Origin of the sequence: Luteolibacter pohnpeiensis (assembly GCF_016595435.1) — a bacterium.
Taxonomy (GTDB): Bacteria; Verrucomicrobiota; Verrucomicrobiia; order Verrucomicrobiales; family Akkermansiaceae; genus Luteolibacter; species Luteolibacter pohnpeiensis.
This window is the reverse complement of sequence record NZ_JAENIJ010000017.1, coordinates 57,672-98,712: the sequence shown is the minus strand read 5'-3', so window position 1 is coordinate 98,712 and position 41,041 is coordinate 57,672. Positions and strand designations below refer to the sequence as shown.

Annotated in this window: 33 protein-coding genes and 2 pseudogenes; 19 read left to right on the top strand and 16 right to left on the bottom strand. The window is 52.8% G+C overall.

Annotated elements, in window-relative coordinates:
* The 8 genes and pseudogenes from JIN85_RS11875 to JIN85_RS11840 form a co-directional block, all read left to right on the top strand.
* Nucleotides 1-337 (top strand): annotated as a pseudogene (locus JIN85_RS11875) (hypothetical protein); the annotation flags it as partial.
* A 30-nt stretch (nt 338-367) separates the two neighbouring features.
* On the top strand, nt 368-1,024 hold the full coding sequence (locus JIN85_RS11870) for a hypothetical protein (protein ID WP_200270941.1): 657 nt from the start codon (nt 368-370) through the stop codon (nt 1,022-1,024).
* Between the two features lie 52 nt (nt 1,025-1,076).
* A complete protein-coding gene (locus tag JIN85_RS11865) occupies nt 1,077-1,502 on the top strand; it encodes a hypothetical protein (RefSeq protein ID WP_200270939.1) in 426 nt (141 codons plus the stop codon).
* A gap of 117 nt (nt 1,503-1,619) precedes the next feature.
* The gene (locus tag JIN85_RS11860) at nt 1,620-1,781 is read left to right on the top strand and encodes a hypothetical protein (RefSeq protein ID WP_200270938.1); all 162 of its coding nucleotides are present in this window, start codon (nt 1,620-1,622) and stop codon (nt 1,779-1,781) included.
* Nucleotides 1,782-1,896: 115 nt separating this feature from the next.
* The gene (locus tag JIN85_RS11855) at nt 1,897-2,193 is read left to right on the top strand and encodes a ribonuclease E inhibitor RraB (protein ID WP_200270936.1); all 297 of its coding nucleotides are present in this window, start codon (nt 1,897-1,899) and stop codon (nt 2,191-2,193) included.
* A gap of 21 nt (nt 2,194-2,214) precedes the next feature.
* Nucleotides 2,215-2,784, top strand: a complete 570-nt coding sequence (locus JIN85_RS11850) for a GNAT family N-acetyltransferase (protein WP_200270934.1) — start codon at nt 2,215-2,217, stop codon at nt 2,782-2,784.
* 472 nt (nt 2,785-3,256) lie between these two features.
* Nucleotides 3,257-3,637, top strand: coding sequence for a hypothetical protein (locus JIN85_RS11845; protein ID WP_200270932.1), 381 nt, complete (start codon nt 3,257-3,259; stop codon nt 3,635-3,637).
* A gap of 1,085 nt (nt 3,638-4,722) precedes the next feature.
* Nucleotides 4,723-5,199 (top strand): nuclear transport factor 2 family protein, encoded by a 477-nt coding sequence (locus JIN85_RS11840; RefSeq protein ID WP_200270930.1) that lies wholly within the window; start codon nt 4,723-4,725, stop codon nt 5,197-5,199.
* Between the two features lie 899 nt (nt 5,200-6,098).
* Here the strand turns inward: JIN85_RS11840 and JIN85_RS11835 are convergent.
* Entirely contained in the window at nt 6,099-7,211 is a 1,113-nt protein-coding gene (locus tag JIN85_RS11835) for a mechanosensitive ion channel family protein (RefSeq protein ID WP_200270928.1), read from the bottom strand.
* A gap of 193 nt (nt 7,212-7,404) precedes the next feature.
* Here JIN85_RS11835 and JIN85_RS11830 point away from each other — a divergent pair, with 193 nt between their 5' ends.
* Together JIN85_RS11830 and JIN85_RS11825 are read left to right on the top strand one after the other, a co-directional pair.
* Entirely contained in the window at nt 7,405-8,286 is an 882-nt protein-coding gene (locus JIN85_RS11830; RefSeq protein ID WP_200270926.1) for a c-type cytochrome, read from the top strand.
* Complete coding sequence (locus JIN85_RS11825; protein WP_200270924.1) at nt 8,283-9,800, top strand: DUF7133 domain-containing protein; 1,518 nt, start codon at nt 8,283-8,285, stop codon at nt 9,798-9,800. The genes JIN85_RS11830 and JIN85_RS11825 overlap by 4 nt, the downstream gene beginning before the upstream one ends.
* A gap of 21 nt (nt 9,801-9,821) precedes the next feature.
* Here the strand turns inward: JIN85_RS11825 and lpxK are convergent, their stop codons facing one another.
* Together lpxK and bla are read right to left on the bottom strand one after the other, a co-directional pair.
* On the bottom strand, nt 9,822-11,033 hold the full coding sequence (lpxK, locus tag JIN85_RS11820; RefSeq protein WP_200270923.1) for a tetraacyldisaccharide 4'-kinase: 1,212 nt from the start codon (nt 11,031-11,033) through the stop codon (nt 9,822-9,824).
* A gap of 67 nt (nt 11,034-11,100) precedes the next feature.
* Nucleotides 11,101-11,904, bottom strand: a pseudogene (bla, locus tag JIN85_RS11815) (class A beta-lactamase); the annotation flags it as partial.
* A 315-nt stretch (nt 11,905-12,219) separates the two neighbouring features.
* Here bla and secG point away from each other — a divergent pair.
* From secG to JIN85_RS11770, 9 genes are all read left to right on the top strand, one after another.
* Nucleotides 12,220-12,798, top strand: a complete 579-nt coding sequence (gene secG, locus JIN85_RS11810) for a preprotein translocase subunit SecG (protein ID WP_200270919.1) — start codon at nt 12,220-12,222, stop codon at nt 12,796-12,798.
* Nucleotides 12,799-12,810: 12 nt separating this feature from the next.
* The gene (locus JIN85_RS21955; RefSeq protein WP_200270917.1) at nt 12,811-14,007 is read left to right on the top strand and encodes a rhomboid family intramembrane serine protease; all 1,197 of its coding nucleotides are present in this window, start codon (nt 12,811-12,813) and stop codon (nt 14,005-14,007) included.
* Between the two features lie 69 nt (nt 14,008-14,076).
* Nucleotides 14,077-14,778: a GntR family transcriptional regulator gene (locus JIN85_RS11800; RefSeq protein ID WP_200270915.1), complete on the top strand. Its 702-nt coding sequence runs from the start codon at nt 14,077-14,079 to the stop codon at nt 14,776-14,778.
* Nucleotides 14,779-14,836: 58 nt separating this feature from the next.
* Nucleotides 14,837-16,144: an aspartate aminotransferase family protein gene (locus JIN85_RS11795; protein ID WP_200270913.1), complete on the top strand. Its 1,308-nt coding sequence runs from the start codon at nt 14,837-14,839 to the stop codon at nt 16,142-16,144.
* A gap of 134 nt (nt 16,145-16,278) precedes the next feature.
* The gene (locus tag JIN85_RS11790) at nt 16,279-20,835 is read left to right on the top strand and encodes a DUF7133 domain-containing protein (RefSeq protein ID WP_200270911.1); all 4,557 of its coding nucleotides are present in this window, start codon (nt 16,279-16,281) and stop codon (nt 20,833-20,835) included.
* A 113-nt stretch (nt 20,836-20,948) separates the two neighbouring features.
* Nucleotides 20,949-21,647, top strand: coding sequence for a hypothetical protein (locus JIN85_RS11785; protein WP_200270909.1), 699 nt, complete (start codon nt 20,949-20,951; stop codon nt 21,645-21,647).
* Nucleotides 21,648-22,252: 605 nt separating this feature from the next.
* Entirely contained in the window at nt 22,253-24,583 is a 2,331-nt protein-coding gene (locus tag JIN85_RS11780) for a LamG domain-containing protein (protein WP_200270907.1), read from the top strand.
* Nucleotides 24,584-24,836: 253 nt separating this feature from the next.
* The gene (locus tag JIN85_RS11775) at nt 24,837-25,052 is read left to right on the top strand and encodes a hypothetical protein (protein ID WP_200270905.1); all 216 of its coding nucleotides are present in this window, start codon (nt 24,837-24,839) and stop codon (nt 25,050-25,052) included.
* A gap of 73 nt (nt 25,053-25,125) precedes the next feature.
* Complete coding sequence (locus JIN85_RS11770) at nt 25,126-26,289, top strand: hypothetical protein (RefSeq protein ID WP_200270903.1); 1,164 nt, start codon at nt 25,126-25,128, stop codon at nt 26,287-26,289.
* A gap of 241 nt (nt 26,290-26,530) precedes the next feature.
* Here JIN85_RS11770 and cls read toward each other — a convergent pair whose 3' ends face one another.
* The 13 genes from cls to JIN85_RS11705 all read right to left on the bottom strand — a co-directional run bounded on the left by cls (nt 26,531) and on the right by JIN85_RS11705 (nt 40,984).
* Entirely contained in the window at nt 26,531-27,976 is a 1,446-nt protein-coding gene (cls, locus tag JIN85_RS11765; protein ID WP_200270901.1) for a cardiolipin synthase, read from the bottom strand.
* A gap of 44 nt (nt 27,977-28,020) precedes the next feature.
* Complete coding sequence (locus tag JIN85_RS11760; RefSeq protein ID WP_200270899.1) at nt 28,021-28,782, bottom strand: hypothetical protein; 762 nt, start codon at nt 28,780-28,782, stop codon at nt 28,021-28,023.
* A gap of 36 nt (nt 28,783-28,818) precedes the next feature.
* A complete protein-coding gene (ndk, locus tag JIN85_RS11755) occupies nt 28,819-29,256 on the bottom strand; it encodes a nucleoside-diphosphate kinase (protein WP_200270898.1) in 438 nt (145 codons plus the stop codon).
* A gap of 46 nt (nt 29,257-29,302) precedes the next feature.
* Nucleotides 29,303-30,619 carry a tetratricopeptide repeat protein gene (locus tag JIN85_RS11750; RefSeq protein WP_200270896.1) on the bottom strand — a complete coding sequence of 439 codons (1,317 nt, stop codon included), beginning with the start codon at nt 30,617-30,619 and terminating at the stop codon, nt 29,303-29,305.
* Between the two features lie 60 nt (nt 30,620-30,679).
* The gene (locus JIN85_RS11745) at nt 30,680-31,555 is read right to left on the bottom strand and encodes a hypothetical protein (protein WP_200270894.1); all 876 of its coding nucleotides are present in this window, start codon (nt 31,553-31,555) and stop codon (nt 30,680-30,682) included.
* 209 nt (nt 31,556-31,764) lie between these two features.
* Nucleotides 31,765-32,781, bottom strand: a complete 1,017-nt coding sequence (locus JIN85_RS11740; protein WP_200270892.1) for a hypothetical protein — start codon at nt 32,779-32,781, stop codon at nt 31,765-31,767.
* Nucleotides 32,782-33,014: 233 nt separating this feature from the next.
* Nucleotides 33,015-34,262: a hypothetical protein gene (locus JIN85_RS11735; protein ID WP_200270890.1), complete on the bottom strand. Its 1,248-nt coding sequence runs from the start codon at nt 34,260-34,262 to the stop codon at nt 33,015-33,017.
* A gap of 140 nt (nt 34,263-34,402) precedes the next feature.
* The gene (locus tag JIN85_RS11730; protein WP_200270888.1) at nt 34,403-35,662 is read right to left on the bottom strand and encodes a hypothetical protein; all 1,260 of its coding nucleotides are present in this window, start codon (nt 35,660-35,662) and stop codon (nt 34,403-34,405) included.
* On the bottom strand, nt 35,659-36,930 hold the full coding sequence (locus JIN85_RS11725) for a hypothetical protein (protein WP_200270886.1): 1,272 nt from the start codon (nt 36,928-36,930) through the stop codon (nt 35,659-35,661). The genes JIN85_RS11730 and JIN85_RS11725 overlap by 4 nt, the downstream gene beginning before the upstream one ends.
* Nucleotides 36,931-36,988: 58 nt before the next feature.
* On the bottom strand, nt 36,989-37,912 hold the full coding sequence (locus JIN85_RS11720; protein WP_200270884.1) for a hypothetical protein: 924 nt from the start codon (nt 37,910-37,912) through the stop codon (nt 36,989-36,991).
* A gap of 329 nt (nt 37,913-38,241) precedes the next feature.
* Nucleotides 38,242-39,507: a hypothetical protein gene (locus JIN85_RS11715; protein WP_200270882.1), complete on the bottom strand. Its 1,266-nt coding sequence runs from the start codon at nt 39,505-39,507 to the stop codon at nt 38,242-38,244.
* Nucleotides 39,508-39,561: 54 nt separating this feature from the next.
* Entirely contained in the window at nt 39,562-39,930 is a 369-nt protein-coding gene (locus JIN85_RS11710; RefSeq protein WP_200270881.1) for a VOC family protein, read from the bottom strand.
* An 82-nt stretch (nt 39,931-40,012) separates the two neighbouring features.
* Entirely contained in the window at nt 40,013-40,984 is a 972-nt protein-coding gene (locus JIN85_RS11705) for a helix-turn-helix transcriptional regulator (RefSeq protein ID WP_200270878.1), read from the bottom strand.
* Nucleotides 40,985-41,041: the final 57 nt, after the last annotated feature.

Sequence of the window (41,041 nt, the reverse complement as noted above, 5' to 3'; positions counted from 1 at the left end):
ATTTTGCTTCACTGATTATAGAGGTTTTCGATTTTATATCGCTCCATACATGATTTGGGTTCTCAGGAATTTCAGAACATCCAATTCGATCATTACTGACTTCACAATTTATGCGATAGAGACAGATTGTCACATATTCAAAGATAACCATTTCTCACAGGTGTTCACCCTTGAACAAGTTAAGTGCATGCGTGATTTTCTGCTGTTTGCCTGTGAGAATGAAGATTACTTCTATGTCGGTGTCGCTCGCACTAACCTTATTCGGCTATATCAGGCATTTCCAGAAATCCAAGAGGCAAAACAAGCCGCGGCATCCAACGGCGATAAGCGCCCCTGATGCTTTTTAAGGCTTCCATGCTCGCCGTGGATGCGCTATGACGTTCTTTTAAAAATGGTAAATCGTATTTCCTATCGTCATGACACTCCGTATTCTCGACAGGAGTGTTTTGACCGTCTGCGGAATGCCCTAGATCACCAGGGATATATCCGGATGTCCGCCAATTGGTTGCATGCGCCCCATGTTGTTGCCGGCAAGATCGAACCCGATAGGATTCGGATTCACCACATCGGACAGCTCGAGAACTCCGATGTTGTTTATCTGTTTGCCACAATTTCTTCGCATGACACCGGATCATCCATTGTCGGTGAATTCAGGCGCGGCATCTTCCAGACTTGCTGGATTAATCTTGCGCGATTCCTCATCACCTTCTTCCTCCTTGGCATCCCGGCCTTTGTGACATTGGGTGTGTGGCATGATGAGAACGGAAGGTTTACGCCATCGATTATTGCCTTTGTCGTTATGCCCATCGTGGCTTGGCTAGCCCTACTTTATCCAATGAGAAGGTTGACAGCAGTATCACCCAAGGACACTCAGATAGTTCGGGAATTCATCGAGCGCGCAACGCATCCTGAGGAGACATCAAATACCGAACAAGGCGGAGATGGTCAGCCTACCAGCCGTCCCGAGTCGAAATCGAAGGGTGGCAATAAACCTCAACCAGAATCAGAGACGCGCTCCCGGTAGCGGATGTGTGGACTTTGACGTTCTGCAAAAAACTAAAGCCCCAGAGAATCTGATGACCCGCTTCATCCGCATTTCCAGTAAGACGGCGGCGATTGTCGCAGTGCTGGTTGGCGTTTCCCTCTTGCTGACACCAAACCGAGACGCCAAAGCGCTTTCCTTCGTAGGATCGGGCAGTATCCTCGATTCTAAGGTGCGAGTGGTAGGAACTAGCAGTTCGTATTGGGCAAGGATCTCTTGTGACCCCGAAGCTGTTCGGCAATTCATCAAGTCCCATAGATTCCCAGTGTATACACCGGACACCGAGCTGCCGAGAGAGCTTCAAGACAAGTTCTCGGAGGGCTTCATGGAGTGGCCTACGAACTTCCGAGACTACAGCCAGGACTGGACAAAATTTGAGATTGGTATGGGGAGATTCGCCATAGTCGCCTTTAATGACAAAGGCACGAATGAGGTTCTTTTCATCACATGGAGCAACTGAACTCTCAAGACGACCAACAACCGACAGAACAAGTCGGTGGTGGCAAGCAGCGGCAACGTTCTTCTTTGAATCCGGGCTTCATTTCCGCCGCTGCTACAGCTATTACGTTCGTTACAGATGGGCTTACTCGACTATCCATATCGCCAGACAGCCAATGATACTGAAGGCCTTGCCTATCCACCGAATGGCGGGCGCGGCAAGTTGATCGCCCTTGGCATTGTATTTCCGCTAGGTGTTTTGATCTATGCAGCACACATCTGGATCACCAAGGAGGCCTAATGGCCTGGTGGACGGGGAAGTTCAGGCATGACTATGACCGGTGAGACAGCTAGGGCAATGAGTGTTGGATACGCTTTCTTGAGTTCGTTCAGCCACTTCAGGTGGTTCTGGGGGCTTGTTCCCCATTACCCGACCTTCCGAATCGGAACGACAATCTCACTACTTGGTTTTCTGGCAGCACTGGGTTACTCGTTCTACTTTCTCTTCCGATGAGGATGGCCCTCCTCTTTGGTGGCTTCACGTCGAGAAAGAAGAGATTCATACGCCAAAGACCTTATATCAGCGGAATGACGCGCTCTACCTTCTTGCTTCCCGGCTTGGCGTGGATTCCTATGACGGCATGGACATCGGACCCATCCAAAAACAAGACGAACCATCCAGTGCGGGCAACTGTCGTTCCACCGGCACCTGATCCTTGACGCTCTACGAAGAAATGAAACCGAGTGCCCCAGCTGTGATCGAGCTTCAGCGTACTCGCTTGCGCAAAGCTACTGTCGGGGACGCGGCAGCCATTTACGAATATGGCAGTGACCCGGCGGTGGCCCGTTATGCGGACTGGCCATGTCGAACTAGTATCGAACCCCTCATCGAATCGATCAAGGCGAGAGCAGCAACATGGGGTGAAGGAGATGTATTCTCCTGGGTCATTGCAACATTAGATGGGGATCGCTCAATCGGCGGGGTGACGTGCGCGATTGAGGGCGATGCCGCAGAGATCGGATTCTTGCTGAACCAGAGCTATTGGGGCCGCGGCTATGCCGGTGAGGCTGCGAGCGGCGTCATCGATTGGCTATTCTCCCTTCCGAACATTACCCGAGTTTGGGCAACCTGCGACACTGAGAACGCGTCCTCCATCAGGGTATTGGAGAAGCTCGGATTCAGGCGCGAAAAAACCCTGACTCAAGCGATCGTGAGACCACAGATTTCACCGGAACCTCGTGACGCATTCCTCTACACCCGCGATCAACGGGACGCACAACAAGTCGGAGCACAGAACCCCTAACCTGCTCCGAATGGACTTATACGCTCTCTATAACAGGTGAAGAAAATGAATCCTAGCATAGTGACCGACTCTCGATCCTCCTTCCTATCATTGGTGAGATGCAACCGCTCTTAGGTTTCCGCCGTAGCAGCTGAGCCTTGCGCTCGCCGATGCCACAGCTTAGACGTTAGCTAACTAACACATATGCAAAATACCGAATACAAACAATCCGGCACAAAGACTGCGGGGCACGTTCCTGGTTTTTGCATTCGCGCGTTTCGGGCGGCTTGCCGGGGGAAGCACATGAGCACGGCCATGATCGTCCTGGCGGGTGCTTTTGTGTTGGTTGGTAGTCCGTTTGGAAGCAACTCGGCCACTGAATACTTGCAGATTGTTGGTACGATCTGTCTAATGGTTGGCCTATTGGGTTGGATCTTTAGTTCGGCAACAAAGTAGTTGTTGCCACCTGTCGACTTGAGTTAGAAGTGAGTCCATGAAAAGCAAGACCATCAAGCGCATCGTGCTCGGATTGGTCGCGCTTTACCCGATGAGCTATCTGGTGGCATCCTGCGAGGGATTTTACGAGCCGGTTGCCTTTGGGCTGCTTCAAGGGCGTGATGGGAAGGCCGTGATGGCACCAAAGGCGTGTTTCGGATACCATTGGATTCCATTCGAAGGATTTTACCAAGTGGACGGATTCGACGGAGTATCCCTACGGGGATGGTCGTATTATCCGCTGCTTTCCCTTGATCGCGTCCTGTGGCATCAGAGCGAGAAGTGGAAGAATCGTCCTGACCTAACCAAAAACTATTTTGACTACGAGGCCTTGGAATACCGCCAAGGTAACAAAGACCAAGTGAACCAGCCGAGGTAGGCAACCAAACCAACGCCGTTAGTTCTCTGCGCAATGGACAGTCACGCCCACAGTTACTTGCACTTTGACGTTCGGCTGCAAAAAAATGAAAGTGACAGCTCGCTCATATGATTCATGGACCGCAAGTGTTGCGCTTGGAGCAACATGCTTGTTTTCTCTTTTGAGAGTAAATTCACTATCTATCTGGATCGTAGCACTGGCGTCATTGACGGTCGCCGTATGCATCTACTGAATTTCGCGAAAACCACCAAGAATACTCTCAACCGATGGATTGGTTTTAACGATTGTGAACAACGCGTCTGTAAAGCGCATCCCCAGAACCGAAATCAAGGCATACCGAATATCGGCGGTATCATTGTATCAACTTGAGATCCTCTTGTGCAACGAGGAGGCGATAACCTTGCCATTACAAGGATTCTTCAGCGAGCGTTCTGTCCGGAGGGTTTTTCAATCCCTTGGGATTCCAAATCAAGAAAACAATGAGGACGCATCATTCGACAGCGATCAGCCTGTGAGTTGATTTCGGATCTACCATGCTGCGGCAAATGGCCTTACACGTTTTGCAATAGAATGAAGACCGTTTTGAAGATCACCGCTACGATCTTACTCGTTATATTTCCTCCCGCAATAGCGTGGCACGCATTTGTCCAGCCGCTGATTTCATATGATGATGCACGTTCCTGGGTGCAAACTGAAACAGCCTCACTAACTGTTCGGGGAGAAAATTCCGGAGGAAAGATTCACACCCGGGTCGAATATACTTTCATTCATCCAAACGGCAAGATGACGGGCGATACTGTCCAGTTCTGGCCTCGGTCGTATCGGAACGCTATTGAGCCACGCCTAAAGAATGTAACCAGAACAAGTATTTGGTATAATCCGATGAATCCACGGAGATCTGAAGGATCGCAGGTAAGACGCTGGCATGCTTCAGTTCGAGCCTCCGCAGGGAGAAGCACTCACTTTCCCCGCCTTCGGATTACTGAAGCGATTCATCCAAACCGGAGATAGCAATGCAGAGGATGCTGTGTGATCAAATTTGAGATTCCCTCCGGCGATGTCATACCGCTAACATGAACCAAGAAATGAAGTTACTCATCTTGTTCGCAATCCTCTTTGCACAAGCCGCGCTTGCAGGCGCCCCAATGGAGGCCCTAACTGCTTTCAAGAAAGCTGCACAAAACAAGGACTTTGATGCCACTTGGAAGCATGCAGCAAAATTCGAGGGGCTGCCGGATGATGCCACCGATTACTTCAAGGGCAAGGTTCAACGGTTCATTGACCTCACCAGTAACAACTGGGACTTCGAGATCCTTGAAGAGAAGGTCGAGGGCGATTCTGCCGTGGTAGTCATCAATGAATCAAAGAAAGCAGGTCGTAAAGCATTCGACCTTGATCCAGTCTACCTGATCAAGCAGGGCAGCGAGTGGAAGGTTTTCCCCGATGTGTCAGATTGGAATATCGCCGAGCAAGTTGCGGCGGACAAGGTGGACTCGTTCAAGAAACTCGAAGCTTGGTTCAAGGCGCGTAAGGCCGAACTCAAGAAAGACAATGGCAAATAAGTCGGTGCATCCACCCCGCTGCGGCGGATGGATGACCTTTAACGTTCCACAGAAAATGAAATCCCTCTTTGCTGCAGCCACATTGGCATTGGCGACCCTTAATGCGGGCTGCTCGGATAAGGCGCAGATTAGATCTGATGCACCAGTCTCGCGATCGGTTGCAACGAGAGAGCTCGTAGACGTGCCATTTCCTCCATCGGCACATTCGATTTACTACCTGATGTTTGGTGGTGGATTGCAGGATCTAGAGTTCCTCGTCCGATTCGACGTTGCCCCTGATGAGCTTGATGCAGCTGTCGACCACTTAGTAGAGTGGAATAATAAGCAAATGGGGCGTGCCTTACCTTATCCGAAGATTCCATTCTCAGGAATAACCCCTCCGACTCCGCGAAAGGACTTTCAACCCGTGAGTTGGTGGGATCCGTCGACCATAAGTACTGGTTACTATCGTGGACAAGAGGATGCTTGGGCTTTGAGAATATTCGTGGATCAGACACGATCTCGAATCTATATGTGGCAGAACTGAGATGTAATGGATTTTTGGACCGATTTTGGTTGAGTTAAGACAGAGAATGTTCGCCTCGAATTGGGACGGAATTGGTATCCGAGGCAGGAAAGCTTGAGGTGAAAATGGTATCGGCTTTCGGTGGATTCGAAGATTTCGGCTAGGGCTGAATCAAATATGCCAATTCCCCGCAGGTAAGACCTCGTATGGCGATGAAGAATGAGCAATCACAGCCCGCCTGTTGTCTCGACAATGAACCAACATTGAAATTTTCGAAACAAGCAGGCGGGCCGGATGTCGTCGCGGCGCCGAGTATTACTCCGGCTTTGCGGGTTCATTTTCAAAAAATACGATTTTTCCTGATCATGCAGTAGGTCTAAATCAAAACAGCCGTTCATTCGCCGGCACGGCGGCCTTCTTTTTCCAAGACCACTGGCGGAAATGGGGCAGCAAACCGGGCACCTGCATGCTTCACAATGTCCATGATCTCTAACAAAAGCTCTTCACGAATCACCAGGAAATCGAGAAAATCGCTGGTCTGGATGTAGGCAAAAATTTCCAAATCCATGGAGTTTGCATTCAATCCGGCAAAGCGAATGCGCCCCCCTTCCGCGACCTCTGGCCGCTTGTAAAACAGCGTCTTCACTGCTTCCAGCACCTCGCGAATCGCGGCGGGCTGCGTGTCGTAGCGCAAGCCAATGGTCGACTTGAACAAGATTTTGTCCCGCCAGGCAAAGTTCTCGATCTGCATTTCCGCGAGCTTGGAATTCGGGATGGTGACCAATGTTCGATCTGGAGTGCGAATTCGCGTCGATCGCAGACCGATGTCTTCGATCATTCCGACACTGTCACCGTATTTGCAGAAATCCCCCACGCGCGCCGGTTGATCCATCACCAGGGAAACACCGGCGAACAGGTTCTCGACCGTTTTCTGACCGGCGAGTGCCAGGGCTAATCCACCGATACCAAGCCCGGCCAGCATTGCTCCGACATCGACGTTCATGTTCTGCAGCAAGAAAATGAGGCCCAGAATCACCACGGTGGTTTTCAAAACCTTTCTCATGAGTGGAATCACCGCCTTCGCATGCGGCTTTCCGCTACGGTCCAAGGTCACGGCCAATCGATCACAGGACAGGCGGACCATTCGCAGCACCAGCCACAGGCCGGTGATCGTGCCTACCATCAATTCGATGGACTCCCAGAAATGCTTGGTCTCGACATCAAGCGGCAGAAACGCGCGTGAGTAGCGAAACAGCCAGATCCCCACACCCAATTCGACGGGACTACGCAATTCTCGTATAATCTCCAGCACCAACCCTTGACGATCTTCTTTGCGCTTCAGGAATACCGAAACCAGTTTTCCAAGAACCCGGACCAAAAACCAAATCACCAGCAAGAGCACGGGAATCAGCAGCCAAGTCCACACTTCCGTGCCGTGGACGCGGTAGTGCATCCAGTCGGGGAGAATGATGTCGAAGGAGGTAAAAATCGTTTTAGAGTCGGGCATGGGCAATCGAGATTCGATTCAGGAGGTGCCAAACTAGCCCTCCTTCCACCCATGGACAAGTAGGGTTTCCGCTGAGCGGATGAGCTGAAGAGAAACCTTGATTCAAGCTCTAACAAAAATCCGCAAAATCACCCTCCGCGGAATTTTGGCTTCGCGTGAAATCCGCAGATGGTTAGCGTCGTAAGCGTTCTACATGAAATTTCACGCATTTATCTGCATATCCCTTGGGATTGCCGCTAGCCAGGCGCGGGCGGCATCGGAAGGGGAAGTTCTTTTCAAGCAGAATTGCTCCGCCTGTCATGCTCTTGATCAGCAGGTAGTTGGGCCATCTCTGGTTGAAATCCGCTCGATCTATCTGGGTAAACCGGATGATTTCCTCAAATGGTGTCTCGCTCCTGGCAAGAAGCGTCCGGGTACCATTGACATGCCTTCCATGGCGCACATTCCGGAAGCTGGCCTGCGCCAAATCCACGCCTACATCATGGCAACGGCCGATGGCGTGAAGGAAAAGAAAAGCGCAAGTGGTGATCCCTTCGCTTCTTCCCCAACGCAAAATGAGCGCCCAACGGTGCAGCGGATTTTCATGCCGAATTCCGGCCCGGCAGCCATCGCCGTAGCACTGGACTCGATGACCTCGCTTTGCTGGGATGCTGGCTCCTGCCGCCTTCGCTACGCCTGGACCGGTGGTTTCATCGATGGCTGGCCATACTGGCATGCCAATGGCAGTGAGCAGGCAAAGATCATCGGCACCGTTCGCTACACCGAGGAAGAATCTCCTTTCGGATCGATGGATGGAGCGAAGTTCAAGGGCTACGAGCTCAAGGGCGGCCTGCCAAAATTCTACTACAAACTGGGTTCCACCATGATTGGGGAATCATTCACGGCGCTTGATGGAGGCAAGGGATTCAAGAGGCATTTCGAATTATCTTCACCGCCGAGCTCCGGCATGAAGCTGAAATTGTCTGACGACCCGAAGGTGTCGATCGAGTCCGATCACGGAAGAATCGAGGGCAAGACCCTCATCCTCACCGCAGCAGAAGCTGCTGATTTCACCCTTACCATCCAGTTTCAATGAACCCTACCCGCGCTTTTGTTTGTAGCTTCGGCTTGCTGCTTTCCACTCTCCACGCCGATAGTTGGAAAGACTATTTCACGTTTGAAAAAATCAAAACTCCCGCCGGGGTTGATTCACAGGTAGGCGCCATGGGTGCGCTGCCGGACGGGCGGCTTGCCGTGGCCTTCCACCGTGGCGAGTTGATGATCTATCAGCCAAAGGACGATACCTGGACGCTGTTCGGCTCCGGATTGCAGGAACCGCTCGGCATGCTGGTCGAGTCCCCAGATAAAATTCTGGTCATGCAACGGGCAGAACTCACCCGCCTGACCGATACGGATGGCGATGGAAAAGCGGATCGCTATGAAACGGTTTATGACGATTTCGGCATGACCGGGAACTACCACGAATTCTCCTACGGACCGGTGAAGGACAAGGAAGGCAATCTTTATGTGGTGCTCGGCGTCGCGTCCAACGGTTCCCCCATCCGCAAGGAAATCCGCGGTGAGTTTTCCAACATCGGCGAGCTTTCACGCGAGGAAATGACCGAAGCGCCAGGGAAGGACTGGGGCAAATTCAAGGACAAGTCCGGCCGGATGTACTCGAGAGCTTCATATCGCGGTTGGTTGATGAAAATTTCACCTGATGGCAGCGTCGAGCCATACGCCAGCGGGTTCCGCTCACCAAACGGTATCGGCTTCGATGCCAAGGGACGACTGCTCGTCACGGACAACCAAGGCGACTGGAGACCAACCAGCCCGCTCTACAACATCACCGAAGGCGGATTCTATGGCCACCCGGCATCGCTGGTCTGGTCGAAAGGCTGGAAGGGCAAGGATCCGTTGAAGATGGACGTTTCGAAGTTGGACAAAATGCAGGTCCCGGCTGCTGGATATTTCCCACAGGGGGAACTGGCGAATTCTCCAACCCAGCCCATCGTCGTCCCGGAAGGCGCCATGCCAGAAGGAATGACGGGGGAAACCATCGTCGGTGAAATGAACCAAAACACGCTGATCCGCGTGCTCGATGACGAGGTGGACGGCACGTTCCAAACTGGCCTGGTGCCATTTTTGAAGGACAGCCCACTCGGCCACGGCAACCATCGACTTGCCTTCACCACGGACAAGTCCCTCTACGTTGGAAAAACCGCTCTGTCCTGGGCAGGAGGAACCGGCATCACCCGTATCCGCTGGAACGGCAAGCAGTTCTTCACGGTTGATAAGATCAAAGCTCTGCCAGACGGATTTGCGCTGAAATTCTCCGAACCGGTCGATCCGAAATCGGTCTCCGGCCTGAAAATGGAGCGCCACACCTACGAGTATCACGCGGATTATGGATCGCCGAAAATTGATGAGAAAACCATCACGATCGACGATACCGAACTCAGCTCTGACGGCCTCACCCTGACTCTGAAAACCGGCCCGCTGAAGCAAAACTACCTGCATCAACTGATCCTCGGTCACCTTCACTCCAAAGACGGCTCCAACCTGATGGGCGGCCAGATTTGGTATCAAGTGGTCAAGGTGCCGCGTTAATTCGCCCGCCTGGATTTTTCCTCAAGCGCGGTAAGCATGCCGTGTCCGCAGCACATGCTCCTGCGGCGGATACGGAGTGCAAAGGCGATCGATCATCCGATCCCAAACATCCGCTCCCTTGAGGATATCCACCTCGATGCGCAGGAAATAAATCGGCACATTCAATTCGGAAGGACGCGGGAATCTCACCGCGTCCTTTTCCGTAGTGACAATGAGCTCCATGTCGCGCTCCACGCAGCGCTGCATCACCTGATCGATATCCTTCCGGCTAAATCGGTAATGATCCGGAAAGTGGCGCCGCACTTCCACCCTGGCCCCTAGTTTCTTCAGGGAGCGTTCAAAATTCTCCGGGACGGCGATCGCGCTGACCGCTGCCGTCCATTTGCCTTGCAGGAATTCCAAAGGCTTGCGCTCGCGGGTGAAGACATTTTCCAGATGAATCGGACCGTGATCACATTCCATGATCTCGGCGGTCTTGTTGTAGCGGCGGATTCTGGAAATCAGCGCACTGTTATCAGAGCCATCGCACTTGGTGATAAAAATGTAGCTCGCCCTGCGCAGGTTCTTCGGTGGCTCACGCAATGTCCCGCGCGGCAGCAGCGCCTCCGTACCAAAGGGCGATCGCGCATCGACCAACACAATATCGATGCCGTGCGCGAGTCCGAGATATTGCATTCCATCATCCAGCAGAAGCGTGTCCGCACCCAGCTCATTGATCGCAAAACGTCCTCCCTTGACCCGATCCTTATCCACCACCACGGAAACGCCATCCAGATTCTTGGCCAGCATGAACGGCTCGTCCCCGGCATAGCGGGAATCCAGCAGCAAGGCGGAACCGGTTGAGACGACTTTCGGCATCTTGTCAGCCGGAACCAGCTTGCCATCAGACCGCTGCCATTTCTGGGCCTTCGCCAGTTTTTTACTTTTGTAACCCCGGGATAAGATCGCCACGGTTCGGCCACGATCCCGCAGCGATTTGGCCAAAAGCTCGACCACTGGCGTTTTCCCCGTCCCCCCCATCGTCAGGTTTCCAATCGAGATCACCTTGGTTCCCAAATGGTGTTGCGGCTTCCATCCCGTCCGGAAAAGCATCAACCGGGTCTGGACCAGCACCCGAAAAATCACCGATAGCAGGCTCATCAGCATCCGCATCATCGTCGCGCGAAATCCCCGGGCACGGCCGAAAATCACGTCCGCCCCCCAGCTCTCCAGTTCCGCGAACCATTCTTTCATCGGCCCCAAACCTTGCTCCGTGCGGCGTTTCCGGATCAAGCGCCAATCGTTAAATCCTGATCCGGCATCATTCGCCGACCTTGACCGGAGCCTTCAGGAATTCGGCCAAAACCAGTTCGGCAGCTTGGGCGATCACCTCATTGTTCCATTCCGCATCCTGTTGCGCTTGCCGATGATAGATGGCGATCACAATCGGTTTTCGATCCGGAGGCCAGATCACGGCAATATCATTCGCGGCACCGTAAGCGCCCGATCCTGTTTTATCCCCGACTCCCCAACCTTTCGGCACCGCAGCTCGAATCCGCTTCGCGCCAGTGGTGTTTCCCTTCAGCCAGTCAATGAGTTGTTGCCTGCTCGCTGAGGAAAGAAGATCACCAAGAGTGAGCGATTTCAGACTCTGTGCCATATCCGCAGGAGTGACGGTATCGCGCGGGTCCTCGGGAATCGCGGTATTCAGCTCGGTCTCCCAACGATCGAGACGGAACGAGCGATTCCCGATCGATTTGGCGAAAGCCGTGACAGCAGCCGGCCCTCCAAGTTCTCGGATCAGTAAATTCCCTGCGGTATTATCGCTGTATTGCAAAGCCGCCGCGCAAAGTTCCCGCACGGTCATGCCATCCGCGATATGCTTTTCGGTCACGGGAGAATATGAAACCAGATCGTCCGACGTGAAATGGATTCGCCGCTCAAGCAAGCCATCGACTTTTTCGCTCTTCTTCAAAATCGCCGCTGCTGCCATCAGTTTGAAAGTGCTGCACAGCGGAAACCGTTCTTGCTGATGAGTTCCCAGTTCTCGACCCGTTTCGGTATCGATCGCGAAAACCCCGAGTTTTCCGCCATGCCGCTGCTCCAAATCCGCCAGAAATTCCTGGCCATGGGAAATGAGAACCAGGTGGACCCAGACAACGGCGAAGAGGAAAAATTTCATGGATTACAACAGTAACTCCCGACAATCGGGCCATTCATTAGTTTGGGAAGCTGAACTAAATTTCAGGATATCCAGCTGCTGGGTCGAGCGCAAAAACACATGATCTCCATCCGAAATCATTCCAAATCAAATTCTTGGAAAGATGAAGGAATTCCCACCCGTAGCAAATTGAACCGATTTCGACCGTTTGAGCTGCAGTTTTTATCCTGAAAAACCCCGCTTTACAACGCAAGATCACCTCCCCATAGTCCCGCGCCCATGACTCTCGCTGCGATTCCCTGGCTCGATTTGAGCATTACTGCGCTTCTTATCGTCTTCGTCTTAATTTGCGCTTTGATGACTCTGGTCATTCTCATGCAACGCCCCAAGCAAGAAGGCCTTGGTGCAGCGTTCGGCTCCGGCGTCACGGATCAGGTTTTCGGTGCCCGCACCACCAACGTTCTGCAACGCAGCACCGCTTACTTTGGTATCGCATTCTTCGTCCTCAGCTTGATCCTCGCCAACTTGATCGGCTTGAAGAACAAGCAAGTCTCACTGCTCCAGCCGAAGAAGACCGCCGAAGCAACTGCTGCCCCTGCAGAACCTGCAAAGCCAAAATCTCTTACTGAAGACCTCCCACCTGTTACTCCGGTGGCTCCAGTGGCTCCTTCCACCCCTGCGGTGCCGGAATCAACCGTGCCACCTACGGAACCTGTGGAGCAACCAGCTCCAGAAAATGTCCCACCTGATGTTTCTGAGCCAGCGCCTGCCGACGAGAATGCACCTGCTGTCGAGCCAGCTCCGACTGAAACCGAAGAAACTCCGGCAAATCCCGGAGAAAAAACCGAAGGTCAGTAACGCTTTTGCGGCGTGAACGAAGCCGCGACTGCCGCACCGGACGCACCAATATGGGCGCGTCCGGAAGCATTTCCCCCAGCTCCATCAGGCTGGGGTTGGGTTGATCCAAAGGATATCAACCATCCCTGCGAGTCTCTGGAGGCACTCGCGGAAGCCGTTCGCAACGATCGAGAAAGCGCGGTCTGCCTGGTTTGGACCCCGGATCGTCCACGAATGATGGTTCCAGAGGAAATTCCCCATCTGGAAACCTCGGTTTTAGAAGCCCGGCGTCGCTGGTCGAGTGATGATCTGGACACGGCCTCCCGCAAACTCCAATGGAGCGGGACCATCTTTGCCGTGCTTTTCGTCTACACGCTGAACGCCGAGCTTCGGCTGCAGCACGATTTTCTCAACGCGTTGAGGGCCGCGCTCAATTCCACCTGGGTGGAAATCTGCTTCCTCCTATCTGTCATGTTCGCCGCGATCCCCTGGTATCAGGCACGGAAGCAACAAGCCGAACTTGGCCAATGGTCCGCTTCCGCCCATGTGCCGCTCGTCCGCTTCAGCATTTGGCTGGATCGACAAAAAGCACCCGTCACCTGGTTCATACTCGGCCTGATCCTTTTGGTCGGACTTGCGCAAATGCTACCAGGGAATGGGATCGCCGCAGCCGGTTTGGACAAAGAAGCGTATCGCCAGGGTGAATGGTGGAGAATTTTCACCGGCCCGTTTTTACACGGAAATCCGGTTCACTTGTTCCTGAACGGAGCAGCGCTGCTCTACCTCGGTAAACGTCTGGAAGTCTTCGCCCGCTGGCCACATCTCCCCCTGGTCTTCCTGATCTCGGCTTGGGCTGGAGGCGAAGCCTCACTCCATTTCGTTGAAGCTCCATCTGTTGGAGCCTCCGGCGGCCTGATGGGATGGCTTGGATTTCTCCTCATTTTCGAAACTCTGCACTCCAGACTTGTCCCCCGCAGCGCCCGGCGCCGATTGCTCGCCGCGGTTTTCCTCACGGCTTTGATCGGGCTTCTGGGCCATAAATTCATCGATAACGCCGCTCACGCAGGCGGGCTAGTCGCCGGAATGGTCTACGCGGCGCTCGTCTTTCCGCGGTCGGTTTCCGCTTATCGACCAAAAACTCATCTTGTGGATCGCATTGGTGGAATCCTTGCTCTATGCATCCTCATCGCATTCGCGTGCCTCGCCATTTGGAAGATTTCAGCCGCATGAGCGGCACGTCGATTGCTGCAACTCCAACCCATCCGCCCGCTTCCGGTTCGCTTTTACCTGTTCCCACGCATGACGCCGGCCAAACCATCCACCAGCTCTTCGGATCGTCCTGAGAATCTCACGGATCGCATCTATTCGCGATTACGACAGGACATTTGCGGCTTCCAGCTCATTCCTGGAGAACGATTTACCGAGACAGAGATCGCCAACCGGATGCAAGCGAGCCGCACTCCGGTGCGCGAAGCGCTGAATCGCCTGCAACAAAATGGGTTTGTGGAAGTTCATTTCCGCAGCGGCTGGCAGGTAAAATCGTTCGATCTCCCACAGTTTGAACAACTTTACGACGTTCGGACCATTCTGGAACTCGCCACCGTGGATCGCCTGTGCGCCGGCGCCGCCATGCCCATTCTGGATCGGCTCGCCCACACTTGGTTCACCGACCCGGCGAATCGCCTGACCGATCCCGTAGCGGTTTGTGCCTTGGACGAAAGCTTTCATGGTCAATTGGTTGAGGCATCCGGCAACACCGAACTGGCGCGCATTCACCAGGACATCACCGAGAGAATCCGCATCATCCGGCACCTCGATTTCACCCAGCAGGCCAGGGTTGACATCACTTACGAAGAGCATGCGGAAATTCTGCACCTGATCCTGGATGGGAAAGCGAATCACGCCCGGGCGCTCCTGCGCACCCACATCGAGGACAGCAAAGCTGAAATCCGCAAAATCACCCTGCACATGTTGCAAAAGGTGCGCAGTGGTGCCGCCTGAGCAGAATCCGCGATGATTCAACGATGGACTTGGCAGCGGCGAGCCGTGATGCTGCGCCGTGCTTCCTGCGATCCAGACCGCCATCCCAGGCCCCCTATCCCAGCAACTGGCGAACCGGCTGCGGGAGGTTGAATGCCGGAATACCACGTATTTATCGGCGGATTGGCCCATTTTTTGGGAAAAGGCAGAGGGTAGCAATGTGTGGGACGCCGATGGCAATCGATTTTTGGACCTCACCAGCGCTTTCGGTGTCGCCGGTTTAGGCCACGGATTTGCCCAAAAAGCACTGCGGGATCAATCCGAGATGCTGCTACACGCCATGGGCGATGTCCATCCGGCGCGCCTGAAGGTGGAGCTTTGCGAAAAACTCTCTGCTGCAACGTTCGAACGCTGGACCGGCAAAAACGGCAAGGTTCTGCTCGGCAACTCTGGCTTTGAAGCGGTCGAGGCCGCCTTGAAAACGGCGACGCTGGCGACTGGCAAAGCGGAAATCATCACCTTTGAAAATGCTTACCACGGCCTCGGCTATGGTGCCCTCCTCGGCGCAGGCATCCCGTGGTTTCGGCAACCCTTCGATCCTCAACTCGCTGGAATCACCCATCGCCTGCCCTACCCACGCAAGGGAAACGAAGGCTCGATCGCGCACTTCCAGGCAGCGCTCGCCGCGGTTGATCCAAGCAACATCGCGGCCATTCTGGTCGAGCCAATTCAAGGACGCGGCGGCATTGTGGTCCCGCATGATGCCTTTCTCGAAGAACTGAGAACCTGGTGCGATGAACACCAAGTGATGCTGATCTTTGATGAAATTTACACCGGTTTCCACCGCACCGGCTGCCTGTTTGCCTGCGAACGGTTCGGCATCGTCCCGGATTTGATCTGCCTTGGCAAAGCGCTCAGTGGCGGTTTCCCGATCTCGGCATGCGTCGGCAAAAGTGAAGTCATGGACGCCTGGCCGGAGACTCATGGCGAGGCATTGCACACCAGCACGTTTCTCGGGAACCCGATGGGGTGCGCCATGTCCATCGCCTCGCTCGATGCGCACCTCAGTTCACAAACGGCCGGGCTCGTTGCCGAGAGCACGAGAAATCTGGATGCAGCTTTAGCCCGACTATCCTCTCACCCGATGGTTCATGAAATTCGCGGTGCTGGATTGATGAAAGGCATTGAATTCCGCTACCCGGACGGTCGCCTAGCGGGCGATTTCGTGATCCAGATGGTCGTGCAATTACTCAAAGACGGTCTCATCCTCCTACCCGATGCGCCGGAGGGCCATGTCCTGGCATTGACCCCACCGTTCGCATTATCGCCGGAAGAAATCGACTTCACCGTTTCCAGGATTCTTGCGGCACTGCCTGCGGCCCATTGATTTCCTTGGATTTCGGGAATGATTTGGGATTTCCCGCGCGTATCCAAGCTCCTCGCGCCACCGCCTTTCTATTTGGCAAGCTGCCGCGTCGAGATTAGTCCTTACGACCTAAGCCCAATTCATCGATTTTCCTCATGAAACGATTTTCTGTTCCGCTCTTCGCCACACTTGCTGCCGCTGCCCCTTTGCATGCAGAAACCAAGGTATTTCAAGCATTTGAAGGCGATGGATTTGGCGATTGGAAGGTCGAAGGGACCGCCTTTGGCTTGGCTCCCGTGGTCGAAAAATCCCAGGGCATGAACGGCGAATTCAAGGGCTATTCCGGAGATTCGCTAGCGGGTTCCGCAAACGGCGGGGACGACGTCACCGGTGCCCTGATTTCACCGGAGTTCAAGATTGAGCAAACCTACATCTGCTTCCTCATCTGCGGCGGCAATCATCCGGGGGAAACCGGGATTGAATTGCTCGTCGATGGCAAGCCGGTCCGCTCTGCCACCGGCATCAATGATCTCCAGCTGCGCCCGACCACTTGGGATGTCACCGAATTCAAAGGCAAGACCGCCCAAATTCGGATCTTCGATTCAGCAAAGGGCAATTGGGGCATGATCGGGGTCGACCAAATCCTTTTCACGGACAACCCGAAACCCAAATTCCCGGAAACCACCCGCTACGGAAAGCCGTTGCCAAGCCCGCTGGTGGCAACCGACGCCGTGGCTGGTGCAACGATCTCCAATAAGCTGACGATGAAGGTGGCTGCTGATTTCAAGCACCAACAAGTCACCTCACCCACCGCCATCACGTTCGATGACCAGGGCAATCTTTACGCTTCTGAAACATTCCGTTTCCGATTCGGCGTCGAGGATGATCGCGACAATCTCTATTGGTATCTGGACGACCTCGCGTCAAAAACAACGGCGGATCGACGCGCCTTGCACGAAAAGTGGAAGAACAAGGTTTCGCTGAAGCACATGACCGAAAAGTCGGAGAAAATCTTGCGATTGGTCGACAAGGATGGCGACGGCGTTTTCGAAACCAGCAACGTGTTCGCCGATGGCTTCAATGACGTCTTGGATGGCACCGGTGCCGGGGTGTTTTATTACGAGGGCACTCTCTATTTTTCCTGCATTCCGAAACTCTGGATGCTGCGCGATTCGGATGGCGACGGGATTGCCGAAAAACGCAAGATCATCGAAGAAGGATTCGGCGTCCGGATTTCCCTATCCGGCCACGACATGAATGGCTTCACCCTGGGCCCGGATGGCCGGATCTACGGCACCATTGGGGATCGTGGATTCGATCTGACGACCAAGGAAGGCGTGACTTATCACTACCCGGATCAAGGTGCTCTGTTCCGTTTTGAACCGGACGGCACTGGCTTTGAAATCGTCCATACCGGGTTGCGGAATCCTAAGGAAATCGCGTTCGACGAGTGGGGCGACGCCATTTCGGTGGATAATAATTCGGACCAAGGTGATGCGGCCCGGATCGTTTATCTCGTGGATGGCGGTGACTCTGGCTGGGAAATGGAGCACCAGACGATGCACACCTTTCATCGCCAGATCGGCCTCGCGGAACATCCGCCAAGCCGGTGGATGAATGAAAAGATGTGGGAAATGAAAAATGATGTGCAGCCGGCCTTCATGTTGCCGCCGGTCGCTTACCTCACCTCCGGGCCATCCGGACTGACCTACTACCCAGGCACCGGATTTCTCAAGGATGAACAAGGCCGCTTTTTGATTTGTGACTACCGGGGCGGCGCGGCCAATTCCGGAGTCTGGTCTTTTGCACTGAAGCAGGATGGCGCCGGCATGAAAATGACGGATGCTCGCAAGTTTGCCTGGGGACTCGGCGCGACCGATGTGGAATATTCCTGGGACGGAAAAGTCTACATCTCAGACTTCGTCGATGGCTGGCAGTCCCACGACGATGGCCGCATTGTAGTCTTGGACGCTGGAGAAAATGCCTGGCACGCCGAGGGGGATGAAGATGTCGCCAAGATCATGCGCGAAGGATTTACCAAACGCAGTGTCGAGGATCTGGCGCATTTGCTGAAACACCCGGACGCGCGCATTCGCCTTCGCGCACAAGTCGAGCTCACCCGCCATCCCGAGGCTTTGGAGGTTTTCAGCAAAGCGGTCCAATCGACAAACGTCATGGAACGCCTGCACGGCATTTGGGGCCTTGGCATTCTCGCTCGCCGCGGTGCCGTTCCAGTTGCAACCGATGATGGATTCTCAGATCTGCCGAACGCGACTTTGCAAAAACAGGCGATCGCCAGGTTGATTCCCTTGGTGAAGCACGAAGATCCAGAAGTCCGCGCCCAAGCGCTCAAGGTGCTGGGAGATGCCCACTTGAATCCGGCTCCTCTCGGGCTGGCGAAGCTCCTGAAGGACGAATCGCCACGCGTTCAATTCTTCGCCGCCATGGCAGTCGGCAAACTCGGCGACGTCGGAAATTTCGGCTCAATCTGTGATTTTCTCCGACGCAATGACAATAAGGACCCATACCTCCGGCATGCAGGCGTGATGGCGCTGGAAGGTCTGGCCCGCAAATCCGTGCATATCGAATATCTCGACCGCGATCCATCCCCCGCGGTTCGATTGGCGGCCGTGGTCGCTCTGCGCCGGATGAAAAATCCCGATGTCTGGCGCTTCGTGATGAATTCCGATGAAAAGGTCAGCGATGAAGCCATTCGCGCCGTTGTGGATCTCTCGATCGATGAGCACCGCCCGGACGTCGCCGCCCTGCTGGATCATCTCCACAGCCGGTCCTGGACTCCGTTCATGCTGCGTCGCCTGATTCATAATTCCTTCCGCATCGGTGATGTGGAGAACCTGAATCGCGTCATTCAAGTGGCTCTCGATCCCGAAGTTCCCGAGCCAGTGCGCAAGGAAGCGCTGCGCTTGATTTCCATCTGGTCCGAGCCCCCACCAGCAGATCAACTGACCGGCCACTGGGCACCGTTGCCGAAACGACCAGTCGAACCCATCCGCAAGGCCCTCAGCGCGGCATTGCCCAAGCTGCTTGCCCAGGACGGTTTTGTGCTGACCTCCGCCCTTAACTTCATCGATTCATACAAACTGGATGTCGCTGGCTTGGATGCCGCGACACTCAAGAGCCTGATCGAGAATCCGAAACTTCCCGCCGGAGCTCGTGCTTCAGCACTCCATCTTTACATCGACGGCAAACCCGATGGATTGGCCGAATTCCTCAAACAACTGGCCGGTGATGAACAGGATGAGGTCGCCTTGGCGGCGCTCAAAGGCCTAGCGGCAGTCGATCCAGAGCAAGCTGTTGCCCCATTGAAAGCTGCGGTCGAATCAGGAAAAACCGCGCGCAGCCAACAAGCCTGGGCAATTCTCGCCAGCGTTCCCGGGGCCACCGCTGCGGAGTATTTCGTCCAGCACTTGCAGCAACTCGCGCAGAAAAACGGAGTATCGCCATTTGCCATCGAACTCATGGCCGCTGCTGAGAAACGCACCGAGCCGGAAGTCGCGACCGCCTTGTCGGATCTGAAGAAGGCATTGGCTGAAAATTCTGATCCGCTGGCGAAATGGAATCCAGCCCTGCAAGGTGGCAATGCGGAAGCAGGCGCATCCTTGTTCGCGTCCAATCCTGCCAGCCAATGCATGCGCTGCCATCGTGCGGAAGATGGGCACTCTGCTGGTGGCGAAGCCGGTCCGAATCTGGCTGGCATCGCCAACCGCCACGACCGCCGCTATTTCCTGGAGTCGATGATGATGCCGAGCGCTCAGATCGCCCCTGGTTTCGGAGCAACTCTGGTAACCTTCAAGAATGGCGCAACCCTCGGTGGCAATCTCATCGCCGAAACGGATGATTACATCGACCTCGATAATGCAGGCAAAGCCGTGCGCATCCAACGCTCCGACATTGAATCATTCACCGCGCCGGTTTCCGCGATGCCCGTGATGGCGGAGCTTCTCAGCACTGCGGAAGCGCGCGATATCGTGGCGTGGCTGGCTAGCTTGAAAAAAGGTGGCGAAGCGAAAGCAGCCACAAAGCCGGAACCATTCGATCCATCGACTCTCGCCCCGGCTCCCAAATCAGAGCCAGCTCAAGAAGCGCCTAAATCCACTCCAACCCCGGACCAGGCTGCTCCGAAACCAAACGCTGAAACCTCTGCGATTGATCCTGCGATTCTGAAATCCGGCCATGGTCAGTTCATGGTGTGCGCTGCCTGCCATGGACAAAATGGCGAAGGAACGGCCGCCGCACCACCACTCGCCGGCTCCGAATGGGTTGCCGGACCCGTGGAGAATCTGATCCGTATCCAGCTTCGCGGCCTTCAAGGCCCCATCAAAGTTAAAGGCACCGAATACAACATGCCCGGCGGCATGCAACCGCTTGCCTATCAATCCGATCAACAAATCGCGGATGTACTGACTTACATTCGTAATTCGTTTGGCAACACCGGCTCAGCCGTAACTGCCGATCAGGTGAAAGCACTCCGCAGCGAAACTGGCAAACCTCAGCTTTCTGCCGGTGATCTCGAAGCTGTAAGCGCTCCCACCACCAGCTCTGCCAACGCGACCCCGGAGGAATCTAAAGAAATCGCCAAAAGATCGACCAAATATGATCATCTCAAGCCCTCATCCGGTCTCCCGCTTTGGGCAGTGAGCACCCTCGGCGTGCTGGGCCTCGTCGGCATCATCGCCTTCTTGAAAAAGTAATAGCACCGCGTTTCCTGAAGCGCCTCACGTGCAAGGCAAGATTTGTTGGTAAATCGCAAAATAAACGATGTTTATGATTGCGGATCTGCATCGAAGCGGGGATTCTCTGGCGCATGGAGAATCTTTGTTTCATACGATGTTTTCTTGCAGTCAGCCTCTTTCCCGTAGCAGCAGCCCCTGCGGCATCCACTCTGGTTCTTCGATTCCCAGACGAACAACAGCTTGAGATTGCCCCCGCAGAGTCCGTGCAAGACGCCATCAGTCTGGATGGTGTGATTTCTGAATACTTTGCCGACGAATTTCTGGAACGGTTCAATAAAATTGTCGCAACATCCACCGCTGTATTGAATCAATATTCACCCGGTTCGCAGTCGTTTCAGATGGAATCCTGCTTGATTCCAGCGCCACTTTCGACGGATGGCCAAGAAGGCTTCTCGACACCGAAAGAAGCAATAGCAGACAACGTTCTTGTCGCGAACATCCCGAGCGCATTTTTTTGCGGTCAGGATTTCCACTCTGAAGATCTTGGTGATTCCAAAGAAATGCCTGCCCTTCATGAAAGTTTCTCGGAGCATCATCTCCCAACCATCATTCATTCCGCGAGCCGGATTCGTCAGCTTTTTGGTCCAATCCAGCTGCTGAATCTTCAAGATATCGTCATCTCATTCGACTCCAAATTTTCCCCAGATCCGTGCCCGTTTTCGCCGCCAATGCCTGAATCCTGGTTTACCAGTGAATGGTTTTACACCGAGCCGGAAATTCCGGACGTGCCGAATCCCTATGAGTTCGGCCAGTTCGAACTCAGTCAGTAATGCCTAGATGGCAATGTCATTTGGCTTGCATGTAACTGGCGATTAATGCTTTTAGTCATTCAATTGCAACCTTCCTAATCCGCGAAGGTTCTATCGTAAGATTGCGATTATTCCCCCCTATCATGGTCGCTCTGTTATCCTTAAGATGAGAGTGGCCAGAAACCCAATCCCCCCATGAACTCGCCTAGTGTATATCATCAATCGGTCGCCGTAAGCTCGGCTCCAGTCCCCAGAACGTTTCAGCAACGTCTGCATTCCTTCCTCAGAAAATCCTTTGGACGCTGGATCCGCCCGATCAAACGACGCCAGCAAACAGAGCCTTCCGGCATGCCATAATTTTCCAGAAAAACTACCTGCCGGTAAATTTTTCTACGGCATGCTTAATGCGCTTACTTAAGAAATTTAATGTCGGATCATAGGTATTTTTCCTATTTCAGATCAGATAATCTATTATTCATTAAAATATAGATTGAGTTCACCATGCTGAACTCGGGTTGGAGAACTTTTCGATCATCAGATGGAACGTTTTTTAGGGTCGGGACACCCTACTAGACAACCCATCGTACGACCGACAGTTCTGGTCGTGCGGCAACAACCCATACAGCATGAACCTCCTCCGCCTCGCGGGATTATTCCCGTTGATTGTACTGACGTCTCAAGCCGCGACCTTGTTTGAAGATACCTTCAATCGGGCTGACAATCGAAATATTGATGAAGTATTGACCGGAATCACGGCCAACACGAGCCCGGTTTTATCCGCCGACACCGTTTACAGCCAACCTCAATTGGATCCGAATAATGCAGCTCCAACTTATGGGGCGCAAGATGCCGATGCGAGCAATGGCGGTGGCGCTCAGATCATCTCAAATGCTCTGCAACTGGCCGTTGGCGCCGGAACTTCCAACGCCTTCATCAATCACAACTTCGTTGACGCCTCGATCTTGAGTGCGGGCACCTTTTCAATTTCTTTGGAGATCAATGCCTACGCCGGCACCACCACTCAGCAAGGCGGCGCGTTTGCGATCGGAATGTCCTTGGAGGAAGCAAGTGCCACCCGTGATGCATGGGCTGTCGGCAGCTCAGATATCACTCAACCCAGCATGACAGGTGCCTTCAATGTCAATGGCACCATCGGCAACCCGGTGCCGGGCCCGGCCGGTGGAGTTGCCTCGGACTTTTGGATTGCGCTGCGTGGGAATGGCAGTGTCGCGTGGGGCGGCAATACCGGCAACGTGATGGGCAAATTGGTGACCGCCAAAACCGGAACCATCACCGTCAATTTCCAATTTGCCGATGTCGCCAATTTCAACGCAGGCACCGTGGTGAACTATCAAGTGCTCTACAATCTGGTCGAAATCGGCAGCGGCAGCTTTGCCTGGAGCGGCACAAATGAAAACTACATCGGTCTTGATGCGCGCGATGGCACAGGAGTCACGATGGACAATTTCAAGATCGCTACGGAGTTGGTCACCCCAGTCGGTCTGCCACCCAGTGTGACCGCATTTGAGGCAACGAAGTTGCCCGGCACCCTGAACACGCGTTTCCACTGGATTGTTGCCGAAGGAACAGCCGGTGATCCGGTCAGCATCGAAATCTCGGACGGCACAAACGTTCTCCACACCTCCACGGATTTGACCGGCTTTGCCGATGTCGATGCCTCCTCAGCGACCAGTTTCACGCTGACAGCGAGCAATGAAACCGGGGACGACGGAGCAACTACGACGTTTCCCGTAGAAAATTCGTTTTCCACCGCAGTCCGAGCCGACACGCCCGCCATGTGGTACCGCTTTTGCGAAGCCACGGGCTCATCGCTCATCGTCGATTCAGCGCCAAACGCTGCGCCACACGAAGGCAGTCTCGTTGGCGCAGTCGTCACCGGAAACGCCAGCCCGTTGGACAAAGCCGCCAGCTTCCCCGGAACGGCAAGCATTCTTACCGATCTGATTTTCGATCCCGCCGCCCAAACTCAAGGGTTCACCATCGAAGCCATCGTCAAAAGAGATCTCAACAGTCCGGCTGATGCTGCCATCATTTCACAAAACGACGGCACGGGTTTGGGAAGGAGCTATCTCGCCGTGGATAGTGACGGGGCGATCGAGTCATTCCTGGCCGGCGGGCCTGGTGCCAGAAAGGACGCGGACGATACACTCGACGCGGAAACCTGGGTTCATTTGGTGATGGTCGTCGATACCGAGAGATCGGAAATGCGCTGGTATCTGGATGGAGTCGAGGCAGGCACCACCGCTGACAGCATGAATCCAGATGGCAGTGTGTTTCTCACCCCCTTTGAGCTTGAGGCAGCGGATGGAAATTGGCGCATCGGGACCCAGAAAAGTGCCGCCACGAATTTCTGGTTGGGCAGCATGGACGAAGTCATCGTTTATCAATCCCTTCTCGATGATGTGAATGGCGACGGTGACACCTCGGACAGCCATGTGGCAGCTCACGCCGATGCCTGGCTTTCATCCGTCAGCGGCCTTCTTGGTTTTTCCTCCAGTGCCCAAGCCATCACCTCCAATGGCCAGGCAACCCTGAAAGTCAAAGTCGCCTCAGACGTCACCTCGGTTTCGATCAACAACGGCATCGGTAGCCTCACTCCGGTAAACGGCTATGTGACGGTAAATGTCAGTCCATCCAGCACCACCACTTACACGGTGACCACTACCAGCCCATCCGGAACCCAGAGCCAATCGATTACGATCACCTTTGAAAGTGCCGTAGTCATTCTCACCGCGGTAAAGGGAGAGTATGATTTCGTAATCACCTTCCAAGGCCAAGCCAATACCACCTATCAGGCTAATGCATCGATCGATTTGATCGACTTCACGGATGATATTGCGGACACCACGACCGACGAAACCGGCTACGGAGTCATGACCATCCCATCCCTGCCGGACACCCCTGAAGAGTTTTATCAACTTCAAGTCAGAGAATAATTGGCAGCTTCCGGCGGAAGCTCGAGCTGCCATCTCGCAGCGACAGCTTCCGCCGTTCTTTGTACGGATTCGCTTACTAATCTAGGTATTGCGCAATACTTATCATTTGGTGCTTAAAGTCGCACTTCCTCAGATTTCCAGGGTATAAAAAATAAAAATTGACACGAGACAATTAACAAGCTAGTCGAATCTCTACTTCGAATTGATATTTACTACAATAAATAACATAAATGAAATCTCACGTCGTGGCTTCATGAAAAAAACAGCTCAAACTGCTGGAGCGATCTCGGTTTTAACATTTGGAAGTAGTTTGGGTGAAGAAGGAAGTCCCATTGGCTCAATCTCCGCAAGCGCGTGTGAACATCCCGAACAATCAAGAACTCTCTTGGAAAATCATCCAACTATTATTAACGGCGCCCAAGTTCTTAATTACAAATACAAATGTAATGCCTGTGGAGCAGACTTTTGAGAAACGACTCCTATAGAGCAAGTTGGATTATAATAACAATATTGAAATATCCACACCTTTAGCCTCTCAGATTATGAAATCAATCATACACCGGAATAGTTTAAAATTTCTAGTTTGCGGGGTCATTGCAACACTTGTTGCTTTGGGTCTAATAACGACAGTAAAATCATTTTTACCTAATAGGCAGGAAAATTCAAATGAAATCGCGACTAAGCAGCATGATCGATACAATCATATTACTCACACCGGAAATCAGACAACGCTCCCTAAAAATTCGATAAGATCCAGCGAAACTGCATCAAATCATAATATTACCTTAGAAGAAGCAGAAAAATCTCTTAACGATTACAATAATATAAAAGACATAAGAAAAAGAGCCTACCTATGCAGCAATATAATCAAACAATTATGCTTGGCCGGACTCACTGATGATGCACGTTATTTAATCGAATCAAATGTTGGAGAAGTTAGGAATTCAGAAATTTCCGCCTATTTTTACAATGCTAAATTAAGTGATGAAGTCATTTTAGAACAGATGGCACATCTAGAATACTCTTTTGACGTCAGAGTAGCCATTGGATCATATTTGCGCCGACTTGGACCATATAACATATCTGCATCATTGGACCAAATTAAAAATAATAAAGAATTAAACAAGCTGAATAATAATATACCATTCATACTTTCAAATAATATCACTTTAGTATTAACCAATTACATGGTCGAGGGAGAAAACCCTCAAAAAGAACATGCCGCCATTGTCAATTTAGCTGCAGAATTTCTGAATCAGAATCAAATCTCGCCAAAAGATTACATTGAAGTATTGAAACTTGATTCATCTTTAGATCCGTTTGACAATTGGAATAAGTTAAATCTAACCACAAACGAGACAACTAAAACTTCAGATGTTAATTCATTTTTAATTTCAAAGATGGTGATTGCAAATCCGGAGAAAGCAATGTCACTATTGTCCGAGAATTCTGATTCATCGGGTGTAGAAAATTTAAAAAAGGGCATGCAAAGATACTTAAATTCTGATATCTCAGGTGCCTATAATTGGTTCAACACCAATCAACAATATTTAAGCAATACTCAAAGCGATGCTATGATAAATGCATTTATTGATACAGCTGAAAGTTACGGAGAACTCGCGACAGCCATGGAATGGGCAAATAAACTCCAAGATGAAAAAACTAAAATCTCGATACTCAACAGATTACAGCAAACAAGCAAGTAAGCGAGTACATACGAAAGTTTAGATACAACCGACTACGGCGGCGCAAGATTATAATAGTAAGAATCTACCATAATATCGCTCTGGAGTCGATGTAAAAGCTATCTATTTTATGTTTCCAAGGTTGAAAGAAGTCTTTGTATAGGTGTGAGCAATCCAGTCGGTAATACTAAACGTGATGGTCCTTGAGTGACTCGCGTATCTAACGGGTTGAGTCAGATTTAACCTTATCAATTCACCAATTCTACTGAATCGGTGCAAACAACCGCGCCACCCGGACTCCGACTTTGAAAAAGAAGGAGCGCTTTCTGAAATCCGACAACATCGCGAGCGAGGCGTTTTCAAAATCCTCGGTCAGCATGGCCTCCACCTCACCGACGAAGCCTTTGTCAGGGGAAAGCGCGGTGAGTTCGAAGTTCAACCGGAACGATCGATTGTCCAAATTCGCAGTGCCGACGGTGGCCAATCGATCGTCCACCAACATGACTTTCTGATGCAGGAAGCCCCGATGGTAACGGTATAACTTCACGCCGTAGGGAATCGATTGCTCGTAGTAGGAAAACGCTGACAGCCATACCAGCAAGTGGTCAGCGCGTTCCGGGATCAGAATCCGCACATCGACGCCACGCAGTGCGGCAGTTTGCAGAGCGGTAAGCGCACCGTCATCCGGGACAAAATAAGGCGAGGCAATCCACAGACGCTGGCGTGAAGTATTTGCCGCCTCCGCCACCATCAATTTCCAGGAATCTCCAGGGTCTGCGGGACCGGTGGGGATGATCGCCGACACTTCGTCCGCAGGATCGGTCTCGATTTCCCATTCCAGTTCCGGCGGCACCACGCCGGTCGCCCAATACCAATCGCCGAGGAAAACCATCTGCAATGCCTGCACCGCTGGCCCCCGGATTTCGAGGTGGGTATCTCGCCATTGTCCGAATTTCTGGCTGCGGCCGAGGTATTCATCCCCCACGTTCAGTCCGCCCATGAATCCGATTTTGCCATCGACCACCACCACTTTGCGGTGATTGCGGAAATTCAGCTGCAACCTCGACCACCAATGCCGGTTCGCGCCGAAGGAGCGGCACTCGATTCCGGCTGCCTTCAATTGATTCAGATACTTCCGTGGCAGTTTGTGCGATCCGAACTCATCAAACAAAAACCAAATTCGCACTCCCTGGTTGGCTTTTTCGATCAGCAAGTCACGGAACTTGAGGCCGATCCGGTCGCTCTTCACGATGTAGAAATTCACGCAAACGTAGTTCTTCGCCTGGCGGATTTGCTCGAAGAGGCGTGAAAACGTCTGCTCACCATCGATCAAAAGCTCAAGATCATTTCCCCGGGTGAACGGCAGTCCGCCTAACAATTGGGCGGCCCGGGCAAACGCATCGTCGTAGGGCACATCCACTTCGTATTGCTTCACCCGTTCGTACATCGACTTCGCGAGCCTGGCCAAATCCTCATCATCCGCACGCCGACCCCGCACGTAACCTTCAAACCGGTTTCTCCCCAGCAACCAATACAGTGGAATCGCCAGATAAGGAAAAGTGACTAGGGAAACCACCCACGCGATGGTCCCCTGCGCCGTCCTCACATTCATCACCGCGTGCAAAACATGCAACACGCCGATCACGTGCAACAGAACCACGCCGATCAAGCTCAGCCACGCGACCACTTCACCATCCATCCAATGCATGGGGTAGATTAACCGGCAATTGGTTCCTGACAAGATTTCGACTGCTATTTCACGCAGTCAGCATCTCTGAAACCGCTGAAATGCCAGCGGATTTCCTCTTCATAGGATCTTTTGGCAGGGTAAGCGAACGGGTCCATTCGCCGCAACATCCCGGAATTCATCCGCTCAGCAGGTAGCAGTTGCGCGACCTTTCCCATCATCGCCACAAAGGAAGGCATGTTTTTGAGTTTCAGCGCTTCATCGTTGAAAAAAGCAACCGAAGCATCAGACACGCGGAGTTGCAGCCGGTGCGGCATGCTCCAGAAAAAGAAATCCATCAAAAAGGTCGGATACTTCTCGAGCACTTCTTCGCGCTCGTAATTCAGATTCACATCCACGCCATACCTGGTGACTTTGACCGGTTCCCAAACCATTTCTTTTCCAGCCACCCAGCGTTCTTCGCTAAAAAATCCAGCTGCAATAAAGACCAGCTCTTTCAATTCACGGGTCTCCCGACGGCCTGCGGAACTGGTGAAATACAACTTGTCGCCGATCAGATCCAGGCGTTGCATGCCAAACGCTTCGTGCAAAACGGGCACATCCCGATCATCCACAATCCTGGTCGGATAGTCCCTGCGCGCCAGCTCGGCCTGAAACGCCAAGGCCTCCGGATGCGGCAGCCCGGAAACGACAATGCCGTAAAGATCCCGGTGGATGTGGTGGCAATCCGCTCTCGTGATGGAACGCACCACCTGGGTCGCGTCCTGGAGTGAATCGAGCGAGATGGATTGCTCCAAAGATTCCTGCAAAAGGCTGTAGGTCGGCATGCACCAACCTACAGCAAATCAAAGCTCACAGGTAGCTCAAAAGGCAAATACTTCGTCTTCCTTGAAGAAGCGCTTGATCTCCGCAGCAGCCGCTTCTGGAGAGTCCGATGCGTGGCAAACGTTGCGCATTTTCGAATCGGAATCCTTGAAGCCGAAGTCGCCACGGATGGTGCCAGCAGCAGCTTGGGTCGAGTCGGTTGGGCCGAGCAGATCGCGCACGCGAGCGATCGCGTTTTCACCTTCAAGGGCGAGAGCGATCACAGGGGTTTCCTGCATGAACTCGCGAACCGATGGGAAAAACGGCATGGAAGCGATGTGCGCGTAGTGTTCAGCCAGGATTTCGTCGCTCAGCTTCATCATTTTGATGCCGCGGATGACAAATCCTTCTGCTTGGAAGCGGGACAATACCTGACCAGTCACGTTCTTTTGGAGCGCATCTGGTTTAAACAAAATCAAAGTGGTCTCAAGAGCCATGCCAGCGGATTAGGCGACCACTGACCTCCGCGCAAGTCTTTCTTAGTCATTCCGGGGCCAGCGCGTCCGCCCGTTTGCGCAGGGACTGCGCCGCATTCTCGTTTTTTCCCTGCTCGTCCCACCAATCCGCCAACTGCCGGAGCGCCGCGGCCGTGTCAGCTTTTGCGTCCTTCGGGAAAGTTTTGATCGCAACGCGCAAGCGCTCTTCAGCGGCATCCTGCTGGCCGCCCTCGCGCAAAACTTTCGCGGACTCGACCAGAAATTCGGGCTCCATGGTTGTCCCTTCGGGCATCTCGGCTTCCGCTTCGCGAATCAACCGCCCTGCACGCGATTTCGACTCCGGGTCACGACTGGTCGCAATCGCCAGCTTCATCGCCAGATCCACTTTTCCCGGATAATCGAACACCGCACGCTCCAGCAAAAGCCGGGCCGATCGTGGATCGTTTGCCGCCAGGTATTCATCCGCCAGCGCCAGAAATTCGCGGGCCGAGCCACTGCGGATTTTCAACACCTCCGCAGCGTGATCGCGCGCTGCCGCTTCATCGTCGTGGAGCCGGTAATACTTCGCCAACGCCTTGTGTGCCAATCCGTCCTTGGGGTAAATGGCGATGACTTCCTTCAGCTCCTCCAGCCCCTCTTCATCGCGTCCAGCAGAGAAAAGCAGGACCCCGAGCCGCGTCTTAAGTTCCAGCGACCAGGGAGCCGCCTGCACATGCTGGCGCAACACCTCCGCCGCCTCATCCATCCTGCCAGTCGTGCGGAAGTGCTCAGACGTGGCGCGTGCAAGCCCCCGATCGTCCGGGTGAAGTTCAAAGCCCTCAAGATACCGCTCATCCACCTTGCGAGCGGCAACCGGGTCTTCAGAATCGTAAATGCTCTTCATCCCCGAGGCATACATTTCAACCGCTGCCGGATCATCAGGTCGCAGTTGATCAAGCCACTGTAGGGCTTTTTCCCGGTCTCCTCGTTCGCGAGCGTCGTTCAGCAACTTCCCCAGCATCACGGTTTCCCCCGGAAAGGTCGCGAGCTGCTTTTCATAGAAATCCATGGCTTCCTGAGTGCCACCTTCTGATTCCATGAACTCGCCGAATAGCAATTGAGCCTCCAGCCGGTCCGGTGACATTTTCGACAGATTCTGAAAAAGCTCTAATGCACCATCGCGATCGCCATCCATCATTCGATAGCCGGCGACCTTTTGGACCAACGGAATCGCCAGTGGGTCTTCCACGATTGCCGCTTCAAAATCCTGACCCGCCGCCGCGTGATTGCCCCGCGCCTCTTCGAGAACGCCCTTGGCAAAATTTAGCTTCGCGTCGCCAAAGCAAACTGCCGCACCAAGCATCCAAAAGAGCATTCCTCTCATTGCGCAGTAGGATGACAAAGGCGGAACATTTTAGCAATGCTGGAGCTTGTCCGACAAACTTCAGGAAGACTCTCGGTTGCGCATTACTCGAACTGCTACAAAAACCAGCAAACCAGCCGCGAGGACAAAAGTGATGACTACCGGCCATGGTGCCGAAGATCGTTCGTTCGCCTTGGCTGCTGAAAGCTGTGCAGAGACATCGGGCCGGCGTGTGGTGCGAACCAGAGACCCGACTTCTGATTCTCCAGCACCGGGCAACGAATATTCTTTCGGATCGCCCTCGAATCGGATCTTACGTGTGCCAGCTTTGATCTGTGCATACCAATGCCTCCAAGCAGGAATGTCTGCGCAAAAAGACTCATACGTTGCCCTTGTGTTGGCCGGCCGCCCTTCCAAGGGCAGTTGCACGAGAGCTGTCATTGCCCATAGCCAAGGCCGGTCTTTAGTACTATAACCTGTTCCTTGGTAATTTTCAAAAAAGCCCGGTGTCCAATCATCGGAAAGCATTTCCCCAAGAACCTCGACGGTTTCAGGACTCGGTAGTTCCTGAAGCGTTTGCATCCCATACATCATCGCTGTCATGTAGGCGTTATACAAAGGACCTTGAGCCTCTATTGGGCTCTGGTCGATTTTAGCTTTAGCTTCTAAAATTCGGTCACGGTAATAGGTAGCATGACCGGGTATTTCTTTCAAGATACTACTGATATAAAGAAGAGTTTCCTCACGCTCATCGATAACAATTTTAAACCTTGCTGCTTGCGACGTTTTTAATAACAATCTACCAATTTCCGGAATCGCATCGGATGATGGCAATTTTTTATATTCATCAACTGACTTCCGGTAGCCTACCAATGTATCCCTCAGGTCAGATATTTCATCGGCTACACAAGACATGGCCGAGATTGCAATTAATATGAAAATCAATAATCGTTTCATTGCACATTAAGGTTAAGCCAATATTCCGCAGCATCCCACTCACCTTTGACAAGCCACTTTGAATCATTATTCAATTTATTACCTAAGACCATAAGAACTTTCCCTAAAAACTAAATGTGTATCTGCATATGAGCTACGAACTTTGATAGGTAACATGACATATGGATCATAATCGCCATCCAAGTTGTCAGAACCGCACCTTCAAGCAATCACGGAGATGTGCTTGATGAAGATCCACTCAGCTCAGCCATCACCTGCGCTCGTTCGTCGGCATTGAGGTTGAAGAGATCCATGGAGGACTCCATGCGGGTATTGATTGCAGCTCGACTCGACTCCTCTTGATACGATTTTGCAAAATACTTTGCCCTCTTCAAAAGTGCGGCCATTTGCTCCTGCCTCGGCAAAGTATTCAAAGCCGCCTTCACTTGCTTCGGCATAGATGGGTTAACCAACATCTCTTCAGCTGCAGCGAGCCGATCTGCTTCTTTCGGCAAGGCTTTGAGTAATGCCCCAAAATCTTCAGGACGGTTCCTCACTTCCCGAGCAAGACCTTCAATTGCTGACTCACGGGAATTTTCTGGAATTTGATCAAGATGGGAAACCACCCAGTCAAGCGCTGGCTGACTACCCTCAGTAGCCGCAACGCCTTTCCACAAAGACCCAAGAGAAAACTCTCCACCTTGCTCTCCTCCATCATAAATCGACTTCATGCCCACCCACGCGGCTTCCTTATCTTTAGCTGCCCAATAGCAGAGAGCATCGTTCACCCCTGAACCATTTGGTGCATCTTTGAGCATGCGAGAGAAATCAAAATCATCCGGGTAATAGGGAGCTCCAGTCCAATATCCTGCGAAGATTTGTGCCGCCTCGCTCCAATCTTCCGCACCACGACTTGCAGCGGAGTTAATTGCGATCAAATAATATTGTGCAACCTCCCATTGCTGAAGATTGTCCGGCAACCGATCGATCCAACGCTTCAACACCGAAGGAGAAGAAGCCGCAGCGGCATTCAAAATAGAGCTAATCGCCCTTTGATTAAATCTGTCTACATCAATTTCCTGCTTCTCTGCCCATTCGAGCGCTGCCTCACCATCACGGCGATAGAGCTCCGCTCCAAACAAGCCTATGAGAAAGTAGTTTGTATGGAACAATTTCGGATCATTCCGCAATGTATCCATTACTTCTAACATGCCACTTTGCAGTTCACCGGAGCTCAAGCGTTCCAACTCGCGACGAATGTCCAATGTCTGCCGATCCTCCCGCAAGGTTCGAATCAGCCGCTGTAGATCCTTCTGATCGGGTTTAGCAGCTGCCGATGATCGAGCGGAATTTTTCTGTTGTGATCGTGATAAACGGTGAGGCTCAGCTGACTTGGAAATTGAAGTTGAGGATCCCGCGACCAGGAAAAATCCCAAGCCTACTCCAAAAATCACCAGCGTGATGCGAATGATCAAAGTTTTCATGGTTTGAACCGTTGGACGATCTCTTCCGTTTGTTCTGCAGAGACCTGCCACTCATTGAGTTTTTTACGCAGCAGCTCTTCATCCGACTGACCGAAATTTTGCTGACCCTTTGGCATGCCCGAGGTCGCCGCCAACAAAGCATCCACCCTGCGTACTGGATCCATTTCATCCAATATGGGAAGGACATTTGATGTCCTGCCTGCGAACATTCCCTGAATGCCAACTTCACGAATTTCGTCTGCTAACGCCGGATCTGATGTTCCTTTCGCCAATTCCGAAATCACAGATGATGTCGTATATAATTGCCCCGCTACTTGCTTCTCAATCGTGTCGAGAAATTCGCTACGAATCTCATCTGACCAGTTTTCCATTTGCCCGCCGACGGCATTGTAAGTGCTCGTAGCACCTCCAAACTTAAACACATCACAAATACCGCCCGGACCCTTTGTCTGAAGCACCCAAGCCACAGCCGACTCCGCGTCCTTGGCCATCCATTTGCTGACCAAGCCGCGGATTTCCGAAGTATCCCATCCGTCTTTAAATGCATCGGTTGCTGCAAGCGCGCCAAAATCGAAATCATCCGGCAGCTCGGGCCCCGGAGAATAGCCGTATTTCGACAATAATTTCTCAGAATTGATCTTTGCCAGCAGTGCGGCGAGTCCAATCGCGCCTCCTTTGGCAGCTTCATCCTGTAGCCCCTGGAGGACGAATTTGCGTCGCGCCGGATTGCTCTGGGAGAAAATCTTCGGATTAATGCGTAGCAGCGCAAAACCTTCGGAAGCTCGATCCTCAGGCCAATTCTCGCCTAGACAAACCGTCAATTGTTTCTTCGCAGTGCCATCTTGAATTCCAAGGAACCAAGCATACGCTGCATCGAAATCACGCTTCATCCATTCCGCAAAAAGTTCTGACGCCGCATCGCTGGTCGGGCTTCCGTTTAGCAACCACTCCGGTTTCGTTAGAGCTTCATAGAGTGCTGCCTCGATTTCCGCATCGGTCCAATTCGCCAGCTCGGCACCCAATGGATGTTTCCGCGCCTCCGCGGTTTCTCCAGCACGCTTGAGAAAATCTCCACTCCTCCACTTCGGGTGATCTCCGCGCTGCTGATCGCGCTCACGAGGTCGAGTCGTCTGGGATTTTTCAGCAGTTTCCGATTTTCCAGCTCTTCCGTTAGATTGCGCGAACAAGCCCATGCCTACCCCTACAGCAATCGCGATGATGAAAATAATTGCACCGCTTTTCACTGGAAACACTAGCTACAATGAGTGTGCTCAAATAGCAACAAATTTCCATATTCCCGATGTAAGACCACAACTTCGGATAAGTTCATTACAGGGAGCTGCAAGTTAAGATGACGACCATCCTTACACTGACCAATTCGTCATCACGGAGATGTGCTTGATGGAGATCCATTCAGCTCTGCCATCACCTGCGCTCGTTCGTCGGCATTGAGGTTGAAGAGATCCATGGAGGACCCTAGTAAGTTTTCCAGACCAGCTCTTTTCGACTCAACCTCCTGATACAATTTTGCATAACTCTTCGCCTTCTTGAAAAGTGCGGCCATTTGTTCCTGCCTCGGCAGATCATTCAGGGCTGCCTTCACTTCCTTTTGCTGCTTTGGTGTCGACCTGAGATCTAGCGCTTCTTCAGCTACCGTAACTCGATCAGATTCTTTCGGCAAAGCTTTGAGCAATGCCCCAAAATCTTCGGGACGGTTCCTCACTTCCCGAGCCAGCCCTTCAATTGCTGACTCTCGGGAACTTTCTGGAATTTGATCAAGATGGGAAACCACCCAGTCAAGCGCTGGCTGGCTCCCCTCAGTAGACGCAACGCCTTTCCACAAGGACCCAAGGAAGAACTCTTCACCTTGCGCTCCTCCATCATAAATCGTCTTCAAGCTATCCCACGCCGCTTCCTTATCTTGAGCCGCCCAATAGCTGAGAGCATCGTTTACCCCTGAACCATTCGGAACTTCTTTGAGCATGCGTGAGAAATCAAAATCATCCGAGTAGGATGAGGCACCTTGCCAGAATTGAATAGGAAGCTGCGCAGCCTTGATCCAGTCGTCCGTACCTCGCTCTGCTGCTGAATTAATTGCTATAGTGTAATGCTGAGATAATTCCGCTTGCTGAAGATTGTCCGGCAACCGCCCAACCCAACGCTTCAGCACCGATGGAGATGAAGCCGCGACAGCTTTCAAAATGGAGCACATCGCCGATTCATAGAATCTGGTTGCAACGGTGTCCTGCATCTCAGCCCACTCTAGCGCAGCCTCACCTTCACGACGATAGAGCTCTGCTCCAAATTCATCGAAGAGAAATTGGGTTGATGATGTTCCGTCCTTTCGCCTCACTTCCATCAGTTCTAACATACCGCTCCGCAGTTCATCTGGGCTCATGCGTTCCAACTCGCGACGAATGTCTGATTTCTGACGATCTTCCCGTAAGTTGCGGATCAAACACTGCAGGTCTTTGCGCTCGGTTCCAGCTGATGCCGAAGCTCGCACGACATTTCTCCGTCGTGATTGGGGTAATTGGTCGGATACCAGCGACTTAGAAATTGAAGTTGAGGATCCCGCGACCAGGATAAATCCCAAGCCTGCTCCAAAAATCACCAACGTGATGCGAATGATCAAAGTTTTCATGGTTTGAACCGTTGGACGATTTCTTCCGTTTGTTCTGCAGAGACCTGCCACTCATTGAGTTTTTTACGCAGCAACTCTTCATCCGACTGACCGAAATTCCGCCGACCATTTGGCACGTCTAAGGTAGCCGTCAGCAAAGCATCCACCCTTCGCGCTGGATCCATTTCATCCAGCACCGGCAGCACAGCTGATGTTTTGCCTGCGAACATTCCTTGAATGCCAACTTCCCGGATTTCGTCTGCAACCGCCGGATCTGACATTCCTTTCGCCAATCCCGAAATCACAGACGATGGCGTATATAATTGCCCCGCTACTTGCTTCTCAATCGTGTCGAGAAATTCGCTACGATCTTCCTCTGACCAGTTCTCTATTTGCTCGCCGATGGCATTTAAAGTATTGGTATAGCATCCATACTCAATCACATTATAAACACCGCTCGGTCCCTCCGTCTTCAGAACCCAAGCCACAGCCGACTCAGCGTCATTTGCCATCCATTGGGAGACCAATCCGCGGACTTCCGTTGTTCCCCATCCGTCTTTTAGCGCATCCGTTGCTGCAAGTGCGTCAAAATCGAAATCATCCGGCAGCTCAGGTCCTGGGGTAAAGCCACGATTATATAATAGTTGCTCAGCATGCATCTCTGCCAGCAACGCACCAAGTCCAACGGCGCCGCCCTTGGCGGCTTCATCCTGCAAGCCCTGAATGTTGAACTTGCCTCGAGCCGGATTACCCACGGGGAAAATCTCCGGATAGATGCGTAACAACGCAAAACCTTCGGAAGCCCGATCGTCCGGCCAATTTTCGCCCAAGCATACCGCCAATTGCTCCTTCGCAATACCATCTTGAACTCCACTAAACCAGGCAAACGCCGCATCAAAGTCACGCCTCATCCATACCCTGAGAAGCTCAAACGCCGCCTCGCTCGTTGCGTTCGGTTCAGTTAGACTACTAAGCAACCACTCCGGTTTCGACAAAGTCTCATTAAGAGCTGCCTCGATTTCCGCATCAGTCCAACTCTCCAGATTTGCAGCCAATGGATGTTTCCGCGCCTCTGCTGTTTCTTTAGCACGCTTGATTAAATCTTCAGTGCTCCACTTCGGGTGATCCGCGCGCTGCTGATCGCGCTCATGAGGTCGAGTCGCCTGGGATTTTTCAGCAATTGCCGATTTTCCAGCTCTTCCGTTGGATCGTGCGAGCAAGCCGAAGCCTGCACCTACAGTCATCGCGATGATGAAGATGATCGCTCCTCTTTTCACAGAACAAGCCATCTACAAACTTTGTGTTCGAATAGCAACATGAAACAATCCATGACCCGACAGGAAAGTCTCACGGATCACCCACTCGACTCATCACTTGCGCCTTCTCTTCGTCGCTGAGCTCTAGGATTTTCATCGGTTTCTCCAATCTTTTGGCAATCCCAGCGGCTTGATATTCATCTCCGCTCTGGAAGGACTTACGATAGGATTCCGCCATTGATAAAACTGCGGCCATTTGCTCCTGCCTCGGCAAACTGTTCATCGCGAGTTTCAGCTGCTTCGCATTGGTTTGAGTTTCCAACATATGTTGAGCCGCAGTAATTCGGTCCGATTCCCGAGGCAGAGACTTCAGCAGTGGCTCGAATTCTTCTGACCGGTCGGCTCCTGCAACAATGAGGCTGTATACCGACATATCCCTCATTTCATCAGGTATCAAATCCAGCCGTGAAACAGTCCAACCGATCGCGGCTTGGCTTTCGGTGGTAGTGGCAACCCCTTGCCAGAGAGCACCCAGATAAAAAGTCCCATCTGGATTTTTCGAGTCATAAAACTCCTTCAAGCTAGACCATGCCGCGTCTTTGTCCTGCGCCGCCCAGTAGCCCACTGCATCGCCCACTCCTGGACCCTCGGGAACCTCTTTGAGCATCCGTGAGAAATCAAAATCGTCCGAGTAAAATGGAGCACTCGCCATGCTCCCGGCTACCCAGTAATTGTCTAAAGCTTTCGCTGCTGCGATCCAATCGTCCGTGCCCCTCTCCGCCGCACGATCCATCGCGAGTTGGGAAAATTGATGTGCCGATGCTCTAAAATCAACATCCTCCGACAATCGATCCAGCCAGCGTTTCAGAATCGTTGGCGAAGTGGCAGCTGCTTCGTTCAAGACCGGGGCGAGGACTCCGCGGTAGGAACCTTTCCATTCCCCATCCTGCTGCATCGCCCATTCCAGAGCATCCTCTCCCTCTCGGCGATAGAACTCCGCGCCGAACTCACTCATAACATGAATATACGTCTCCAATTGTAGATCGCCTGATATTTTAAGTTTCGATATCTCAACCATCTCACTCCTGAGTTCATCTAAACTCAAGCGTTCCAACTCATGGCGAAGATCCGATTTTTTCTTCGCCAAATCCCAATCACGCATCAACCGATCCAGGCCTTTGCGTTCCGTCTCCGCATTTGCAGAAAATCTCGCAACCTCCCGCGTCTGCCGGGTCAACTCTCGCGCTTTTTCATGAGATGATAATCCTGAATTTACGGAATGTGTAAGAACGAATCCAAGTCCAAAACCGAAACAACCCAAGGCAATGTAGATGCTTAACTTTCTCATGGCTTGAATCGTTGAATAATCTCATCTGCCTGCTCAGATGGCACCTCCCACTCACTCAGTTGTTTCCGGAAAAGTGCTTCATCGGATTCTGTAAATGTTCGCATACCCCTGCCGGAGTTTCCCGCAATAGGCGTTGCCTCCAGGAGGGCATCCACCCTTCGCTCTTGCTCCATATCGTTAAGCAGGGGTAACATATTTGCTGCCTGGCCATAGAAAATCCCCTGGATGCCGAGGGCACGGATCTCATCCGCTGCAACCGGGTTGCCCGTAGCTTTCGCCCACCTAGAAATTTGAGAAGCAGTACGGTAGTATTCCATCTCACTCATTTTTCTTGCTGATGCGGTTAGAAATTCACTGCGGTCTGACTGCGACCAGGTACCGATCTGACCAACAACGTAGGACGCAGCAGTGGATAATCCGCCGTGAGAGATCACGTCATACACACCAGCCGGACCCTTCGAATCGAGCAGCCATTTCAGTGCTGTTTCCTTGTCGGTCTCAAGCCATTCAATCATCAGTCTGTGTACCTCCAGACTTCCCCAACCCTCCTTAAAGGCATCGGTAGCCGCGAGTGCGTTGAAATCGAATCCATCCGGGAGCTTCAGAGCTTCGGAATAACCAGGCTGGTTCAACTGATCCTCCTCTTTCATCTCCCGAAGCAGCTGAGCAACCCCCATCGCCCCATCCTTCGCAGCCACATCCTGCAGCCCGCGAAGACTGAACTGTCCCCGCTCCCACCCAAACTGAGTGGCTAGATCTGGATAAATTCGTAGCAACGCCAGGCCTTCTGCCGGTCGATCCTTGGGCCAATGTGCGGCCAAGCATCCAGCCAAAGTATTCTTCGCTTTCCCACCTTGAATGCCCATGAACCAAGCATAGGCCGCATCGAAGTCTCGTTTCATCCATTCCGTGAGAAGCTCGAACGCGACCTTGCTCAGCGGGCTGCCCTCAAGCAGCCACTCCGGTTTTGACAGAGTCTCATTGAGCGCGACCTCGATTTCCGCATCGGTCCAGTTTGCCAGCTCGGTTGCCAATGGATGTGCCCGCGCCTCAACTGTATCTTGTGCACGTTTGAGAAAGTCTTCACTGCTCCACCTCGGGCGGTTTTCTCGTGACCGATCCCTCGAACCAGTGGGCCGGGCTTTTGAGGTCGCTTGAGATTTGGTCGATCTACCCTCGGATCGCGGGAGCAAGCCCATGCCTGCCCCGACGATCAAGGTGACGATGAAGATGATTGCCCCGCATTTCACAGGACTAGCCATCTACAAATTCCGTATCAAATTAGCAACGAGAATCAAAGTTCCGAGAAAGCTCACTCAAGACATGCTGTGCAGCCCCACGATGTTGCCTTCGGAATCCTTGAAAATGCCAATGAAGCCGTGCGGCGGAATCGCTGTCCGTGACTTGATCACCTCCCCACCTGCTTCGGGAATTCTGGCAAGTACACCATCGAGATCGCCTTCAACATTAAGATAAATCAGAGATCCTCCCGGGCCAGGAGTTCCGCCTTTTCTGAGGGTCAGCGCGCCGCCAACTCCCTGGTCATACTCGGCTGGGAATAGTGCCATTTTATCCTCACCGTCGAAGGTGTCCATCGAAGTGCCGAGGATGGTTTGATAGAATTGATGGGCGCGGTCGAAATCGGATACCATGATTTCGAACCAGTTGATTGCATTGTTTTTCATCGATTGAATGGAGTTTGGTTAGCGCCCCCGGCCGTGTGCCGAAGACAACCGCATTCAAACCGATGCCACTGACAACCCTATGTCAGTAGCTGGAAAAAACTTCTGCGTCCCGATAACGCTGCTGGATTTGCACCGCCACCGTGAGCATCTCCTGCCGCAGTTCCGGCGGTGCCACGACTTCCGCATCAAGGCCGTAACTCATCAACCAGGAGGCCATCCAGCGCGTGCAAGAAACCAGACATTCAACCCGCACCCGGCCATCCGGCAGCTTCGTTTCGGATAAGGACGATGAATAAAGCTCGGTTCTCACCCGCTCCATCACCCCAGCTGCAAAATCGATCACCGTGGGAATCACCTGACTGGCTGCGATTTCTTCAGCGAGGAATTCCTTCAGTGAGAAATCATCATGTCCGCTGAACTGCTGCGCCAGCACCTCCCATTCGTTCATCCGGTCCAGTCGGAAATCACGCGTCGCATTCCGCAATTGGCAATGCGCGATCAAATGCCACTGGCGGCCGTAAAACACCAAGCCAAGTGGCTCGACCACACGCTTGGTAATCTCTCCTCTACGGCCTGCATCGTAGGTCAGGGCGACGCATTGCTTGCGCACCACCGCTTGCTGCAAAGGCATCAGCGATTGCCGGTCCTCGTCACTGCCCGATAGCAATGGAAGTGAAACCCGGATGGACCGCGATAGACGATTCAAGTAATCCCGGCGCTCGGTAGGAAGAACCGCGCGGATTTTCATCAATGCATCGCGCAAGGCATCACGCAGTGATTCGTCGGCAATCTGCTCCGTCACTTCGCCACTCAGAAAAAGGGCGGCCGCTTCGTTCTCCGTGAACATCACCGGCGGCACGTGATAACCGCGCATCAGGCTGTAGCCCATCCCGGCTTCGCCGATGATAGGGACACCCGCTTCCCCGAGCGCTGCCAAATCCCGATAAACCGTGCGGACGCTGATCTCAAAATGCGCCGCAATCTTTTCCGCCGTGATCACACGGTGGCTTTGCAGCAACAGGATCATCCCCGTCAGGCGGTCGATGCGATTCATTTCCGCACCAACCTAACCCAACCGGGCAGAAAATGGACAGTCCAATATTCAATCGAA

What these genes read in the sequence shown, in the direction of transcription:
- JIN85_RS11865 (WP_200270939.1), top strand. Translation starts at nt 1,077, where the DNA reads ATGACCCGCTTCATCCGCATTTCCAGTAAGACGGCGGCGATTGTCGCA.
- JIN85_RS11845 (WP_200270932.1), top strand. Translation starts at nt 3,257, where the DNA reads ATGAAAAGCAAGACCATCAAGCGCATCGTGCTCGGATTGGTCGCGCTT.
- lpxK (WP_200270923.1), bottom strand. Translation starts at nt 11,033, where the DNA reads ATGAAAGAATGGTTCGCGGAACTGGAGAGCTGGGGGGCGGACGTGATT.
- JIN85_RS11860 (WP_200270938.1), top strand. Translation starts at nt 1,620, where the DNA reads ATGGGCTTACTCGACTATCCATATCGCCAGACAGCCAATGATACTGAA.
- JIN85_RS11800 (WP_200270915.1), top strand. Translation starts at nt 14,077, where the DNA reads ATGACGCCGGCCAAACCATCCACCAGCTCTTCGGATCGTCCTGAGAAT.
- JIN85_RS11830 (WP_200270926.1), top strand. Translation starts at nt 7,405, where the DNA reads ATGAAATTTCACGCATTTATCTGCATATCCCTTGGGATTGCCGCTAGC.
- secG (WP_200270919.1), top strand. Translation starts at nt 12,220, where the DNA reads ATGACTCTCGCTGCGATTCCCTGGCTCGATTTGAGCATTACTGCGCTT.
- ndk (WP_200270898.1), bottom strand. Translation starts at nt 29,256, where the DNA reads ATGGCTCTTGAGACCACTTTGATTTTGTTTAAACCAGATGCGCTCCAA.
- JIN85_RS11850 (WP_200270934.1), top strand. Translation starts at nt 2,215, where the DNA reads ATGAAACCGAGTGCCCCAGCTGTGATCGAGCTTCAGCGTACTCGCTTG.
- JIN85_RS11770 (WP_200270903.1), top strand. Translation starts at nt 25,126, where the DNA reads ATGAAATCAATCATACACCGGAATAGTTTAAAATTTCTAGTTTGCGGG.
- JIN85_RS11785 (WP_200270909.1), top strand. Translation starts at nt 20,949, where the DNA reads ATGGAGAATCTTTGTTTCATACGATGTTTTCTTGCAGTCAGCCTCTTT.
- JIN85_RS11720 (WP_200270884.1), bottom strand. Translation starts at nt 37,912, where the DNA reads ATGAGTGAGTTCGGCGCGGAGTTCTATCGCCGAGAGGGAGAGGATGCT.
- JIN85_RS11835 (WP_200270928.1), bottom strand. Translation starts at nt 7,211, where the DNA reads ATGCCCGACTCTAAAACGATTTTTACCTCCTTCGACATCATTCTCCCC.
- JIN85_RS11760 (WP_200270899.1), bottom strand. Translation starts at nt 28,782, where the DNA reads ATGCCGACCTACAGCCTTTTGCAGGAATCTTTGGAGCAATCCATCTCG.
- JIN85_RS11825 (WP_200270924.1), top strand. Translation starts at nt 8,283, where the DNA reads ATGAACCCTACCCGCGCTTTTGTTTGTAGCTTCGGCTTGCTGCTTTCC.
- JIN85_RS11715 (WP_200270882.1), bottom strand. Translation starts at nt 39,507, where the DNA reads ATGGCTAGTCCTGTGAAATGCGGGGCAATCATCTTCATCGTCACCTTG.
- JIN85_RS11780 (WP_200270907.1), top strand. Translation starts at nt 22,253, where the DNA reads ATGAACCTCCTCCGCCTCGCGGGATTATTCCCGTTGATTGTACTGACG.
- JIN85_RS11840 (WP_200270930.1), top strand. Translation starts at nt 4,723, where the DNA reads ATGAAGTTACTCATCTTGTTCGCAATCCTCTTTGCACAAGCCGCGCTT.
- JIN85_RS11725 (WP_200270886.1), bottom strand. Translation starts at nt 36,930, where the DNA reads ATGGCTTGTTCTGTGAAAAGAGGAGCGATCATCTTCATCATCGCGATG.
- JIN85_RS11745 (WP_200270894.1), bottom strand. Translation starts at nt 31,555, where the DNA reads ATGAAACGATTATTGATTTTCATATTAATTGCAATCTCGGCCATGTCT.
- JIN85_RS11730 (WP_200270888.1), bottom strand. Translation starts at nt 35,662, where the DNA reads ATGAAAACTTTGATCATTCGCATCACGTTGGTGATTTTTGGAGCAGGC.
- JIN85_RS11705 (WP_200270878.1), bottom strand. Translation starts at nt 40,984, where the DNA reads ATGAATCGCATCGACCGCCTGACGGGGATGATCCTGTTGCTGCAAAGC.
- JIN85_RS11790 (WP_200270911.1), top strand. Translation starts at nt 16,279, where the DNA reads ATGAAACGATTTTCTGTTCCGCTCTTCGCCACACTTGCTGCCGCTGCC.
- cls (WP_200270901.1), bottom strand. Translation starts at nt 27,976, where the DNA reads ATGCATTGGATGGATGGTGAAGTGGTCGCGTGGCTGAGCTTGATCGGC.
- JIN85_RS11750 (WP_200270896.1), bottom strand. Translation starts at nt 30,619, where the DNA reads ATGAGAGGAATGCTCTTTTGGATGCTTGGTGCGGCAGTTTGCTTTGGC.
- JIN85_RS11710 (WP_200270881.1), bottom strand. Translation starts at nt 39,930, where the DNA reads ATGAAAAACAATGCAATCAACTGGTTCGAAATCATGGTATCCGATTTC.
- JIN85_RS11775 (WP_200270905.1), top strand. Translation starts at nt 24,837, where the DNA reads ATGAAAAAAACAGCTCAAACTGCTGGAGCGATCTCGGTTTTAACATTT.
- JIN85_RS11870 (WP_200270941.1), top strand. Translation starts at nt 368, where the DNA reads ATGCGCTATGACGTTCTTTTAAAAATGGTAAATCGTATTTCCTATCGT.